The sequence below is a fragment of the Porphyromonas sp. COT-108 OH2963 genome (assembly GCF_000768895.1).
Taxonomy (GTDB): Bacteria; Bacteroidota; Bacteroidia; order Bacteroidales; family Porphyromonadaceae; genus Porphyromonas_A; species Porphyromonas_A canoris.
Genome location: NZ_JRAP01000002.1, coordinates 173,014 through 230,684, shown reverse-complemented (window position 1 = coordinate 230,684; position 57,671 = coordinate 173,014). Strand labels below are relative to the sequence as shown.

The 57,671-nt window shown below is 43.3% G+C and carries 49 protein-coding genes (2 of these 49 only partly in view); 16 read left to right on the top strand and 33 right to left on the bottom strand.

Annotated elements, in window-relative coordinates:
• The 4 genes from gnd to ppk1 all read left to right on the top strand — a co-directional run.
• Positions 1 to 1,381 carry the 3' portion of a decarboxylating NADP(+)-dependent phosphogluconate dehydrogenase gene (gene gnd, locus HQ39_RS00970; protein WP_036792263.1) on the top strand. It extends 80 nt beyond the left edge of the window, so only the last 1,381 of its 1,461 coding nucleotides appear in the window; its start codon lies beyond the left edge, outside the window; its stop codon occupies positions 1,379 to 1,381.
• Between the two features lie 9 nt (positions 1,382 to 1,390).
• Positions 1,391 to 2,941, top strand: coding sequence for a glucose-6-phosphate dehydrogenase (gene zwf / locus HQ39_RS00965; RefSeq protein WP_081965344.1), 1,551 nt, complete (start codon positions 1,391 to 1,393; stop codon positions 2,939 to 2,941).
• A gap of 8 nt (positions 2,942 to 2,949) precedes the next feature.
• On the top strand, positions 2,950 to 3,681 hold the full coding sequence (gene pgl / locus HQ39_RS00960; RefSeq protein WP_160216094.1) for a 6-phosphogluconolactonase: 732 nt from the start codon (positions 2,950 to 2,952) through the stop codon (positions 3,679 to 3,681).
• A gap of 63 nt (positions 3,682 to 3,744) precedes the next feature.
• Positions 3,745 to 5,859, top strand: a complete 2,115-nt coding sequence (gene ppk1, locus HQ39_RS00955) for a polyphosphate kinase 1 (protein WP_036862803.1) — start codon at positions 3,745 to 3,747, stop codon at positions 5,857 to 5,859.
• Between the two features lie 424 nt (positions 5,860 to 6,283).
• Here ppk1 and HQ39_RS00950 read toward each other — a convergent pair whose 3' ends face one another.
• The 13 genes from HQ39_RS00950 to pyrH all read right to left on the bottom strand — a co-directional run bounded on the left by HQ39_RS00950 (position 6,284) and on the right by pyrH (position 17,691).
• Complete coding sequence (locus tag HQ39_RS00950) at positions 6,284 to 6,784, bottom strand: flavodoxin (protein ID WP_036862800.1); 501 nt, start codon at positions 6,782 to 6,784, stop codon at positions 6,284 to 6,286.
• A gap of 119 nt (positions 6,785 to 6,903) precedes the next feature.
• Positions 6,904 to 7,443 (bottom strand): histidine phosphatase family protein, encoded by a 540-nt coding sequence (locus tag HQ39_RS00945; protein ID WP_036862797.1) that lies wholly within the window; start codon positions 7,441 to 7,443, stop codon positions 6,904 to 6,906.
• 2 nt (positions 7,444 to 7,445) lie between these two features.
• Positions 7,446 to 8,216, bottom strand: coding sequence for an adenosylcobinamide-GDP ribazoletransferase (gene cobS, locus HQ39_RS00940; RefSeq protein ID WP_036862793.1), 771 nt, complete (start codon positions 8,214 to 8,216; stop codon positions 7,446 to 7,448).
• Complete coding sequence (gene cobT, locus HQ39_RS00935; RefSeq protein ID WP_036862792.1) at positions 8,213 to 9,250, bottom strand: nicotinate-nucleotide--dimethylbenzimidazole phosphoribosyltransferase; 1,038 nt, start codon at positions 9,248 to 9,250, stop codon at positions 8,213 to 8,215. The genes cobS and cobT overlap by 4 nt, the downstream gene beginning before the upstream one ends.
• 6 nt (positions 9,251 to 9,256) lie before the next feature.
• Complete coding sequence (locus HQ39_RS00930; protein WP_036792869.1) at positions 9,257 to 9,769, bottom strand: bifunctional adenosylcobinamide kinase/adenosylcobinamide-phosphate guanylyltransferase; 513 nt, start codon at positions 9,767 to 9,769, stop codon at positions 9,257 to 9,259.
• Positions 9,766 to 11,847 (bottom strand): TonB-dependent receptor plug domain-containing protein, encoded by a 2,082-nt coding sequence (locus HQ39_RS00925; protein WP_036862789.1) that lies wholly within the window; start codon positions 11,845 to 11,847, stop codon positions 9,766 to 9,768. Before HQ39_RS00925 ends, HQ39_RS00930 begins: the two co-directional genes overlap by 4 nt.
• Positions 11,848 to 11,895: 48 nt before the next feature.
• Complete coding sequence (locus HQ39_RS00920) at positions 11,896 to 12,768, bottom strand: phosphatidate cytidylyltransferase (RefSeq protein ID WP_036862786.1); 873 nt, start codon at positions 12,766 to 12,768, stop codon at positions 11,896 to 11,898.
• 54 nt (positions 12,769 to 12,822) lie between these two features.
• Positions 12,823 to 13,950: an endonuclease/exonuclease/phosphatase family protein gene (locus tag HQ39_RS00915; RefSeq protein ID WP_052079292.1), complete on the bottom strand. Its 1,128-nt coding sequence runs from the start codon at positions 13,948 to 13,950 to the stop codon at positions 12,823 to 12,825.
• Entirely contained in the window at positions 13,947 to 14,630 is a 684-nt protein-coding gene (locus HQ39_RS00910; RefSeq protein WP_036862782.1) for a rhomboid family intramembrane serine protease, read from the bottom strand. The genes HQ39_RS00915 and HQ39_RS00910 overlap by 4 nt, the downstream gene beginning before the upstream one ends.
• Positions 14,631 to 14,638: 8 nt before the next feature.
• Entirely contained in the window at positions 14,639 to 15,307 is a 669-nt protein-coding gene (locus HQ39_RS00905; protein ID WP_036862779.1) for a rhomboid family intramembrane serine protease, read from the bottom strand.
• 43 nt (positions 15,308 to 15,350) lie between these two features.
• A complete protein-coding gene (gene rsgA / locus HQ39_RS00900) occupies positions 15,351 to 16,328 on the bottom strand; it encodes a ribosome small subunit-dependent GTPase A (RefSeq protein ID WP_036862777.1) in 978 nt (325 codons plus the stop codon).
• 42 nt (positions 16,329 to 16,370) lie between these two features.
• A complete protein-coding gene (frr, locus tag HQ39_RS00895; RefSeq protein ID WP_036792226.1) occupies positions 16,371 to 16,931 on the bottom strand; it encodes a ribosome recycling factor in 561 nt (186 codons plus the stop codon).
• 46 nt (positions 16,932 to 16,977) lie between these two features.
• Positions 16,978 to 17,691 carry a UMP kinase gene (gene pyrH / locus HQ39_RS00890; RefSeq protein WP_036848912.1) on the bottom strand — a complete coding sequence of 238 codons (714 nt, stop codon included), beginning with the start codon at positions 17,689 to 17,691 and terminating at the stop codon, positions 16,978 to 16,980.
• A gap of 592 nt (positions 17,692 to 18,283) precedes the next feature.
• Between pyrH and HQ39_RS00885 the strand changes: the two genes are divergently transcribed.
• Positions 18,284 to 18,814 carry a hypothetical protein gene (locus HQ39_RS00885; protein WP_036862771.1) on the top strand — a complete coding sequence of 177 codons (531 nt, stop codon included), beginning with the start codon at positions 18,284 to 18,286 and terminating at the stop codon, positions 18,812 to 18,814.
• A gap of 76 nt (positions 18,815 to 18,890) precedes the next feature.
• Here the strand turns inward: HQ39_RS00885 and HQ39_RS00880 are convergent, their stop codons facing one another.
• The 4 genes from HQ39_RS00880 to HQ39_RS00865 all read right to left on the bottom strand — a co-directional run bounded on the left by HQ39_RS00880 (position 18,891) and on the right by HQ39_RS00865 (position 24,861).
• On the bottom strand, positions 18,891 to 20,162 hold the full coding sequence (locus HQ39_RS00880; protein ID WP_052079291.1) for a Gfo/Idh/MocA family protein: 1,272 nt from the start codon (positions 20,160 to 20,162) through the stop codon (positions 18,891 to 18,893).
• Positions 20,152 to 20,919, bottom strand: coding sequence for a 4-hydroxy-tetrahydrodipicolinate reductase (gene dapB, locus HQ39_RS00875; protein ID WP_036792220.1), 768 nt, complete (start codon positions 20,917 to 20,919; stop codon positions 20,152 to 20,154). The genes HQ39_RS00880 and dapB overlap by 11 nt, the downstream gene beginning before the upstream one ends.
• 220 nt (positions 20,920 to 21,139) lie before the next feature.
• On the bottom strand, positions 21,140 to 22,720 hold the full coding sequence (locus tag HQ39_RS00870) for a fimbria major subunit (protein ID WP_036862768.1): 1,581 nt from the start codon (positions 22,718 to 22,720) through the stop codon (positions 21,140 to 21,142).
• Positions 22,721 to 22,797: 77 nt separating this feature from the next.
• Entirely contained in the window at positions 22,798 to 24,861 is a 2,064-nt protein-coding gene (locus HQ39_RS00865; protein ID WP_036862759.1) for a family 20 glycosylhydrolase, read from the bottom strand.
• A gap of 302 nt (positions 24,862 to 25,163) precedes the next feature.
• Here HQ39_RS00865 and HQ39_RS00860 point away from each other — a divergent pair, with 302 nt between their 5' ends.
• From HQ39_RS00860 to HQ39_RS00850, 3 genes are all read left to right on the top strand, one after another.
• Positions 25,164 to 25,667: a hypothetical protein gene (locus HQ39_RS00860; RefSeq protein WP_036862755.1), complete on the top strand. Its 504-nt coding sequence runs from the start codon at positions 25,164 to 25,166 to the stop codon at positions 25,665 to 25,667.
• Positions 25,668 to 25,827: 160 nt separating this feature from the next.
• Positions 25,828 to 26,691: an SDR family NAD(P)-dependent oxidoreductase gene (locus HQ39_RS00855; RefSeq protein ID WP_052079289.1), complete on the top strand. Its 864-nt coding sequence runs from the start codon at positions 25,828 to 25,830 to the stop codon at positions 26,689 to 26,691.
• 62 nt (positions 26,692 to 26,753) lie between these two features.
• Positions 26,754 to 28,229 (top strand): AMP-binding protein, encoded by a 1,476-nt coding sequence (locus tag HQ39_RS00850; RefSeq protein ID WP_235317627.1) that lies wholly within the window; start codon positions 26,754 to 26,756, stop codon positions 28,227 to 28,229.
• A gap of 41 nt (positions 28,230 to 28,270) precedes the next feature.
• Here HQ39_RS00850 and meaB read toward each other — a convergent pair whose 3' ends face one another.
• The 16 genes from meaB to purB all read right to left on the bottom strand — a co-directional run bounded on the left by meaB (position 28,271) and on the right by purB (position 48,225).
• A complete protein-coding gene (gene meaB / locus HQ39_RS00845; protein WP_036862754.1) occupies positions 28,271 to 29,359 on the bottom strand; it encodes a methylmalonyl Co-A mutase-associated GTPase MeaB in 1,089 nt (362 codons plus the stop codon).
• Positions 29,360 to 29,390: 31 nt separating this feature from the next.
• The gene (locus tag HQ39_RS00840) at positions 29,391 to 30,587 is read right to left on the bottom strand and encodes a class I SAM-dependent rRNA methyltransferase (protein ID WP_036863021.1); all 1,197 of its coding nucleotides are present in this window, start codon (positions 30,585 to 30,587) and stop codon (positions 29,391 to 29,393) included.
• 11 nt (positions 30,588 to 30,598) lie between these two features.
• The gene (locus tag HQ39_RS00835; RefSeq protein ID WP_036849158.1) at positions 30,599 to 31,273 is read right to left on the bottom strand and encodes a 3'-5' exonuclease; all 675 of its coding nucleotides are present in this window, start codon (positions 31,271 to 31,273) and stop codon (positions 30,599 to 30,601) included.
• Positions 31,266 to 31,850: a DUF5063 domain-containing protein gene (locus HQ39_RS00830; protein WP_081965342.1), complete on the bottom strand. Its 585-nt coding sequence runs from the start codon at positions 31,848 to 31,850 to the stop codon at positions 31,266 to 31,268. Before HQ39_RS00830 ends, HQ39_RS00835 begins: the two co-directional genes overlap by 8 nt.
• A gap of 521 nt (positions 31,851 to 32,371) precedes the next feature.
• Positions 32,372 to 33,319: a thioredoxin-disulfide reductase gene (gene trxB / locus HQ39_RS00825; RefSeq protein WP_036863017.1), complete on the bottom strand. Its 948-nt coding sequence runs from the start codon at positions 33,317 to 33,319 to the stop codon at positions 32,372 to 32,374.
• 31 nt (positions 33,320 to 33,350) lie between these two features.
• Positions 33,351 to 33,995, bottom strand: coding sequence for a LolA-like putative outer membrane lipoprotein chaperone (locus tag HQ39_RS00820; protein ID WP_036862748.1), 645 nt, complete (start codon positions 33,993 to 33,995; stop codon positions 33,351 to 33,353).
• 28 nt (positions 33,996 to 34,023) lie between these two features.
• The gene (locus HQ39_RS00815) at positions 34,024 to 36,501 is read right to left on the bottom strand and encodes an FtsK/SpoIIIE family DNA translocase (RefSeq protein WP_036862746.1); all 2,478 of its coding nucleotides are present in this window, start codon (positions 36,499 to 36,501) and stop codon (positions 34,024 to 34,026) included.
• Positions 36,502 to 36,598: 97 nt separating this feature from the next.
• Positions 36,599 to 37,354 (bottom strand): LytR/AlgR family response regulator transcription factor, encoded by a 756-nt coding sequence (locus HQ39_RS09100; RefSeq protein ID WP_052079284.1) that lies wholly within the window; start codon positions 37,352 to 37,354, stop codon positions 36,599 to 36,601.
• Positions 37,355 to 37,357: 3 nt separating this feature from the next.
• A complete protein-coding gene (locus tag HQ39_RS00805) occupies positions 37,358 to 38,305 on the bottom strand; it encodes a LiaF domain-containing protein (RefSeq protein WP_036862743.1) in 948 nt (315 codons plus the stop codon).
• A 419-nt stretch (positions 38,306 to 38,724) separates the two neighbouring features.
• A complete protein-coding gene (locus HQ39_RS00800) occupies positions 38,725 to 39,552 on the bottom strand; it encodes a purine nucleoside phosphorylase I, inosine and guanosine-specific (RefSeq protein ID WP_036862741.1) in 828 nt (275 codons plus the stop codon).
• 29 nt (positions 39,553 to 39,581) lie between these two features.
• Entirely contained in the window at positions 39,582 to 40,868 is a 1,287-nt protein-coding gene (locus tag HQ39_RS00795) for an amidohydrolase (protein WP_036862738.1), read from the bottom strand.
• An 8-nt stretch (positions 40,869 to 40,876) separates the two neighbouring features.
• Positions 40,877 to 42,241 (bottom strand): dipeptidase, encoded by a 1,365-nt coding sequence (locus HQ39_RS00790; protein WP_036792173.1) that lies wholly within the window; start codon positions 42,239 to 42,241, stop codon positions 40,877 to 40,879.
• A 122-nt stretch (positions 42,242 to 42,363) separates the two neighbouring features.
• On the bottom strand, positions 42,364 to 43,221 hold the full coding sequence (locus HQ39_RS00785; RefSeq protein ID WP_036792172.1) for a neutral zinc metallopeptidase: 858 nt from the start codon (positions 43,219 to 43,221) through the stop codon (positions 42,364 to 42,366).
• A gap of 467 nt (positions 43,222 to 43,688) precedes the next feature.
• Positions 43,689 to 45,092 (bottom strand): asparagine--tRNA ligase, encoded by a 1,404-nt coding sequence (gene asnS, locus HQ39_RS00780; RefSeq protein WP_036792171.1) that lies wholly within the window; start codon positions 45,090 to 45,092, stop codon positions 43,689 to 43,691.
• A gap of 31 nt (positions 45,093 to 45,123) precedes the next feature.
• Complete coding sequence (locus HQ39_RS09360; protein ID WP_081965340.1) at positions 45,124 to 46,710, bottom strand: pseudouridine synthase; 1,587 nt, start codon at positions 46,708 to 46,710, stop codon at positions 45,124 to 45,126.
• Positions 46,711 to 46,860: 150 nt separating this feature from the next.
• Positions 46,861 to 48,225 carry an adenylosuccinate lyase gene (gene purB, locus HQ39_RS00770; protein ID WP_036862726.1) on the bottom strand — a complete coding sequence of 455 codons (1,365 nt, stop codon included), beginning with the start codon at positions 48,223 to 48,225 and terminating at the stop codon, positions 46,861 to 46,863.
• Positions 48,226 to 48,345: 120 nt separating this feature from the next.
• Here purB and folB point away from each other — a divergent pair, with 120 nt between their 5' ends.
• The 8 genes from folB to rseP all read left to right on the top strand — a co-directional run.
• Entirely contained in the window at positions 48,346 to 48,726 is a 381-nt protein-coding gene (folB, locus tag HQ39_RS00765; RefSeq protein WP_036848884.1) for a dihydroneopterin aldolase, read from the top strand.
• Between the two features lie 54 nt (positions 48,727 to 48,780).
• Positions 48,781 to 49,668, top strand: coding sequence for a glucose-1-phosphate thymidylyltransferase RfbA (gene rfbA / locus HQ39_RS00760; protein WP_036862724.1), 888 nt, complete (start codon positions 48,781 to 48,783; stop codon positions 49,666 to 49,668).
• A 919-nt stretch (positions 49,669 to 50,587) separates the two neighbouring features.
• Positions 50,588 to 52,384 (top strand): arginine--tRNA ligase, encoded by a 1,797-nt coding sequence (argS, locus tag HQ39_RS00755; protein ID WP_036792159.1) that lies wholly within the window; start codon positions 50,588 to 50,590, stop codon positions 52,382 to 52,384.
• A 44-nt stretch (positions 52,385 to 52,428) separates the two neighbouring features.
• Positions 52,429 to 52,872 carry a dCMP deaminase family protein gene (locus HQ39_RS00750; protein ID WP_036792156.1) on the top strand — a complete coding sequence of 148 codons (444 nt, stop codon included), beginning with the start codon at positions 52,429 to 52,431 and terminating at the stop codon, positions 52,870 to 52,872.
• Positions 52,862 to 54,595, top strand: coding sequence for a S41 family peptidase (locus tag HQ39_RS00745; protein WP_052079282.1), 1,734 nt, complete (start codon positions 52,862 to 52,864; stop codon positions 54,593 to 54,595). Before HQ39_RS00750 ends, HQ39_RS00745 begins: the two co-directional genes overlap by 11 nt.
• 4 nt (positions 54,596 to 54,599) lie before the next feature.
• On the top strand, positions 54,600 to 55,175 hold the full coding sequence (locus HQ39_RS00740) for a 5-formyltetrahydrofolate cyclo-ligase (protein WP_052079280.1): 576 nt from the start codon (positions 54,600 to 54,602) through the stop codon (positions 55,173 to 55,175).
• On the top strand, positions 55,172 to 56,350 hold the full coding sequence (locus HQ39_RS00735) for a 1-deoxy-D-xylulose-5-phosphate reductoisomerase (RefSeq protein WP_036862722.1): 1,179 nt from the start codon (positions 55,172 to 55,174) through the stop codon (positions 56,348 to 56,350). Before HQ39_RS00740 ends, HQ39_RS00735 begins: the two co-directional genes overlap by 4 nt.
• 24 nt (positions 56,351 to 56,374) lie before the next feature.
• Positions 56,375 to 57,671: the 5' portion of an RIP metalloprotease RseP gene (gene rseP / locus HQ39_RS00730; RefSeq protein ID WP_036862718.1), read on the top strand. 8 nt of this gene lie beyond the right edge of the window; the window shows 1,297 of its 1,305 coding nt (coding positions 1-1,297); the start codon lies at positions 56,375 to 56,377; its stop codon lies off the right edge, out of view.

Genomic DNA, 57,671 nt, shown 5'->3' with positions numbered 1-57,671 from the left:
CGGATACCGTGTCTCGGTATATAACAGAAGTGGAGAGACGGTGGACAGATTTATCAATGGGCGGGCAAAAGGGAAAAACTTTCAAGGATTCAAGAATATCGAAGAGTTTGTTGCTTCGATAGAAAGACCTCGAAAAATCATCTTGATGATTAAGGCAGGAGGTCCTGTGGATGCAGTCATTCAACAACTTCTACCCTATCTGGAAAAGGGAGATATCATAATGGACGGAGGCAACTCCAACTATACCGATAGCGAAAGACGTGTGGAGGAGCTCTACGAAAGAGGTATCTACTTTGTCGGTAGCGGTATTTCCGGCGGAGAGGAAGGTGCTTTGAACGGACCTTCAATAATGCCGGGAGGAGCAGCCGAAGCGAAGGAGCATATCCTTCCGATACTGGAGAAAATATCTGCCAAAGCGAAAGACGGAACTCCTTGTTGCGCTTGGATTGGCGGCGGAGGTGCAGGACACTTTGTGAAGATGGTGCATAATGGTATAGAGTATGGTGATATGCAGATCATCTCGGAGGCCTATTTCATCATGAAGAAGCTGCTCAACTACTCCAATGACAGGATGGCAGACATTTTTGGAGAGTGGAATAAAGGAAAGCTGGAAAGCTATCTCGTTGAGATTACAGAGCAGATACTCAGATTCCGAGACAAGGATGGTAATCATCTTATAGACTATATCCTCGATGCCGCAGGACAGAAAGGAACGGGGAAATGGTCGGTTATCAACTCTCTTGAATTTGGTATACCGCTTAACCTAATCTCTACTGCAGTGTATGAAAGAAGCCTGTCTGCTCTTAAAGATTTACGTGAAAAGGCTGCGGCTTTATACAATCCGTTTCTTGTACCGGAACCATTCAAAGGAAGTGGTAATCCCGAACATAAGATCGAAAATGCGATGTATGCGTCAAAGTTGGTATCTTATGCACAAGGCTTCCAACTCATAAAGGCAGCATCCAATGAACACAATTGGGGTATAGACTTAGCAGCAGTAGCTCGTATCTGGAGAGGGGGATGTATCATTCGTTCGGCGTTCTTAGGTGAAATTTCTAATGCTTTGACAAGAAATCCGGACTTGGAAAATCTCTTATTGGACGAGTTCTTCAAAAAAGAAATAGAGCAAGCATTGGATGATTGGCGGGAAGTAGTATCTGTCTGTATTATATCAGGGCTTCCGATTCCTGCATGCAGCAGCTCGATCAACTACTTCCACTCATTGACCACAAAGGTTCTTCCGGCGAATATGTTGCAAGCACAAAGAGACTTTTTCGGGGCTCATACATTTGAGAGAACGGATCGCCCAAGAGGTGAATTTTATCATGAAAACTGGACAGGCGAGGGCGGAACTACGGCTTCTACTGTTTATGCTGTATAGATAACAGGGATGAATACAACGATAACACCGACACTGCCTTCAGCAATGGGCTTAGTCATATTCGGAGCATCCGGAGACCTGACTATGCGAAAGCTGATACCGTCTCTTTATTCTCTTCTTCAGGCAAAGCGCGTGCCTAAATCTTTCTTTGTCTTGGGTGTTGCCCGGACGGAATATTCGGATGAAGCCTTTAGGACTTATCTTAAAGAAAAGCTGCAAGAACACCTTAAAGATGAAGAGAAAGACACAGAAACGGTTTCTCTTTTCCTTTCGCACATCCATTACCACACGATGGATCCGGCGGAAGAAAAGGATTACAATGGTCTGAAATCGAAGCTCCTGGAATTAGATGAAGTTTATAACAACCCGGCTAACTATATCTTTTACCTCTCAACTCCGCCAAGTCTTTACGGAATTATCCCTAAACATCTTAGTGCCGTAAATCTTAATGCTAAAGGCAATGGCGCAGGGATAGAAGAAAATATACGTCGAATCATTATCGAGAAGCCGTTCGGATATGATCTTGAAAGTGCTCACGAGCTCAATCTTATCTACGAAGAAGCTTTTACGGAAAATCAACTTTATCGTATAGATCACTATTTAGGGAAAGAGACAGTCCAAAACATTATGGCTCTTCGCTTCTCTAACGGTATCTTCGAGCCTCTATGGAACAGACGCTACATAGACAGAATAGAGGTAACGGCTGTTGAGAATTTGGGGATAGAGAAGCGTGGCGGATTCTATGATAACGTAGGAGCTCTCCGAGACATGGTTCAAAACCATCTTATACAGCTTTTAGCCTTGGTAACTATGGAGCCTCCGGCTGTCTTCAATGCGAAAACATTCCGCGATGAAGTACTGAAAGTGTACCAATCTCTTCGCCCTCTCTCTCCGCAAGATATACGAACCAATGTCATTCGAGGGCAGTACACTGCATCCAAAGCCAATAATGAGAGACAGCTAAAAGGGTATAGAGAAGAAGAGAAGGTTAATCCTCAGTCTCGGACAGAAACCTATGTTGCCATAAAAGTGGCGATAGACAACTGGAGATGGGGAGGTGTTCCCTTCTACATCCGGACAGGAAAGCAGATGCCGACAAAGGTTACCGAAATCGTTGTCCATTTCCGTAAAACACCTCACTCACTCTTTGGAGATGCTCCGGCAAATGCTTTAATCATTCGCATCCAACCCAATGAAGGTGTTGCACTAAAGTTTGATATGAAAACGCCGGGATCCGGTTTCGATGTACAGCAAGTATCTATGGACTTCACTTATAATAAGCTTGGAGGCGTGCCGAGTGGTGATGCCTACTCTCGTTTATTGGAGGACTGTATGCGTGGAGATGCTACTCTGTTCACAAGAAGTGATGCTGTGGAGGCAAGCTGGACCTATTTCACCCCAATCCTTAAAGCATGGGAGCAAGATGAAAAGATACCTCTACATGGTTATCCTGTAGGGACTTGGGGACCCAAGATGGCGGATCAGATCATCAACGATGGCTATTCATGGACCAATCCGTGCAAAAATCTTACGGACACCGATCTTTATTGCGAACTCTAAATATGACGATGTTTAACATAAACAGATATGCTACCCCCCGTTTGGTAGCGGAAGCCATAACAGACTTGCTAAGGCAAAAGTATCTGGAACACAAGGTGCACTCGCCTGAAGAACCCTATACGATAGCTCTAAGCGGAGGGTCTACTCCACTCTCTCTTCTCCACTACTGGGAAGAGAGAGTAGAGATGCTCCGGGAAATGGATGTACATTTTTTCTGGGTGGACGAGCGAATGGTTCCTTATGACTCCAATGAGAGCAACTACGGAGAGGCTGCCAGAGCTTTCTTTGACCGCTCCGGCATATCCCCTAATCGCATTCATCCCATAACCCCATCCTCTCTGACGGCAGACTCTGCACAAGAATACTCCGAGCAGCTAAGCCGATTTTCCAGCCAATATCAGAAGAAAAAGGCAATAGACTTTCTGCTATTGGGGATTGGTGGTGATGGGCATACCTCCTCGCTTTTCCCCGGACAAGAGGATTCCTATTCGGTCGAGCGGCTTTTTATAGCCTCTATCAATCCTCAAACAAAAGTGGAAAGAGTAGCTTTGAGTATGTATGGCATTCTTCACGAATCGGATACCATCCTCTTTCACTTGCTTGGAGAGAAGAAGAGAGAGATACTTCAAGAGGTTTTAAGCAGTACCGCCCAATCCCACAAAGAGTCGCTTTTACCCTCCGCTTATGTTATTGTACATGCTCAAAAGCCGGTGGATATTTATACCGACATCTCTGTGTAAAAGCTCTCTCAAAGAAAATCACTACCTTGTCTCAATACTAAAACCATATCACTGCACCTACCAATGGATGCAAACCTTCATACTTCACGCTACTTCAAACGAGATCTGAGTTGGTTGTCGTTCAATAAACGCGTGCTCTTGGAAGCAGAAGATACCGAGCTGCCTATCTATGAAAGGCTCAAGTTTTTAGGGATCTTCTGTTCCAATCTTCAAGAATTTTATCAGGTTCGAGTAGCAAATGCAAGAGCTGCCATAGAGAATAGAAAACAGAGCGACTTCACTCAAGAAGAGGCTCTGGATACATTTGTCCAAGTGATGAAAGAGGTCTCTTCTCAAGAAGATCTCTTTTACGATATTCTCTATAACAGGGTTATCCCAGACCTTAGTGCACAGGGAGTGGATCTCATCACGGATATCAATGTCTTGACGGATGCGGAGCGTGAATATCTCTACCAATACTGCATCATGGAGGTTTATCCGCACCTCTCCCCTATTTTCCTGGATCCGGATCATGCCAATCCATTTGTACGAGACAACCGTCTCTACCTTGCCATAAATGCTGTCAAGAAGAAAAAAGAGGGAGAAAAGGTAGAAGATCACTACATCATCAAGCTCCCGTTCGACAAAGCAAACAGATTTGTGCCTATTCCACCGGAGATACGCCAAATCAAAGATGGCAAGAGATCTCCCTATGCCTACGTTTTTCTGGAAGACGTTATACGTACAGGCATACACTATCTGCTGCCCAACTATGAGAAGATAGATGCTTATGCCTACCGAATATCTCGTGACGTGGATGTTGTCATCACCGAAAATATTCATGGCAAAGACCTTGCCCAGAGGGTGAAAAGCATTCTCAGCCAAAGGCAACGCGGAGCTGTTTCCCGCTGTCTGTACGACCGCCGTATGCCTCATACACTATTGGATAAGATCATGAAGCTGAGCTATGTCAAGGAAGACCTGCTCATTCCGAGCGATACCTACATTATGCTCTCGGATCTTCTTCAGCTACCCAATCCGATAGGCTCGGAATATGCACGACGGTACCCGGAACCCATTGCGTGGCATCCGGAGATACCGAGAAACGAGTCCATGATCCGATACATCATAGAGCACAACCTTACAACAACTCTTTACGCTCCATATCAGTCTTTCAGAAACTTTATCCAGCTGTTGCATGCGGCTGCCACTTCTCCGGATGTGGAAGAGATAAAACTGACTCAGTATAGAGTGGCAGAAGATTCCGAAGTGATAGAAAAAATGACTCTGGCGGCTCTGAACGGAAAAAAGGTTACGGTCTTTGTCGAACTAAAGGCAAGATTCGATGAAGCCAATAATCTCATCACAAGCGAAGTCTTACAAAGAGCCGGAGTAAAGGTGGTATACAGTCTTCCCAAACTGAAAGTACACGCCAAAACGTGCCTGATCCGACTAAAAAGCGATCCCGATACGGTTAAAGGTTTGGCATGTTTCAGTACCGGAAACTTTAACGAAGATACCGCAGCCATCTACTCCGATCTGACCTACATAACCCCTCATCCGGAGTTGGTAAAAGATCTTGTCTCTCTCTTCAAATACGTTGAGTCCGAAGTGAAGACCCTACCAATGTTCCGACATCTATTGGTTCCCGGATGTGGACTTGTAGAGACACTGAATGCTCTTATAAATAGAGAGATAGAGGAAGCAAAGGCAGGAAGAAAAGCGCACATAATACTCAAGCTGAATGCTTTGCAGGATCAATCCATGATAGAAAAGCTATACGAAGCATCCGAAGCAGGCGTTGAGATAGACCTTGCCGTAAGGGGTATCTGCTGTGCCATCCCAAATCAGCCTTTCAGCAAGAATATTCGTGTTACACGCACCATAGATATGTATCTTGAACACACCAGATTATGGTACTTCTATCATGGTGGTAAGGAGAGCATCTACATCGCTTCTGCCGATTGGATGAAGCGTAACCTTTACAAGCGCATAGAGTATGCAGCACCGATCCTGCACCCCGATATTAAAGCTCTGGCTAAGGATATACTCATGCTGCAGCTTCAGGCAAACAAAAACACTTACGAGGTAGATGAAAATCTCGAAAACCGACCAAGACTTGGCTCTTCCTCACAAAAGATAAGGTTGCAAGAGGAGCTTTACAAGGTTGTTCGCTCTCACTCCGAAAAGAAAGCATAACAGACTGCTTCTTACGACACTTTCGGCATCGAAAATTCTACATACCAATCCCCCCTTGAATGCCATAGCTCAAACATTCAAGGGGGGATTTTTATCATCGTGAACCTATTGAAAAAGTGTGTCGATAAGGGTAAGAAAATCCGTTGAACCCGATAAATATCATAAATCAAGAGTTGATTGCTACTACTCAAACTTTGATTTCCTAAAGTCAAGGCTTGGGCGATACAATTCAAGCTTTGATTTCCATCAATCAAAGCTTGAACTGCAGATCCAAATCCGTTTAGAAGATATTCCGAACGGCTTCAGGCAAACTTTTGTACGGCTATATAAAAACATTACACCCTCCAAATCTGTAAAGGCAACACTTTCGTGCCCAAAAACAGATATGGAGGGTGTATAAATTATATAGAAAAAAGAAGCCGGATTAGATCGCTGCATCCAAAGCTGCAATCCACTTATCCATTCTGGCATCGCTTTCTTCCGGATAGTTTACTTCGTCCAAGCAAAGTCCGACAAGCTTGCCATCTCTTTCTGCCTTTGAATCTGTATAGCTGTATCCTTCCGGAGCATAAGCACCAACAAATGTAGCACCTGTACCTTGAAGCTCATCGTAAAGAAGACCAACAGCATCACAGAAAGTAGTATCGTAGCTATCTCCGTCTCCACATCCGAAGAATCCTACCTTCTTACCGGAAACGTGAGATTTTAGTTTTTCGATAAAGTCGATCCAATCATCCTGAAGTTCACCATCACCCCAGGTACTGGAACCAAGAATAAGCACATCGTAAGCATCAGCCGCAGCAGCATCTGCACCGGCAACGTTATGTACATCGCTTTGAGAAACATTTAGTCTGTCTGCTACACGTCCCGCAACATCTTCTGTTGTTCCGGTAGAAGAACCGAAGAATATACCAATATTAGCCATAATGAATGTTGATAAAATAGGTTGTTAATTTTTTATTTTTAGGGCTCTTTGCCTTCGGTGCAAATGTAAGAGTAAGGATGCATACCCACAATACCAAAATATAGGTATTATATGAGCTTTTATGCCGGATATGTGAGATAGAATACCCCTCCGTACGGGACATCTTTGGCAAAAGCTTCTTGAGCGGTTTCGCATATGCCGCAAATAAGGAAAAGCGATCTTAATGTCCCTCCGTGAGCAACAATCAACAGCTGTTTCACGCCCTCTTTTACATAATGATTTATCAGCTCTTCCACCCTATCTCTAAGCTGTGAAAAAGACTCTCCACTCGGGCATATCGTATTCTCATAATCCCGGAACCACTCTTTCCCTTCCTTTGTCTCATAGATACTGTTCCATGTCTTCCCTTCCCATGCACCGAAATTGAGCTCCATGAGTCTTGAATCCGTAGAAAATGTGAGTCCTAATCTTGAAGCAAGAGCCGTGCAACGGGAAGACGGGCTGGATATTGCCTTGTACATCCCGACATCATCGGGCAATAACTTCCGGACTGCATCGGCTTCTTCGTCAAACTTGTCGGATACCCCGACATCCTGATGCCCATAACAGACACCGGACGGAGCATTTACAGAGGTATGTCTTATGGCTAATATATTCATGGTTATACCCAAACAAGAGTAGTGGCAAGAGCAAAAGATAGATAGACAATCAACTCTCCTATCTGCTGTACAGCCCCTAAAACATCCCCCGTATATCCTCCTATTTTTCTTTCCGTATAGCTCTTGAGGGTAAGAGCAAAAGCAGTATCAAGGAGAAGAACAAAGAGTGCAACTTTCCATGAAATCAGGAAAAGAGGTGTGAGTCCGAATATGGAGGCGACTACAAGTGTTGTCGGAGTAATGCCATTACGGGTATGCTCTGCCTTGCCATGCTCTTCCTCTTTCCTTACATACTTGGACGAACGGATATAAAACGTGGAAAGAAGCCTGCTACTGGCATGAGATGCCATGAAAAGATAGAGCCAAAGCAGAGGAGTGTATGGATATAAAGAGACAAACTTAAACAGGTGCAGAAAGATAAGAGCAATGATACCATACGCTCCTATCGAGCTGTCTTTCATTATAGATAAGATGCGCTCTTTTGTCCGTCCCGCTCCGAAACCATCGAAAAAATCGGAAAGACCATCCTCATGAAAAGCTCCGGTAAAAAATGGAAAAAAGGCAAGACCGAGGAGCAATGCAAGTTCATTCGGAAGGATATACGATAATAAAAAAGTGATACTTCCCCCTAAAGCTCCTATCAGGAGCCCTATTAGAGGAAAGTATCTGAAAGATTTATTCAAACTCTCTGCCTTATATTCCACACTCCTAAGCGGAGTTCGGGTGTAGAACATCAGAGCATGAAGAAAATAGTCTATCTCTTTGCGTATCATGAACGTAAGTTCTCAGGCGTCTCTCTGTATCGCTCCACCTCATAAACTTCAGCTTCATCGAAAGATGCCATGTTATTAAGAAAAACGAGGGCAGACTGTATGATAGGATAAGCTATGGCTGCTCCCGTACCCTCTCCCAAGCGCAAGTCCAAACGGAGTACCGGCTCCCCTTTCATGTGGGCAAGCATTACTTGATGCCCCTGCTCCTTGGATGCGTGCGAGAAGATCACATTATCTATGATGCCATGATCTATTTCAAAGGCAGAAAGAAAGCCGGATGAGGTTATAAAACCATCGGCTATAATCACCATTCCCAATCTTTTGGCCTCCAACACTGCTCCTGCAATAGCAGCAATCTCTAAGCCGCCATACGTGGCAAGAGCTTCTAATGGGGTGGAAACTTTATGCTTGGCATAGGCACGCTTCAGAATATTCAGTTTGTGCTCTACTCCTTTTGCATCCAATCCTGCTCCCGGTCCCACGCAGATTTCCAAAGGAGCACCGGTGAAGTGATGCAGAAGAAGAGAAGCAGGAGAGGTGTTGGCAATACCCATTTCTCCAAATCCTATCACATTGCATCCTCGCTCATGCTCCATGCGAACATATTTTGCACCGACCTCCATCGCTTTCCGGCAAGTCTCTATATTCATGGCTGGGGCGTGGAGAATATTTTCCGTTCCCCTTGCAATCTTCTCTCGAGCCACGTTCAGACCCTCAGCGAAGTCATAGTCGACACCAACATCCACAACAGTGAGATTGAATCCGTGTTGTTTGCAAAAGACATTGATTCCGGCTCCTCCACGAAGAAAGTTGAGAACCATCTGCCATGTCATCTCTCTTGGACAGGGACTCACCCCTTCTCGTTCTATGCCGTGATCTGCGGCAAAGACTATCATTGCCGGATTTTTCAGCTCCGGCGTTAATGTTTTTTGGATAGATCCTATCTTGAAAGCCAGTCTTTCCAAAACACCAAGCGATCCTATGGGCTTGGTTCGAGTGTCTATCTTCCGTTGTAGTTGTTGTTGAAAGTTCATTTTCTCTTACTTTAGTCTTAACGGTATGCCCGATATCATACAATATGCTTCGTCTGCCAAACCGGCGATATACTGGTTAATCCATCCCTGCAAATCGGTAAAATGTCTGGAAGATTGGTCAGGAGCGTGTAGCCCCATCCCTATTTCATTGCTTACAACAATGAGGGTAAACTGCTGTTCTATAAACTTATTCCACTCTTCTTTGGCTTGTTCAAGAGAGCTTTGGAGAGCATATCCATTGGCATGATAGATGTTTGTGAGCCACAATGTAACACAGTCGAGCAACACTACTTTCCCGGAAAGATCGTGCTTGCTAATCTCTATCTCCTCCTCTATATTCGTCCAATGCGGTCCTCTATCCTGCTGATGTCTTCGGATACGCTCTCTGAAGTCATCGTCCCAAACATGTGCCGTGGCAAGATAGACAGGATACGGAGAGAGTAGCTCCGCTGTCCGTTGAGCGAAGCTACTCTTTCCCGATCTTTGTCCACCTGATATATAGATGATCTTACGCATCATCTCTTCCATTCCAAACCAACCCTAAGGGTTGCAAGGAAATTCCTTCCCGGCATATAGTATTGGTCTTTGAATGCGTAGTTTTCATTGAAAAGGTTGTTCACTTGGAACTGCAACCCAATCATTCTGTTAAAGTCCGCTCTTAAAGAAAGGTCTGTAACAAGATGTGGAGGTGTTTCTATCACTTTGTCTTTCGCAACATAACCATCCTTTTCGATAAATGCTTCCGCAGCATGTTTAGCGAAAGATTGCTCGTATCTTGAGCCTCCGTATCTTGTATTAAGACGTGCAGACAAGAATCTGTACTTGAAATAGATTCCGGCATTAAGGTTTGTGTTTGCAACATATAAGGCAGCTTTCCAAACATCAGCCTCCTTTACTCTGTTTTTGAATAGATAAGTTCCTTTTGCATAAAGCTCAAGATTGAGAGAAGGACTCATCAATTTTCCAAAATCTATAGAAGCCAATGCTTCCAATCCTTGCATTTCCCCGGCTTTCGCATTGATATAGAAGTTTTCAGGACGAGAGGTATCCTTTATGATCTTTCCGTTATAAAGCGTGTAGAAGTAATTCAAGTCTATATTGATAAAGCTGTTTCCATAACCAAAACCACCTTCAAATGTATGAGAAGTTTCAGGTTTAAGATTTGGATTGCCTACATACTTGTAATTTCCCCATGGAGTTTTTATTTCGTAAAAACCACTTGTGTAAAGAGGGTCCGGTACATAGAAAGCATTTCCGTAAGAGCCATGGAAATTGAGACCATTATCCATAACATACTTTATGCCCGCAGAAGGATTGGCATAGAAGTGGTTGTCATCCTTCTTTTCATTTGCAAGAAGTTTGTTGGCATAGGTTGTAGAACGTAAACCATTAGCTCTCGCACCTAAATTGAATGTTAGTCCTTCATTCGTGTATGTTACTTGCCCATATCCGCTAATACGTAGAGAGGAGTTGTCCGGCTTATATGGAGCAACAGGTTTACCCGCTGCCTCTTGACGTTCAGAGCTATACTTATACATGTCATAATCTACTCCGAACAGAACATTCCAATCGGAAATAGTCAGGTTGTCCGATAATTTAAGTCCGTAACTCTTGATATCATCACGGAAGTTCAGGAAGTTATCTTTTCCTTCCAGTTTTTCGTAAAATCCTGAATTCTCTACTGCAAAGTATGGAGATATAGAAAGATTGTGAGATCCCAATCTCCATTCAACATTTCCTTGTACGTTGGATCTCTTTGCCTGCTTGAGAGAAGGATAAGTTGCAGGATAAGCTCCCGGACTATCTATGCCATCCGCATTGTAAAACATTCCGGTGATTCCGGCTTTAAGGTCTTCCGCAAAGTCATAACTCAACTTACCCATCAACTGCAAGTGATCTATCTTGGTGTGGGGATACGGCTTGTTATAAGAATCTTTATTGACAGTAGCTTTTTGTCCGGCTGTCAAAGAAAGCATGTGCTTATCTCCTATCTTATAATCATCCTTCTGAGCATCACTCTGTACACCTAATACAACTCCAAGTTTATCGTATTTTGCTGCATAGTGTGCATCAATAGTATGATGCTTGAAGCTACCATAGCTAACGCCTAAACCAAGTTCTGATGTAGGCATAGCCTTTTTGGTTATGACATTTATTATACCTCCCATAGCATCTGTACCATAAAGCACAGCATAAGGTCCCCTTATGACTTCCACTCGTTCGATGAGAGAAACCGGAACGGTAGAGACATTTGTTGTTCCTGAAGGCAGACCATCTATCATAATTAAAGTATAGGCTCTTGCATGGGCAGTTGGTGAAAAACCTCTCATACCTATACTCGAACTTGCTCCGGGATATTTAATCATATCCACATTAGTAAATCTAGATAGCAATTCGCCCAGATCTTTTGCCACCGTAGAGGCTAACTGTTCCTGTGTTATAATCTCTACTCTTTGAGGGATATTCTTTAGAGGAATGTTAGTCTTTGTAGAAGTAACCACTACGTCTCCTATTTGTAATGGATCTTTCTTAGATTCTTGAGCATATCCCAATGTTGCAAGAGCAACAAGAGAGCATGTAAGTAATAACTTTTTCATGTTTGATGTAATGTAAATGTTTAACTTCTTTATTAGTGTTTGTGTGTCTTATAGCATAGAGACAATGCAGACAAATATAAAGACCGGAACAGAAACCATTATAAGAGAATCTATCCGATCCAATATTCCTCCATGTCCGGGCATTATACTGCCACTATCCTTGACATTGTATGTCCTTTTAAGCAGGGATTCAAACAGATCTCCCAACGTTGCAAGTATGGACACCAAAAGAGCAAGAAGAAGCCATTGCAAAAAGGAAAGTACTTCCGGGAACAAGAAGTAGAAACCAATAGAAAACAAAAGAGTAAAAAGGACACCGCCCATAAACCCTTCCCACGTTTTCTTTGGAGAGATACGTTCAAATAACTTTGTTTTCCCCATCAGACTTCCTACCAGAAACGCTCCTGTATCATTTATCCAAATGAATACAAACATCGGCAATAGCCAGAAAGTATGACTCATCCAAGTCGGGATATTCTCGGGTAATATCAGAGTGCTATCCACACACAATCTATGCACTACCGCTAGAGGAATTATACAATAAGCATGTGCAGCAAAAGCGTAAGCCACTTCTCTTATCGGACTCTTTCTGTTTCGGAATAATTCTGCCAATATGTAGAAAAACACATAAGCCGTGTAAGGAAGAGAGAATATTATTTTCTCCTTCTGATCCAAAGGCTCTACTCCACTTGTCGTAACGATAAAAAAGAGCAAAAGTCCCATTAGCGAATGCCATATTTTCAGGAACAAACGATCCCTGTTTATGGAGACAATGGACTGGAACTCAAAGGTCCCCAAAGAACCCATAGCTGCCAATAGTGCCCCCGTTAAGTATGGAGAGTTTGAAAAAATAGCTCCGAGTATCAGAACTACATATATAGAACCATAAATGGTACGCTGTACGAAATTGGACTTTATCATAATCAAGCAGAATACCTTAATAGGGTATCTGAAAACAAATTTAACTATAATATTTTAATCTATAGGGATGACATAAAACTCTGCAATAAGAGGATTATGATCACTTACACCTTCTTTGTTCTCCACTTTTGAGAGATAGGCCTTAAGGTTTCCACTATAAAAAATGTGATCTATACGGAACCAAAAGAACCTCTCATTGTAAGTAAACCCAAATCCCGAACCGGCATCCTTGTATGCATCTCTCATATCGGATCGCATTGTTTTATAGGTGTAAGACATCGGAGTATCGTTCATATCTCCACAGACAAAGGAGTACGCCGGAGCATACAATAAGGAGAGCGAATCTACTGTCTGTTTTACCACGCCTGCTGCAAATGCTCGCGTTTCAAGTTTAGGTCCCAACTTTTCTCTCAATCCGGAGTAGATACGAGGGATATTCAAGAGCGGTTCTTTCTTTATCCACCCTTTAATCGTCTGCTTGTCCCGTTGTGTAAGACGATAAGACTCCATGTGGTTATTGACCACCATAATCTTCTCGCCATCACGATGCTTCAACATATAGGAGCAAGAGCTGTTACCATCTGCCGGGTAACGGATCGGGATCTGTTTTATTATCGGATACTTGCTCAGCAAAACCAATCCCTGAGAGTGAGATTCATAGTCCACATGTTCATGAATATAAGGATACTCCTTGCCAAAACTCTTTTTCAGAAGAGCCGTATTCTTCTCTAAGTTTGAGTTAAATATGGCTTCCTGCAAACAGACAATATCTGCATCCGAATTATTGATGAACTTAATGGCGGTCTCCCCATTCTTGGACTTTCCCTTAAAGCTCTTCACATTGTAGGTCATCACCTTTATCACTTCTGCATCTTGAGGAGCTTTGTTTGTTCCGAATCTTACCGGGCAATATGCCAAACTGTATGGTATGGCAAAAAGGAGCAAGACAGAGTATATGCCAAACAAGAGCCAGCGTCTTCTCAATAAGTAAAACAAGAAAAAGAGTAGCAGAAGAAAGAACCATACCGGATACGAAAGATTGAAAAAAGCAGGCAGTACGGTAATCTTCGGAGAGATATAAGGAGCAAGAAGAGCTATTGCAAATGCCAGAATAAACAGAGCATTAACAACGCCCTCAATAGTGAGAGTAAGATGCTTAAATATTTTATAGCGACGCTTCATCTCTTTATGACACCTTTCCGAATGAGTTGTTTTCTTTGAGATCCGGACAGAGAAGTATATCCAGACTCATGTATCTGTTTTTTCATATCCGTTCTATCTGCTTCTCCTTTTGTCACAGAGTAGAGAAAAATTTTTTTCTTTCCAAAAACAATCCCCAATATAAGTGCCCCCAGATGGACAATATGTCCGGCACTATTCCCTAGCAAAAGCAGTCCGAGAATAGTTGCGATACCAAGAAATGCAAACAGGTAAAAAGGAAGCCTCTTATAACACCCCAGCACACTGCCGAAAGCAAACAAAGCCAAGCCGGATGCGCCACTAAGAGACCCCATCCATTGAGGGACTAAAATAGTAGTAGCAGTGAAAAGAAAGAGAGGGAACAGAAATGCAAAAATAGTATATAAAACAGGACGAAAGATGTAAACCTTCTTATCTCCAAAGAGAGAAAAAAGTATAACCCCGGTAAACAACAAGATATTACTGCCCAAATGCAAGAAGGTCTTGTGAAAAAAGGGATACGACAGCAAGGTCCATGGTGAATCTGCCACCGATGTGAGCACAGGAGTAAACAGAAGATCCCCGGAAATAGGAAGCAACCAAAAGAGTACAGACAGTGTACACATACCGGCACACCACCAAGAGAGTGGCAGAGGTCCTCGTTGTTGTCTGATATTAACCACGTCTACTGTTAGTAATAAACCTCTTTCCCGTGTTTTCTACGCCAAATAAGTATAAAGATGAGACCAAACAACATCCCTCCCAAGTGTGCAAAGTGAGCGACATTATCCCCTGCTCCCGGATGGATACCGGCAAACAGTTCTATAAGTCCATATCCTATCATCATATATTTTGCCTTGATAGGTATGGGTATGAACATGATATACATGGGAACATTGGGGAAGGTCATTCCAAAGGCAAGCAGTATTCCGAATATGGCACCACTTGCTCCCACGGTTATAAACTGGTCTAAATAACCGGAAGCAAGGAAGATACTATACTCCGAGTATCCTGTAAGAGTAAGATACCAAACGATCTGTTGCACGATGCCGGCACCAATCCCTGTAAAGAGGTAAAAGAATAAAAACTTCTTTCCACCCCATATTCTCTCCAGACTTGGTCCGAACATCACTAAGGCAAACATATTAAAGAATATATGAGAAAACCCTGATGCATCGTGCATGAACATATAGGTAAAAGGTTGCCATAGCTTAAAACTCTCTGTTGGGAAGTAGTGTAAACCAAGCAGATAAGTGAGATCCCAGCCCAGCCTTGAAAGGACGAACATGGAAACCCAAGCCAAAGCATTTATGATCACAAGGTTTTTTGTAACGGGAGGGAAATGACTTAAAGGGTTCATTATGCATTTATGATGATATAGATTTTTATAATAACCGAGAAGCTCAGTAGGCTTCTCTGTACTTGGCTTCGTCTTTATCTTCCAAGATACTCAGATAGCTTCTGAATCTCGACTCTGAAATATGCCCCTCTTCCACAGCTACATTTACGGCACATCCGGGCTCGTGAGTGTGCGTACAGTTGGAAAAGCGGCAAGACTTCGACATTTGGAAGATTTCCGGAAAGAAATGTCCCACTTCTTTAGGGTCAAAATCCAACGTTCCGAACCCCTTTATTCCCGGCGTATCTATCAAGAAAGAGTCCGGCTCACCCGGCAAATCTATCATGGTAGAATAGGTTGTCGTATGTACACCGGCAAGGTGAGTGGAAGAGATAGACGCTGTCCGTAAGGAAGCGGTAGGCACAAGAGCATTTATGATGGAGCTTTTCCCCACTCCGGACTGACCGGACAGGAGCGTTACGCCTCTGCTTACATACTGTCGAAGGGTCTCCATTCCCTTATTCTCGATAGCAGAGACGGAGAAGCACCTGTACCCTATCTCCTCGTACATTTTACAGAGCTGTCCGAGCATCTGTTGCTCCTCATCGCTGTAAAGGTCTATCTTATTGAAAACCAAAGCAGCTTCCACACCATAAGCCTCGGCTGTTGCCAAAAATCGGTCTATGAATGTAAGCGGTGTTTCCGGATAGTTTATCGTAACGATGAGCAATGCCCTATCCAGATTGGCTCCTATTATATGTGCCTCTTTGGAAAGGTTGATGCTCCGACGGATGATATAGTTTTTCCGGGGCAGTATCTCAGTAATAAAGCAACAAAGATCCGCCTTACCACTTGAAGACTCTCCATAACCTTCGGGAATGGAAAACCGCACCCTATCACCGATGGCAATAGGATTGGTTGTCCTTATCCCCTTTATCTTGAAGCGTCCTTTCAGTCTGCACGGATAATCTTTTCCCTCACTGCGAACAGTGTACTCATTACCCGGATTTCCTATAACAATTCCTGTCTGTAGCGATGTCATCTACTATCCACAAAACAAAGGAGCAGAGCTTTTTCTCTTCTCTTAAATAGTAAGTATCTCCTTCTCTTTAGCTGCGTAGAGCTCGTCTATCTTTTGTACAAACTTATCGTGGATCTTCTGCACTTTTGCTTCTGCATCCTTACCCATGTCTTCGGCAAGACCGTTCTTCACCATCTTTTTAAGCTGGTCTATTGCATCTCTTCTGGCATTTCGCACACTCACTTTAGCAGTTTCCGCTTCATGCTTACTCTGCTTGGCGAGCTGCTTACGTCTCTCTTCTGTAAGAGGAGGAATGCCGATGCGGATAAGCTCTCCGTTATTTTCCGGAGTGATTCCAAGATCCGAATCTATGATTGCCTTTTCTATGTCCTTAATAATAGACTTCTCCCACGGAGTGATAAGAATAGTCTTGGCATCCGGAGTAGTAAGAGACGAAACATTGGCTAAAGGTGTCATGTTGCCATAGTACATCACCATGATACCGTCAAGAATTTTCACATTTGCCTTACCTGCGCGAATACGTGCCAACTGCTCATCTAAAAATGAAATGGCATCATTCATTAGAGTTTCTGCGTGCTCTATAACTACTTTAATATCTTCCATAAATTATTATACTTGTTTTTTGATGATTGTTTACTCTCTATTGTTGTTACTCCTTATCTATATAGACACGTGTACCGATATTTTCTCCGGAGAGAAGCTTGAACAGATTTCCAGGTGTATCCATATCGAATACCACGATAGGCATCTTGTTCTGCATACACATTGCCGTAGCCGTTACGTCCATTACCTTCAGATCTTTGGCTATAACATCCGAGTAGGATATCCGATCGAAACGAATAGCATCCGGATACTTTTCCGGGTCTTTGTCGTATATGCCATCCACTCTCGTTCCTTTAAGCATGGCATCCGCTTCCAACTCTATCGCTCGGAGAGACGAACCGGTATCTGTGGTAAAGAAAGGATTTCCGGTACCTGCCGCACAGATGACCACCCTACCGGCTTGAAGGGCTGCTATTGCTTTCCATTTATCGTAAAACTCCCCTATTGGTTCCATTCGGATGGCGGTATAGACCACATTATCCACTCCGTTTGCCGTCAGTGCAGAGCTTAGAGCCAAGCTATTGATACACGTGGCTAACATCCCCATCTGATCTCCTTTTACTCTATCGAAACCGGACTGAGTGGCTCCGGATAGACCTCTAAAGATGTTTCCTCCTCCTATTACTATTGCAATCTGAATACCCAAATCACGAGAGCGTTTTATCTCTTGTGCGTATGAATTTAGTCGGGAAGGGTCTATGCCATAGGACCGTGTCCCCATGAGACTTTCGCCACTGAGTTTCAATAAGACTCTCTTCATTTCCAATCTCTGCTAGGTATAATATTATTCGTATTTCTGTTATTCGGCAGAAGGAAGCACAAAAGCCACCTTCTCTATCCCTCAAAGATAAAGAATTTAGTTTAATACTCCGCATCCAAAATGGTTTATACCCTATTTCTACACGCTCTGGATTTTGCATCATGATGCTGTTTTCATGCTTGTAACGGAAGTGATTCAGAGATAGAACATTTTGGAAAAACATCTATTCTTTAACCCATCTGCCCCATATACATCTTAAAGACAGAGAAATGTTCATTTCCTAAGCTGCCTCCAAAAGAGTCTGAACCTGATTAGAAAAGATATTTACCGTATTTAGAGTTTGTTCTGAACGCAATCGGAAATTCAAATCAAGGCTTGCTCGCTCTCTTTCAAGATTGGATTTTCAAAAGTCAAGGCTTGACTTCCACAACTCAAAGCCTGATTTCGAGATTTTATAACGTTTGGCAAAAGATTTAATACCGAATACCGGATCTATTATATACGTTCAAAATCTCAAATACATTCCATAAAAGATCTCTCCGTTATTCGTTTTTTCTTTACATTTGTGCCATCAAACTAAAAGCGCAATCCGATGAAACACAGTTTTTCTACACTATTTCATCTTTGCCTGCTACTGCTTGCAGGCTCTTTTCTGATAAGCTCTTGTAAGGGAGAAGACCCCGATATCATCTTTGATTTCTATCCTCTCAACATAGAAATAGAAGTGGCAGATAAGGAGGGAAGAGATCTTTTGGATGCCAATACTCCGGGCAACCTGCTCTCTCAAGATGTTACCGCCACATTTTTAGGAAAGACTTTTAAGATGGGAGAAAGAATAGACCGACCGACTCCTGATGTTTTCCGAACCTATATGCCTACATTTCATGGGCTGCTTATTGGGACAAACAAAAATGGACGTAAGGTTTTATATTTTGGAGAATTGGCAGGCGACAGTACGTTTGAATCGGAAAAGTTGGTGCTGAACTGGGGGAACGGCTGGCCGGAAGATGTAATAACCATCAACCAGAAAGCGCACAGGAAAAAGAATGATATAAAGGTAAAGAGGAGTTTTTATCTCAACGGCAAACAGGTTTCTCGTCCTATCAAGATCGTGAAAGGATAACAACCTCTCTGTCCGAAAGAAAAAAGGATTCGTACGGATGTGGTAAAACTACCACGCTGTACGAATCCTTTTCTGTTTAAGATATATGCCAATCTACTTTTTCCAGTATATCCCATGCCCCTCGAGTGAAGTCCGGGATCTCTATCGGAACTGATCCGAGACGAAGAGACTCTTCCGAAAGCGGAATGATAGAGCACCACTCTGCCATGTCATAGACATCCATGTCAAGAGGTAAACCTTTCTGCAGACAGTATATAAGCCGTCTGTCCATAATGCCGCTCATAGGAGCATGTCCCTCCAAATGCTTTATGCCGTCAAGAATATCCGGTGTAAGGATCGGATGGCTGTATTTCTGCAACAGCTGCTCCGTCTGTTCGTGTGGCAGATAGTCCGGAAGATCCGGATGAACTACGCTGTTATAAGAGATGCCGTTACAATATTCAGGCTTCAGCGAGAGTACGGGATAAGGGTATTTTTGAGCGAATCCGTCCGTGCCGACAATCTGCAAAGAGCGAGAGTAAGGTCTGTATGAGGCAACATCGTGTTCGATATAGAGCGTGCATCCTTTCTCTGTCTGTATGATGGTCTGAGTGTGATCTCCATTTGCAAAGCTGCTGAAATCTTCGCCATAATGATCGCCCAACACACGAGGAGTATGCTTCGGGACGGCTTCCATAGCGACTAATCGTGAAAGACGATCTCCTCTGTGTATGTTCATGGCAAGGCAGAGAGGAGCCACTCCATGGGTTGGATAGAGATCTCCTCGCCTTGCAATATTATGCGCCAATCTCCAATCTTCTCTGTGTTGCAGCCATTGGCTATGAAGATTGTGTACATATCCTCCCTTTGCGTGAACGATTTCCCCGAAGATGCCACACTGTGCCATGTGAAGCATGGATAGCTCGAAGCGGTCGTACACACTGTTTTCCAACATGAAGCAATGCCTCCGGGTCTGCTCGGCGGTCTCTACAAGTTGCCATATCTGAGCCATGGAGATGGCTGCCGGCACCTCTATCGCGACATGCTTTCCGTGCATCATTCCTTCCGTTGCTATCTCTGCATGACTCTCCCATGTGGTTGTGATGTAGAGCAAATCCACACAAGAGTCCGCAACACAAGAAGTCGCAGCACACTCTCCGGTATAGCAAGAGACCTCACGATAAGGTAAAAGCTCCGATGCTTTCCGTACGACCGACTCGTCCAAATCTGCAAGAGCCACTATTCTGATACCGGGAATCTCTACAAGTCTATCCAAAGCCTTGCTACCTCTTACACCTAAACCAACTATACCGATGCGTACAACCGGAATAGGTTCGGCTCTAAAGGAAAGAAGATGATTATGGTTCATCTCTTTTCTCGCTACTCTTGAGCAAATCCTCCATCAGGGCATCTATGGAGAACAGACCCTTCCGTCCCGGAATATATTCTGCTGCCATGATCGCTCCGGTGGCAAATCCTTCTCGCCCGTGAGCTTTATGCTCTATCGTGATGTCGTCTATCTTTGAAGAGTAAGATATTGTATGCGTGCCCGGTACATTATCTTTGCGATGCGCACGAATGGTAATACCCTCATCCACAGGAGCAAGCGAACCATCCGTAGTGGTAAATATAGCCAACTTCCGATCTATCTTGTCGAGAATCTGATTGGCAAGCGTCAGAGCCGTACCGCTTGGAGCATCTTTCTTCTCGGTATGATGTGTCTCATCTATAATAACACCATACTGGGGAAGAAGATTCATATAAGTGGCAAGCAGCTCATTTATCTTTCCGAAGATATAGACACCGATACTGAAGTTGGAGCTATAAAATAGTGTACCATTCTCCTTCTCCATCGTGCGGATCACATTATCCCACTCGGAAAGCCAGCCTGTAGTACCGCAGACAACAGGTATTCCTGCTCTGAAACACGCCTCCAAATGCCCCGGAGCAGACGAAGGGGTGCTAAACTCTATGGCAACATCCGCAGTGAAAAAAGAGGATGAACGGTCTTCCAACTCCCATACATTCTCCTCGTCTATCACCGATACTATTTTATGCCCTCTCCTTTCCGCTATCTCTTTGATGGTTTTACCCATCTTTCCATATCCTATAAGAGCTATTTTCATGCTGTCTTCGTATATATTTTTCGCTCACAAATATACTTATTATTTCATCCCACCGAAAGCAACAAAAGCTTAACGGAACAGATATGAAGCTTAAAATAAAAAAACTGCAAACTGATATAGTCTCCCGAAAAAAGTTTAGGAGCTTCGGCGATAACCAAAACCCCTAAACTTTTTCTCTCCACTCGGATCTAAAGAATCTCTTATTTCTTTATGTGAAAAATTATAACTCAACGTTCATACTGACCTCTTCAGGATAATTATATCCCGAACCAAAACCTGACGTCTTCTCTTCTTTTAGCTCTTCGTCCATCGGAAGTTGAGAAATCATTGCCTTCCCCGGCTTTCTTATCTTGCTAACGGAGATATGGTATAAGTGGTTTCTTACCGAAGAGTAAAGTTTGAAAATCTTGGATGAGGATGAGTCTAAAATCTCTTTATGAACCAATGGTATGGCATAAAAACAGATGCCGCCATGATGGTAAGATATACCTCTGATATGATAAGAGTTGGTATGAGAGTTCATTCCCGATAATATGTAACGGGCTCTGTCTTTCTCACGCTGACTTTCTGCAGCTTGCCTGATAAAGTTTTCCAAGTATTTTTTGCCTTCTTCATAGTCTTTTTTGAATGCCTGCTCGTAAGCATCCAGCTGATCTATCTTTGCAGTAGTAACCTTTGTGATAAGAGCCTTGAAACTATTGTCGTCAAATGTTCGTCCTTTATATGTTGCCCAACTCGAACCTAACTCTATTGTCTCCGGAGCATAGGTAACAGAGACAATTAAGCGCGAGCAGTTGGTTGCTAAAAATTCAGGTCCCTGGATAGTGTTTTCGGGAATCATTCCATAAAACGGAGTATCGGAAGGAGAGTTTATGTTTATTGTCCTTCCGATATTAGTCTGGGAGAGCTTAGAGTCTTCAATGCGAAAAAACTGAGCATTAACCTGATCAAAATTCTTGATGCTGCCAAAATTTCCATCCTTAGGAATGGAAAAATCGCTTTCCACACCGGTTCTTATGATCATCTTGGAGTAGGAGGGAAATGGAACAATGCTCTTGTTCACAACATCCGGATAGATCTTTATCTCTTCACCGATACGTCCTCCTTCCACGACCATGTTATCAAATGAGAGAGTATAATAAGAGCTGACGGGAGTCATCTCGAATAGCTGATAATGCTGAGATGTATCGGAGTTTGAATCATGAGTGTCCGGAGTGGGTTTTATGGTTACCGCTCCATCTTTACAGATGTATGTGTTTTGGATGAAAAAGTCGTCTTTAGAGTCTTTGTCATAGATTGATACCGGACTATCAAATATCTTTATGTTGGTTTTATTAAGTTCAAGCTTGTCTATAAGAGTCTTATAAGGGTTAAACAAAACAATCAGCTTATAATTGTTTTGCTTAATCTTGATCGGATTGAATTTTATATCGACTCCTGTTTCTGTTAAAGTCAAAGATTCAAAAGCATCCGAAACTATACCTTCTTTGCTTCTGAATACAGGATAGTATATCTGCTGTTTAAGGATATACTCTTTACCGGAAGGTGCAAAAAAAAGAAAATAAACACTTTGAATATCCTGCGAAAGATGCTTCTTAATCTCTAAAAGTTTGTTGCTCCCCTCCTCTTCTCCTCTAAAAACCATCTCATTGTATCTTGTAGAAGAGGTCAAATGTAGCTCCATCAGTTTCTCTTGTGGAGTTTCTTTACCATTATTAGGAAGTCTGAATGGCTCTTCCTTACAACCGGAAGAGAACAGAGCAAGTGCAAACACTAATGCTGAAATGTGGCTTTTCCTCATAAATTCTTTGTTTTTACGTTAATTTGGAGGTCAAAGGTAAATAAAGGCGGTCTCATAAACAAATTTTCACTCATAATTCACTTCTTTATCGTATTGAAATGGTGATAACGGAGGTTTGCAGCCTGTTTACCTGTGATATCGACAAAGCTTGCCGTGAACATCCATTTCACCAAACGTATTTCCAGAGAACGAAATGCTCCGACAGGAAGCTTTATCAGCACATGATTCCAACCCTTATTCAGTTCTACATGAATAGGTTTTCGAGAGGGAATATTCTCATTTCCCAACAAGATCTCATTATCTCTTTTATTATGTGTCGCAGACCATTCGGGAGCCGGGATCTCTTTCTTATTTATCCAAATCTTACTCCCTCTGTAATCCCACTTTCCTTTAGGAGGAGGTAAATCGCTTTCGCTACGGCTATAATTCTGTGTCTCGAACAGCAAACCAACAGTTTGTTTCTTCGGAGAATGTACCCAAGTCATTGCATAAGCGGTGTGATACTCTTTAGGATTATCATAAACATTGGGACAAATAACATTACCCCAAACATGCCTTAGATAGAAACCCGATCCAAAGAATTGATGGCTATCTCTCCTTTTCCCCTCAAATATATAGTAAGGTAGCTGCTTAGGTGGATAAGTGGAGGTTCTATCTGAAAGGTAGATCTCTTCAGGAGGAAAGACTTTTTCCAAATCTCCACCATTTTCAAAAGCATCGACAATAACCCAAGATGCTTGGCTCTGCCGAACATAGGGAATTAACTCTGATGATAGAGTACGCTCTTTGTGCCAAAGAAGTCTTCTCTCAAAGTCGGCAAACTCCTTATAGGCATCACTAAATCTGTCTGAAAATAGATTTGTACTCTTGTCGAAATATCCATATCCGCCTCCGAACCACGCACGTTCCGCCATAGCCAACATTGTCGGATAGAAATTATTCTCAGCCATTAAGGTAGGAATATCGGAAATATATCTATCATTCCATACCGCCAGTATCGTTCCTGCCAGATCCGAAGAGCCATTGTGGCTATTGTAAATAGTACTGCTGTATAATGCCCTTATATCTGCAAAAAGATCGTAATGGTTTATATAGTGAAGTCGACTATCTATTGCGGGAATACCGGACTGGGCTTTACCTCTATAACTCCACAGATGTGTCATATCTATCTCCGTTGGTTCATAGTTCCAGCCGGGATTCCATGAGATAACTTTCCGCCCCAAAGAACGGACGTACGCAACCATTTCAGGCACAAAACCCGGATCTGTAAACTCTACTTCATCTGTTCCTATATGTATATAAGGCACATCCATCACCTCTATTGCTTCAGCAAGCAATCTTTTAAGAGCAGTCTTACCTTGTTCTATTTGCATACCATATCCCATGGCACGTTCAAAAGCAGCACTGTGTCCGGGCATATCTATTTCAGGAATAAGTAACATATGATGTTGTTTACACCATTCGACCAATTCTTTAGCCTCTTCCAATGTATAGTATTTACCCGGCATACGAGTGGTATGTTCCGGAGCATTCAGCTGAGAATAAATCTTACTCTCTAATCTCCAAGCTTGATTCTCCGTCAGATGCCAATGAAAGACATTAACCTTAAAGTATGAAAGCAGTTGTATTTGCTTTTTAAGTTCGGACATGGGAATGTAAGTCCTTCCGACATCGTGCATGAATCCTCTGATCCTCCAAGCCGGCCAATCTATAATTTCACAAGCTGGAAGTCTGTAAGGATACTGTTCCCATAGCTGGGCAAGCGTTTGCAATCCTCTATAAAGTCCCGTTTCGGTCAGAGCAGAAAGAGTTATGGACTGCTCTGATATGCATAACCGATAAGCCTCTTCCTCGTTTTGAGTTACCTGAGATGGTAAACTGTCCACGACAGAAAGCTGTATGAAATGAGGAGAGTTGGTATCTGTTTTTAAGCCCACTCTCGATAACCAAGTTCCAATAGGAATATCTTGAGAAGAAGATATCAGTTTGACTTTTTGAGCAGTAAAAAATCCTTTGTGTTCCTTATAGCTCTGTGGCTTGGGCAATAGATGATGATGAACAGAGGCGTAAACATTCGTAGATATACATATTGCAAGCAAAGCAATAAGAGAGGGGCTGAAAAGTCTAAAAATCGTGCGCATTCCTTGTGAGTATTATCGAATGGTAAAGATAAAAATATGGCTGTAATATTTCGAGAGATTTCTGTTTCTCTCTACCCAAGAATACTGTCATAAACTTCTGAAATATCATTTCGGTAAAGAATGTCCCTTAGAAAGTGCCTTAAAATAAGAGTTTTGGCAAGAAAAAATATTTTTCATACCTTTGCTTTTCGGCTATTCAGCGGAATAGCTTAAAAGTATCCGAAAATCGGGTACCTCTTCGTTTCGGACGTTCTAAAGATATGTCTGCTACCGGAGAGCCAGTGTGAACTTAAACTTATTGTATGAATTCTAAAACTTTTGCCTTGGCAACAGTTTTTCTGATTTTACTCTCAGTGCTACTTACTGCTTCTGTCGGTAAAGGAGAGCGCGCCATTTATGGTTATAATCCGGGAGATATGTTGCAAAGGATCAAAGTGGAGGGAGAAATAGTACCGGTGTCTGTGGGTGATGAAGACTCTTCAATAGTACACTTTTGGAGTATTGAAGATGCAAAATCCAGACTGACAAATGCGTTACTTAACGAGCGTTGCAAAGGTTCAGATGTAAATTTTATTTCTATCTGTATTGATGGCTCGCTTCGGGATATGGAGCAATGTTTGGCTTTGGATGGCATAGACCCTCAAAGCAGCTCCAACAAATACCTCCGTTTGAATGATTACCGTACTCTTGCTCGAGACTTTGAAGTAAGAAAAGGACAGACAAAGACGTTTCTTGTATCTGCTTCAGGGATAATAGAAGAGGTCTTCTCCAATGAAGATGCGTGGAAAACCTACTCAGGATTATAGTTCATCGAAAGAGTATGCATGGTCTTAAAAAGACTAAAGTACGACAAGTAAGTCGTTATGGATATCTAAACCCCTCACAATAGTATCTTCGGATACCAATTGTGAGGGGTTTATTTTTCTCTTTGTATCTTTGGGACAAACTCACAGAAAGCTCTCTTTTATGTTACGATATTTGGCTCCTTTGCTTTATCCTTCCATTTGTTCTCTTTCTGAGAAAGAACGAGAACGATATTTCAAAGGCAAATGGGTTGTTGTTACCGGTGCATCTCGTGGCATAGGGGCTTGTTTGGCAGAAGAGCTCATCGCATCAAAAGCAAATCTGCTGCTCATTGCCCGATCTGAAGACAGACTTCAAGAACTTTGCAGAAAGGCATCATCCAATGGTTGTTCAGCTATCTATCGGGCATTGGACTTGCGCAATCAAGAACAACTCTCCCTTCTTTGCGAAGAGCTTCCGGGCTTACTTCCCAATGTTCACTTCTTTTTCAGTAATGCGGGAAAATCCATCAAGCGTAAAATATCAGACTCCATTTCACGTGCACATGACTTTGACCGAACCATCTCACTGAATTATACCGCAGCAGTACATCTATCCCTTGCGCTTCTTCCTGCTCTCAAACAATCTCATGGTACCATCATATCAACCTCTGCTGTAAGTCTCCTCTACCCTTTTGCACCCGAATGGTCTGCCTATCATTCCTCAAAAGGAGCGGCAGATATCTGGTTTCGCACGGCATCGACAGAGTTATTTACAGAAGGAGTAAAAGTTCGCATTGCTTACATTCCTTTGGTACACACCGAGATGTCTGCACCTAATCTTGATTACAGAAATCTTCCCGGTTATCAACCGGAAGCGGCAGCCCGAATACTTCTAAGGCTTGCCATTGGCAGACGAAACAGATATATCCCTTGGTGGGCAAGGTTGTCCGCTCCTCTCGCTCAAGCTTTCTCTCCTCTTGTAACCATTGGTTATAAATATTATTTCAAGAAAAAAAGATGTCTCAATACCGCTACTCGATTATAAAAGCCCTCTATAATCAAAATTTTATCTCTCCTAAAGGAATCTTCTATTGGATAAAATCCTTTATGAAAGAAGGCTTATCTCTCATGGCTCTACTCCATTTTTCTGCTAAACTTTATCCGAGCAAATCGGCTTTGATCTATGGGCAAAATGAGGAGAAAAGCTACAAAGAGTTGTACGAAGACTCCCTTAAATTAGCCCAACTCCTTATTCAATGTTATAAAGTAAAAAGAGGAGATCAGATTGCAGTCCTGGTAAGAAATCATCATATAGCTGTCATGCTTCTGCCCGCATTGTCTCGTATAGGGGCAGATATTCATCTTCTGAATACAGATCTGAATGCTTCCAAAGTAGAAGAAATCTTAACCACCAAGAGGAGGTTTTCTCTTCTTATCATAGATGAAGAGCTTCGGGAGAGAGCGCTTCCACCCACACCATTGCCTTTTACTTGGATTACAACCGAAGCCATAGACTCTCTGCTATCTTCCGTTCATAATAAAACTTCCTCTATTGCCCTGCCACGCATTGGGAGAGGTGGTGCATTCTCTATTCTGACAGGAGGATCAAGCGGGAAATACAAGGAAGTATCTCGAAAGCCTTCGGCTACCAATTTTCTTCCTCCCCTATTGGCTCTATTCCGTCAAGTCGGTATTCAAAACTACGAATCTACCTACATTGCCCTTCCTCTCTATCACGGCTTTGGGTTAGCCACGCTCATAGTATCACTGGTGATGGGCAAAAGAGTTTGGCTGACTCGCAGATTCGATCCGGAAGAAGCAGTTCGTGGCATAGAAAAATATGGAATAGAGGTAATGCCCTTAGTTCCACTTATGCTTTCTCGAATGATACAATGTCCGCAAGCAGAGCAACATCTTAAATCCCTGAAAGCGATCATCTGTGGTGGAGACAGGCTGGATCGCAAACTGATCTCCCACGTACATGCGGCGGTATCCCCTATTATCTTCAATCTATATGGCACTTCCGAAGCAGGTTTTTTCCTATTGGCTACACCGGAAGATCTGGATGCAAATAGTAAAACTACTCTTGGAAAGCCCATAAAAGGAGTAAAATGTGAAATAAGAAATACCTCTTCCGAAGGAATAGGAGAGCTTTGGGTCTCCTCCTCATGGGCTATGCAGGAGCGAAGAAACCGATGGCAAAACACAGGTGATAGGGCTCGCAAAACTCCGGATGGGTATTACTTTCACGAAGGACGTCAGGATCAGATGGTGGTTTGTGGTGGAGAAAATGTCTATCCGGAAGTTGTAGAAAGAGTCATTGTAGAGCATCCGAATGTCCTCTCAACCAAAGTTTATTCCGAGTCGACTACCGATGGCGTTACATTCTTGGTAGCAGACATAGAGCCGGTGAAAGGGTCGGAAATTTTGGAAGAGGAGCTTAAGGTGTGGCTTCGTCCAAGACTTTCCCGCGCAGAGATGCCGAGAAAGATAAATATTGGCAAGCTCTCTCTTTTGGCAACAGGGAAAAGAGTTGCCAATCAGAATGAGCTAAAGGAAGTCGTAAATCAAGAGAGGAAATAAAAAGAGTCTGTTTCACACTTTCTTTTGTCCTCTCCCGGCTTCTATCTCTTCTTACCAAAATAGGTCTCTAATAGCTCTGCGCTGGCAACAAATGAGCTTTTTCTATTCTCCAACACATCGTTCTCTACAAGAGGAAGAAGTGTTTCTATCGTTTTATTGTGATAGAAGTTTCTCAAAAGTTCTTCATGTATGCTTTCGTACATCCAATATTTGGACTGCTGGTTACGCTTCTTCTCGAAGTAGCCATTCTCTTTTACGAAAGCGACATAGTTCTCAATCATCTGCCACACTTCATCTATACCCAAAGCGTAATAGCCCGAATAGGTCAAGACTCTGGGAAACCAACCGCTTTCTGCAGGGGGGAACAAGTGCAGCGCATTGCGATAGTGAGATGCTGCAAGCTTGGCTTTATCTATATTATCTCCGTCTGCTTTGTTGATGACAATGCCATCCGCCATCTCCATGATACCTCTCTTGATCCCTTGCAACTCGTCTCCCGTTCCGGCAAGCTGAATAAGCAGGAAAAAATCGACCATAGAGTGCACAGCCGTTTCACTCTGACCCACACCTACGGTTTCAACAAAAATGGTATCAAAACCTGCAGCCTCGCAGAGGACAATGGTTTCACGCGTTTTTCTGGCAACACCTCCCAAAGATCCTGCCGAGGGAGAAGGACGTATAAAAGCATTATCTTCCTTTGAAAGATCCTCCATTCGTGTCTTATCTCCCAAGATACTGCCTTTAGAACGTTCACTACTGGGGTCTATTGCCAACACTGCAAGCTTATGTCCCTTACGGATAACATGCATCCCGAAAGCATCTATACTCGTACTTTTACCTGCACCGGGAACGCCCGTTATACCGAGACGTATGCTCTTCCCGGCATGAGGAAGACACTTCTCGATCACCTCTTGGGCTATCACTTGGTTGCTCTCCAGCGAGCTTTCCACGAGTGTTACCGCCTGAGAAAGCATTGTCATATTTCCTTTTAGAATGCCTTCCACATACTCCGCAGCCGTGTATGTACGTATCTTTCTCTTTTTAAGATATGGGCTGACTATGGGAGCATTTTCTACTCCCTTATTTACTTTCAGACCTTTATACTTCTCGTCGTTCTCCGGGTGAAACATCTGTGATAACGGTATTAAATATTAAAACGCATTAGTCGATATAGAGCACAAGTCCTTTCAGGTATTCTCCTTCGGGATGATAGATACTTACCGGATGATCCATCGGCTGTGTTAGCTGATGAAGTATCCGCACTTGCTTTCCTGCCTGAAGCGCAGCAGTGAAAACAGCTTGTCTGAACTGTTCGGGAGAGACAGCCTGTGAACAGCTGAACGTAAACAAAATACTTCCGGAGTTCATCTTGGACATCGCTGCCACATTCAGCTTGCGATACCCCTGAAGAGCATTATGCAACACTTTACGATGCTTGGCAAAAGCAGGAGGATCAAGTACTACCACATCAAACTCTCCCGGTTCTATTCTGTCCAAATAGCGGAACGCATCTTCCACATAAGCCTCATGAGTGGCATCCTTACTCCATACACTCTTGTTCTCGTCTATGTTTCGCTGCATCATCTCTATGGCTTTGGCGCTGCTGTCCACCGATACTACCCTCTTGGCTCCTCCACGCAAAGCGTAGATGGAGAAGCCTCCCGAATAGCAGAACATATTCAGTACGGATGCCCCCTTAGAGTAGTGTTCGAGAAGTGTTCTATTTTCTCTCTGATCCACGAAAAAGCCTGTCTTCTGCCCTCTAAGGATATCCGGATATATCTTGATGCCGTTCTCTAAAGCATAGTTATCTGCAAACTTCTCTCCGCCGATAAGACCACTTGTAAAATCTACTTCGGCTTTGAATGGCAATGTAGTATCCGACTTGTAATAGACACTCTTGATAATCTCCGAAAAAGGAGCTTGCAGGAGGACATCCCTTACAGACTCCCTTAGCAAGTGCATACCGATAGTATGCGCTTGAATAACCGCAACAGAGCCATATACATCTACTATCAATCCGGGAAGAAAGTCTCCCTCCCCATGCACAAGCCGGTATATGGTATTATCGGAACGTATAAGCCCGATCTTTTTTCTAAGATCCAAAGCAGACTCCAATCTTCGCTTTAGGAAAGCACTATCTATAACCTCCTCTTTGAAAGTTAAAACCCGAACAGCTATGGAGCCTATCTCGCAATATCCACGAGCAAGAAAAGAGCCGTCGGCACTATACACGTCCACGAGTTCTCCCTCTTCCAGTGGTTGAGAACTGTGTTGTATTGCTCCGGAGAACACCCACGGGTGACGTCTTTGGAGCGATTCGTTTTTCCCTTTTTTCAGAGTTATGATAGGATATATACCTTTTTCCATTACACTTTTCTTCTTCGTCTTTTTATGACTCTCCTCTTTGGTTTAACTACGGTGGAAGCCAAAAACTCCTCTTTCATATACTCTCTCAGCGCAACATATATCTTGAGCCCTGCCACGGCATCCAATGCCGCGTAAGTGCATTGAGGTGCCGAAAGAACGGGGGCTTCCCAGTTGGTCAGGCGTTGCGCCTTTGAAAGCCTTCTGTTGAACAGCACGGCATATATTTTTGAAAGTGCCAAGACTTCTATTCCGGCAGCCGAAGAGAGATGTCGAAGCTCACAAAAGTTATGAGTTTCCATCTTATAGTCGGACAGCAGAGCTTTGGTATCGTCTCCAATGCCCACACCCACCTTCACCGGTGCTTCCGACCATAGAAAAGAGAGATAGTCTCTCTTCTCTTCACTATCCAGTATTCGGGGCAGACGGAAAAGATAAACTTTTCCCGGAATAGCCACTTGCAGAAGACTCACCTTGTGATGTACCCCACGCTTAAATGCCGGCTTTGTCTCCGTATCCATCCCGATGACATCGGCATGCCGGATCTCTTCCACTATCTTTTGCAGCTGTGTATCCGAAGTGGTTTCGTCTATTACCACAACAGGTTCAGACAGCTGTTCTATCTCTACTTCTTGCAGCTCTTCCTCCGTGATATTTGTCTTCCGGATGCTATTCATACTCTCCATCCCCTTCTATCTCCATCTCAATAGCATCATGAATGGCACGAGCAATGATCAATACCTTCTTTCCCCACGTGTGAGTGAATCCTTGCAGGTAGTCATAGATCAGCATCCCTTTTATTTCATCGGTCTGAACATCTATCCGATAGTTCCAGACAAAGTCCACTATCTCCTGAAAAACATCTGCCACCAGTTCCGAAACCGTAAAAGCCTTGGATTCATACTCCGGCTGAGCCACATCTATGGAGCCGTCTATTATGGTATCGTACTCTCCCATCAGTTCAGCGATACTGTCTTGTACGGCATTATACTGCTCTTCGGTTACTATATACTCGCGCTCCGACTCTTCATACTGATACTCCTCATAGTCTGAAACAGGAGTAGATAGAGCCGCAGAGTAGAGAGCCAACAGATGCCCCTGCAAACCTCGAAGCTTTGCTTCACGATTTCCGGACGAAGACTCTTGCCGAAGAACGGCATAGATGGCTCCTATACAGCCTTGACTGCTTTCGAGAAGCAGGCTTGTAGGCATAGAGCTGCCCTGATCAGTGTCTGATGATACTTTTATACTCATCTTACGATTGCTGGTTTATACTTCCAAATACAAAGGTAACGATACTTGATGACAAACTTTGTCCTTTGATTGAATAAATATGGAGAGTGGAAGAAAACAGTATGGTACAATCTTGATCACGCTACAATAATCGTCTATACATGATTAAATCTTCTTTTAATCCTTTCAAAAAAGAGCTTTAATGCCTTTTATATTTCAATATCAAGGGCTGATTTGTGGAAATCGAACCTTGAGATATACGAACCAAAGCTTGAAAGGGAGCAGTCAAAGCCCGATGGCAACTCTTTGCCCTATTCGACCAATCTTTTGAATAGGTTTATCAAAGAAAGTGTACGGCTTAATACTCATTTCTCTCGCGCCTAAATAGCACAGAGCAATGGTTTGTGGATCTCTTCAGGAAATAAAAAACTGCAAGCACTCCCCTTAAAAGAGGTAATACTTGCAGTTTACCGACTATGCTCAATCTTACTTGAGCATTTCGGGAAAGTTTCTAAAGAGAGTTGTTACTCTTCGGAGAGATATTACAGCTCGTTTTCAGACAAATATCTTTCTACTTCTATCGCAGCCTTACATCCGCTTCCTGCCGCTGTAATAGCTTGACGATAGTGCGGGTCTGCCACATCTCCTGCAGCAAAGACACCCGGAACATTGGTCTTTGGAGAGCCTTCTATGGTCTTGATGTAACCTTGTTCGTCAAGATCTACCACACCTTTAACCAAGTTCGTATTAGGAGTATGACCGATAGCCAGGAAGAAGCCGTCTATGGCAATATCCACCATCTTTTCATCGGCTTCACCCTTACGATAGACAAGATGAGCACCTTCCACTCCGTTTTCGCCAAAGAGTCCGACAGTGTTATGTTCAAATAAAATCTCGATCTTTTCGTTCTTCATAACGCGATCTTGCATAACCTTGGAAGCTCTCAAATAGGGTTTACGAACGATGAGATATACTTTCGATGCCAAACTGGAAAGATAGATAGCCTCTTCACAAGCGGTATCTCCGCCTCCTACTACTGCTACTACCTTGTTGCGGTAGAAGAAGCCGTCACAAGTGGCACAAGCACTCACACCCATTCCGTTGTACTTCTTCTCATCTTCCAAGCCCAAGTATTTGGCTGTGGCTCCCGTAGAAATGATGATAGCATGAGCCAGATAGCTTTCGGTGCCATCTACGGTTACCTTATAAGGTTTAGAGGAAAAGTCTATGTCTGTAACGAGTCCGGGCTTTATGTCTGCCCCGAAACGCTCTGCCTGTGCACGCAAGTCCATCATCAGCTCTGTACCGGTGATACCATTGGGATAACCGGGGAAATTTTCTACATCGGTAGTAGTGGTAAGCTGTCCTCCGGGTTGTATCCCCTCGAAAAGAACGGGAGAAAGATTTGCTCTTGATGCATATATGGCAGCAGTGTATCCCGCAGGACCGGATCCTACTATCAGACAACGCACTGTGGGAGTTGTGTTCATGTCGGTCATTTTTTGTTGTTTATTTATTGGTTTATCTTAAATCTATTACTTCAATATTTCGGGAAAAATTTTTCTTGTCGAACTCAAAAAGTTTCCCCGTTGTACCATAGGGTTTCGTTATCTTCTTAATCTCTATGATGGTCTCCTTGTCCTCTTTTCTATCTCCCTTTTCCTTGAAACGGATGATCGAAGGTGTGTAAGATGCGTCTGTATCTATGGACAAAGAGGTAAGCATGCCTCCATAACCGGCTTTCGGCGTTGCCAAAAAGCGAGACATATTATTAGGCAATTTCTGTACAGAGGTTGTAAAATCTTGCTTGAGCAGTCTGCCTAAAGAGATAAGAAGAGAGAGCTCTTCAAGTTCTGACTCTGAAGGAGAGGTCAGATTGACTTCGTTTGTTCCACTCGACATGACCCAAAGAAGCTTTCCGTTGTACCAGGCGGTGAGAGGAGCAGTATTGAGGTAAAACTTTTCTCCTTGAGCCGTGAGAGTACAACCATGTATAGGCTTCTGGTCGGGATAGGTCAGTGTAAACTCTATCAACATACCATCCGACGGATTGACCTTGTCCGACAATGCCTTTATCGGATCCGTTGCTTTCACTTGTGCCACCGAACCGATGGCGACAACAGCCAACAAGACACTGAATACTGTTTTTACTATTTGATGTTTCATGATGTTTCTTCTTAAAGTTGGTTATCTGTTAAGATCTTTCAAGGATTTTCCGAAGATCTTCTGCGGACTCAATCAATACCTGTCTCGGCTTACTTCCTTCGGATGGTCCTACCACGCCTGCCTGCTCAAGCTGATCCATAAGTCTGCCGGCACGGGCAAAACCGATGGCAAGACGTCTTTGAAGCAGAGATGTACTGCCACTCTGCTCTAAAAGCATAATATTAGCCGCCTCTTCAAAAAGAGCATCTCTGCTGCCGGAATCCATATCGCTACCATACTCTCCACGACCTCCGGATGAGCCGTTGCCTCCTACTTCCGGGAGATAAAGGGGATGAGGATACCCCTGCTGCTTGGATATATAATCCACAACTCTGTTTATCTCTTCGGTATCTATGTAAGCACACTGTACGCGTATCGCTTCATTGCCTTGCGAATAAAGCAGATCGCCTCGACCAACAAGCCTGTTAGCTCCTGAAGCATCAAGAATGGTACGAGAGTCGATGGATGAGTAGACTTTGAATGAGATACGTCCGGGGAAGTTGGCTTTAATGGTTCCGGTGATGATACTTGCCGTTGGACGTTGTGTGGCAATAATAGAGTGTATTCCCACTGCACGGGCTTTTTGAGCGATTCGAGCAAGAGGAAGCTCTATCTCTTTACCCGCTGTCATGATGAGATCTCCATACTCATCTATCACCAGCACTATGTATGGCATAAACTTATATCCGTTGCTCGGACTCAAAAGCCTGCGTTTGAACTTGTGGTTATACTCCACAATGTTTTTTACACCTGCTTTGGTGAGAAGTTCATACCTGTCATCCATCTCCTTACAAAGAGAGTTAAGTGTACTTACAACCTTGGCTGTATCGGTGATGATAACCTGTTCTTCATCTTCCAACTTAGCCATATAGTGGTTTTGAATCATGGAAAAGACACTAAATTCAACCATTTTAGGATCCACCATGACGAATTTAAGTTCGCTCGGATGCTTGCTGTATAGCAGTGAAAGGATGATTACATTAAGACCTACGGACTTTCCCTGCCCCGTTGCTCCGGCTACAAGAAGATGAGGAATCTTTGCAAGGTCGAAGCTGAACACTTCATTCGTAATAGTCCGACCCAATGCAACCGGAAGCTCGTACTTTTTCTCCAAAAACTTTTGAGAGCTTAGCACAGAACGGAAGCCGACAGTCTTTGGATTTCTATTGGCTACCTCTATACCGATAGTACCTTTGCCCGGAATAGGAGCAATGATACGTATTCCAAGTGCAGACAAACTAAGTGCAATATCATCCTCCAAATTTTTTATTCTGGAAATGCGCACACCATCTGCCGGTACCACTTCGTAAAGAGTTACAGTAGGACCAACGGTTGCCCTGATAGAGACAATGCTGACCTGAAAACTCTCTAATGTCGCAGTGATACGCCTTTTATTATCTTCTATTTCATCTAAATCTACCGTCTGCGTATCCTCTTTTCTGTCGTCCAAAAGCTCTATGGAAGGCATCTTGAAATGACTCAATTCGATATGAGGATCGTACTCTCCCAACTCCTGCAATAGTGCTTGCGCTAAAGCATTATCTTCTAAAGTATCACTCTTGGGACGTACAACTTCAAGATCTATCCCATCTTCTTTTCCGGAAGCATAGGTTTCGATATGATGATCAATAAGTTCCTCATCAGAACCAGAATGGGTTGGCGAATAGGATGATGCCGGTTGAGAAGAGGAATCGGAGGTAAAAACATCTTCATCAATGCCTTCAATCTCATCTCCTAAAGCATCATAATCGTCTTCTTTTTTTCTTCTCTTTTTGAAACGTGCAAAGAAACCATTTCCTTTTTTCTTCTCTTCAGGCACAACAGGGATAGCATCCGCTGGCTGCTTTTTAGTTACTTCCAACCAGCCTTTGACCTTTGGAGTGAAGCTCTGAAAGAATATAAGCAGTATCGCAAAAAGGAAAAAGATCAAGACAAGAATGGTTCCCGGATATCCTATCTGCAATATGCTGTAATCTGCAAGCTTTTTACCAAAAAGACCTCCAAGAAAAAAGAACTGATTCGGGAATAATACTCCTCCTGCAAGACCCAGTAAAAGCATACTCCAAAACATCAATGAACCGCACAAGAAGAATAGTCTTATGTATCCCCCTTTGCGATTACGTAAAATGCGCAACCCGGCTAAGCAGATAAAGACAATGGGAAAAATGGCAGATAATCCAAGCCATCCATTAACAATATTATGCATGGAGTATGCACCTTTTACTCCCGAAGGATTGGTAATAGCATCTTCTGTGGAGACTTCTGCCTGTGGGACATTAAGAACAACACTCTGATCCGCCTTTCCGGTAAAGAAATAAGAAAAAAATGCTATAAGAAGAAAGACTCCCAAGAAAGTCAAAAGAGCACCGATCAAAAGTACGTACGTATCCCTCGTAACGTGTATGCCGGTATTCTTGACCCATTCAGGGAGTTTTATATTTTTAGTTTTGCCTTTATTTGTCTTCATCTTCAGAGTAAGGAGAGATTATTTAGCTTAGCAAATGTAGTGATTTTTTCGTACTATTCAGAGCCTTTTCTGCCCTCACATATCTCTTCTTTCTCTTTTATAATCCCAGTTTTTGTTTGAGTAAACGGTATCTGGAAAGACTGATACGTATAATGTCTCCACTGTGTAAAACCAGCTGTCTCTGCTCTCCATAACGCTCTATTCTTGCAATGTGCTTGACATTTACAATGTAGGAACGGTGTACACGGACAAAAAGATCCTGAGGAAGCATATCTTCTGTTGCTTTCATCGTTTGCTCTTTCAGCCAATGTCCGTCCGGTGTATGGATAGCAATATAGTCTCCATCCGCTGCAATATAAAGAATTTCATCTAAAGAAAGTATGCGTATTTTAGATCCGCTCCTTACAGTCAGCTTATCTGCTACCGGAGAAGAAGCGGTCAAAGCCTGTTCTTCAACGGGTATCTTCTCTTCCTCTTCCTGTGTCTCTTTCACTTTGTTGAGGTATCTCATCATGAATATTATCCCGAACAGACAAGTGATCAATACTCTTACCGGAGCCGTTTTCAGCCACTGCTCCCATGAAAGAGACTCAAAAAGATTTAGAAAAAGATACTCTGCACCAACAACCACAATGCTTGTACACAACAACGTAACAGCCATCCAAACTCTTACTTTACTAAACCGGAGCAGATAAGAAAAGGCATAACTCCCTGAGAATAATACCGCAGCATAGAAAAGTATATCCCAAACAGAAAGATAAAGACTAAGCCCTCCTACTGCAAAGGTATATACTGATGCTATTACCAAACAAGCAAAGATGCGGTGTTTCTCTATGTTGTGCAGCTGCTCCATCCGTTATTTGATCTCCACTCCGGAGAATATTGCAGACTTGACATTGATAATCAGTTTGCGGTCTGAATTCTGATTGAAAATTCTCATGCGCTTATTGGAAACACCTCCGAATGTAGAAACTGATTTCACTTCTACGTTCCAATCGGGAGGCATCAGTATTTCAACACCACCAAAAGCTGCTGTAACTACCAATTCAGTCTCTCCAACAGGAAGCGTGGTCTGTCTTAAATCCAAATCGACTCCGCCAAACAAAACATCTATACTCCCTCCTCTGAATACCGGATCCAGTACAACGTACTCGCCACCGGAGAAAAGATATCGGCAATCTATTCTTCCATCATCTGTTATCCCATTGCCATTAGTTTCTTTGGTATAGTGTCTTGTAAAAGATTTTCGTAGTTTTTCCCTCCTGTTATTCTGAATAGCCGGTAAGGCATACAGAAAAAGAAGAGCTCCCAAAACCATTGCTCCAATAGGCCAATACGTTGACAATGACTCAAGATAAAAGGATATTTCCGGAAATATCTTACTAAGCTTCAGCAGAAGAAAGCCCAAACCAAATCCGGTAACCACCAATCCTCCGATATCAAAAGAGTGAGACAGATAAAAGAGTCCGACAGTAATGAGCAACATCTGCCATGAGAATATGATTCTAAGGAATGATTTGTCCAATAATCCCATGTTAGACAATAAAAAGAGAAGTGCTCCTGCTATGATCAATAACGCAATCGAAGCTGTTGTATTCCTGCCTCCGGTATCTCTTTTAGCTAAAAACCGTCCCATGAATCCCGCTCCTAATATATATAGCATCACCGCTCCCAATATTTCTATAAGAGCATCGAAGTTGTCCCCTCCGGATATAACACCGGCAAACAACAGACCTCCGCCTGTTATCATAAGCAAGAGAGAAAAGAACAGAGTAAATCCCGATTTTTGATTTGAAATATTCATATCACAATACATTAGTTTATCAGTTACTATTCAGACCAAAGAGTTTGCTCTCTCATCCGGGCAATGCTCTCGTCCATCTGATACAAAAATAGGATAATCAGGCTCCTAATACAATACAACTCCGACTAAACGGCTTAATAATCCCGACAAATGACCTCTTTTATACGATCAAAACCGACAAAATCAATCTTCATTTTTGTTCCTTACACCGATAAGCTGTTCTTCCAAAAGGTCTCCTGAAAAGGCATTCCGCCTCTCTGTTTTTATCGAAAAAGGCCGACACTGCCTTCTAAAGCAAGTCGGTCTTTCTGTTTTATTGTCAAACATTATCTCTGTCAGAGATCTTCCCTCAAACTAATCTTTCATAAAGATTTTTGCATCAAGGGATTTCGTACAGGATAATGCCTTTGAGTCAAGCATCAATACAGAGATCGGATAACCTCTGTAAAGAGTGCCGTCATCTTCTTGGAAGCGGCATTTGCTGCCCGTATCACGTCATCGCCATCATTTACAAAGTCATCATCGAAATGGTATCCCTCATTTGTTATCACGGACATACCAAATACACGAATATCGCAATGGCGAGCCATTATCACCTCAGGCACTGTACTCATACCTATTGCATCCCCTCCGATTATATTCAGGAACTTATACTCCGCCGGTGTTTCATAAGAAGGACCTGTCCAACCCACATATACACCCTCTTTCAGAGCGGTATTCTGTTGGGCTGCCACCTCTTTGGCTTTTGCGATAAGTGCACGATCATAAGCTCTGGTCATATCGGAAAAACGAGGTCCAAACTCTGACATATTCGGTCCAATGAGAGGATTGGGCAGAAGATTTATATGATCCGTTATGATCATCAAGTCTCCGACCTTAAAAGATTCGTTGGTACCTCCTGCGGCATTGGAGACAAAAAGATACTCTATACCCAAAAGCTTGAACACTCTTACGTGGAATGTTACCTGCTGCATGCTGTACCCCTCATAGTAGTGAAAGCGTCCCTGCATGGCGACAACCGGAACACCCCCCAACTTTCCTACGATAAGCTGACCTTTGTGCCCTATGGCTGTGGACTTTACAAAGTTTGGAATTGTATCATAAGGTATTGCCTTGGCATCCTCTATCATATCTGCCAATGCTCCCAATCCGCTACCAAGCGTGATGGCAACCTTTGTATCTTCCGGGATGAAGCGACGCAGATAAGCTGCCGCCTCTTCATAATGTTTATATTCAAACTGTGTCATAATGTAGCAATATAAGTGTCTGTTAATATTTATCCTCTTCCGGCTCTGCGAAGCAAGTCGTTAGAAACTTCCACTCCTTTCTTTAAGAGGACATCGTATTCCGGTATCTGCCGTTCTCTCATCAGTACTTTTCCATCTACGATAGTGGTATCCACGGCACTACCGGAGGCAGAATAGACCAAATTTGAGATAAAGTCATGGCACGGCGTCATTTCCGGAATATCAAGTCGGACAAGAGACAAATCTGCCAGTTTTCCCGGCTCTATCTCTCCCCCGTCTATTCTAAGAATCTCGCTTCCTGCCTTTGTCGCAGCCACGAACATCTCTTTAGCCGGTGTTGCTTTGGGATCTCCGCGCCAAGCTTTTCCAAGAAGTGAAGCGAGTTTCATCGCTTGCACCATATCCAGATTGTTGGAAGAAGAGCATCCGTCCGTACCTATTCCCACACGTATTCCTTTCTCACACATCTCTTCGCTCCTGAACTTGTACCCGGATGCCAACTTCATATTGGAAGCCGGATTGTGTACGGTGCTGCAACCATAATCGGCAAGGATTTGCAGCTCTTCACTATCCATCCAAAGGGAGTGAGCCAAAACCAAACGAGGAGAAAGGACGCCGAGATCTTTGAGATACCTTACCGGCGTTGTTCCAAAGTTCTTAGTGCAGTCTTTCCACTCTTGATAGGTCTCAGCCAAGTGCAGATTCACGAGACAGTCATGCTCCTTTGCAAACTCATGTGCAAACTGTAACTGAGGAGCGGAAACGGTATATATGGCATGAGGTCCTACTGCAAACCGGACTCTGTCGGAGTAGTGAGAAAACAGCTCAAAGTACTTATGGCAGTTTTTCTGATCCAATTTTGCTCGTGCATCATCCCATCTGTCAAACATGGTGTAAGACAATACGGCTCTTATTCCACTATCTTCCACCGCTTGTGCAGTAGCTTCCGGGAATGTGTACATGTCCAAAAAAGCCGTCGTTCCGGTCTGTATCATCTCCATACAAGCCAGACGAGAGCCCCAATAGATGTCGTCCGGCGTAAGATGTGCCTCTACCGGCCAAATCATGTTTTCGAGCCAATCCATCAAGTCTCTATCGTCTCCATAACCTCTAAAATAGGTCATCGCCGCGTGAGTATGACAGTTGACCAGTCCCGGTATCACTCCCCTGTTTTTACCGGAAATGATATCCACCTCACCTGAAAGAGATGCCGGATTTATAGACCCGGCATTCTCTACCTTTGTTATTCTGTTTCCTTCTATTAAAATATCTACCTGCCTGTCTATGTGCAGGACATCTTGTATCAGTATAGGCATGTATCCTCTTATTTATGTCCAAAACGCTTGTAAAACTCAGCCACGGCTTCTATACCTTTCTTCCAGATATCTATGCTGATATTTTCGTTTGGAGAGTGAATGGCATTACTTTCAAGTCCGACCCCCATAAGTACGCTCTTAAGACCCAATACTCGCTCGAAAGTGGCAATAATAGGAATACTTCCACCGCTTCTACGTGCCAATGGGCGTTTGCCGAATGCTACTTCAAAAGCCTCTTCCGCTACCTTGTAAACCTCAAGATTAGTAGGGCAGATGTATGGACTGCCTCCGTGAAGAGGTGTAACCTTTACCTTGATGTAGTCCGGAGCAATGCTCTTAATGTGTTTAACGAAGTCTATGGAGATCTTTTCAAAGTCCTGATTAGCCACCAAACGTGTAGAAACCTTTGCATAAGCCTTGGATGGCAATACTGTTTTAGCGCCTTCTCCGGTGTAGCCACCCCATATACCGCAACAGTCTAAGCTCGGACGAGAGCTGTTCCGTTCAAGGGTATGGTATCCCTTTTCCCCATGTACCGCATCTATCTTTAAGAATTTCTTGTAATCTTCTTCCGAGAATGGAATCTGCTTTATCATCTCTCGTTCTTCCGGTGACATCTCTTCCACATCATCATAGAAGTGAGGAATGGTGATCTTGCCATCCTCATCGGTCAGTCCGGCGATAAGCTTACAAAGCTCGTTTATAGGATTTGCAACTGCTCCTCCAAAGTGTCCGGAGTGAAGGTCGTGGCTTGGTCCCGTAACCTCTATTTCCCAGTATGCCAAGCCTCTAAGCCCTGTACAGATGGATGGTACATCCTTGCTTATCATACTGGTATCGCTTACCAGAATGATGTCGGCACGGAGCTTCTCTTTGTGTTCTATGCAGAACTCTTCCAAAGAAGGAGAACCCACTTCTTCTTCACCCTCCATGATCACCTTCACATTGCAGTTGACATAGCCCAACTTCAATGCTGTCTCAAACCCCTTGATCTGTACCATGCTCTGACCCTTATCGTCATCTGCACCACGTGCCCAGATATGTCCGTCGCGAATTTCGGGTTCAAACGCTCCACTCTTCCATAATTCGATAGGCTCTGCCGGCATCACGTCATAGTGTCCGTACACCAATACCGTAGGAAGAGCTTGGTCTATGATACGTTCGGCATAGACAACCGGATTGCCTTTGGTCGGCATTACCTCTGCTTTTTCAAATCCGGAGCTCAGCAGCAACGCTTTATATGCTTCCGCACAACGGATCATATCCTCTTTGTGAGTAGTCTTGGCGCTGATAGAAGGGATACGAATAAGATCGAATAACTCTTCTATAAATCTATTTTCATGCTCTGCAATGTACTGCTTAATAGTAGCCATAATGTTTATATTTTTAGTTGGTTTTATATTGTTTCAAGGCATATCATTCCAAAGATACCAAGATATTGCAAGATAACCAAGCTAAAAAGAGTGCGCCCGGATAGTCCGGGCGCATCATCTTTTCATCTTTTGGGGTCAGGCAGATTAAATGTATCTCCTCCTTCCAACGTACCTGTGGTATAGCCTTTTCTCAACCAGGCCATCCGCTGTTCGGATGTACCATGATTGAAAGACTCCGGCACCGTATATCCCTGTGCCTGCATCTGAAGTCTGTCATCCCCTATGGCTTGAGCCGCAACAAGTCCATCTTCCAGGTCGCCTATCTCCATGGACTGAAACATTTTGTTGTCATGATGCGCCCAAAGCCCTGCATAATAGTCCGCTTGCAGTTCGAGCCTCACACTGATGGCATTGGACTCTTTCTCGGAAGCCTTTGACATGGCTGCATGAGCCTTATCCAAAGTACCCAAAAGATACTGAACGTGATGCCCCACTTCATGGGCTATGACATACGCAAAAGCAAACTGCCCTTTGGCTCCAAACCTCTGCTCCATCTCCTTAAAGAAAGAAACATCCAGATATATAGTCCGGTCTGCCGAACAGTAAAAAGGTCCTGTCGCGGCAGAAGCATATCCGCAGCCGCTATTGGTGGCTCCGGTAAAAAGCACCAAGCGGGGAGGTTGGTATCTGCGACCATAGTCCGCAAAAATCTTTGTCCAGACATCTTCTGTTCCTGCGAGTATCTGAGAAGAAAAAGCAGCCAGGGCATCTTCTTCTGCAGAAGGTTCATAACTCTGCTCTGAACTGAATGAGCCACCTATGCCTTCCTGTATCACCGTAAGAGGATTCCCTCCTAAAAGCCACGTGATAAGCCCTACAATGATAAGCCCACCCAATCCGAGTCCTCCGGCTTTGCCGGATATTTTCATTCTTCTATTGTCTTGAACATTACTGCTCTCTCTTCTTCCATCAAGCCTCATAATCAATATCTTTTTTGCTTAAACTACTGTACAGAGACAAAATTACACCAAATTTTATCATTCAGGCTCGTATGCAATAATATGAGACTTTTGAAAAAGGATTTTTTAAGCCGTTCAAAACTTTCTGTTATCCTGTTAAGAACTTTTCCTGAACAGATTCAATCTTCACATTCAAGGCTTGGTTTTCAGAAATCGGCGCTTGGTTGCCACTCTTCAAATCTTGATCTCCGGCAATCGTGCCTTGATCTGCAAAGCTGTTCCTGTTTAACGAAACTATTGAACGGGATAAGAGAAACATCCGAACGCTTTTACCTCTTCTTCAAGAAAGCATCATGAGTTTATCTCAACCTTTGCATAGCACCTCATCTACCATTAGACAAGAAGCAAACATAACAGAAAGAGCCACACAAAAATGTGCAGCTCTTCCCGTTTCTATGCAGACCTCTCTGTCTGTTTATCTTGAAATATTAAAACTCTGCGTTGTTTGGAGTTCTTGGAAAAGGTATCACATCTCGGATATTACTCATACCCGTAACGAATAGAAGCAGACGTTCAAAACCTAATCCGAATCCGGCATGTGGAGCCGTACCGTAGCGACGAGTGTCCCAATACCACCACATCTCTTCGTGAGGCACACCCATATCTATGGCTCTTTGGGTAAGTTTATCGAAGTCAGCCTCTCTTTCGGATCCTCCGATTATCTCTCCGATCTTCGGGAATAGGACATCCATTGCGCGGACAGTCTTACCATCATCATTCTGCTTCATGTAGAAAGACTTGATCTCCTTAGGATAGTCTGTCAGAATAACCGGTGCTTTGAAGTGCTGTTCCACCAAATATCTTTCGTGTTCGGAGGCAAGATCTGCTCCCCAAAAGATTGGGAACTCGAACTTAACGCCATCTTTCACCGCTTTTTCCAAGATTTCGATACCCTCCGTGTATTTCAAACGCACAAAAGGTTTGTCCAAAACAAACTTTATACGGTCGAGAAGCTCCTTATCTATCATGTCATTGAGGAACTTCAAATCATCTTCGCAATGATCCAAAGCCCATTGGAGACAATACTTGATGAACTCTTCCGCCAAGTTTTGGTTATCCTCGTTATCGAAGAAAGCCACTTCCGGCTCGATCATCCAGAACTCAGCCAAGTGTCTTGGAGTATTCGAGTTTTCGGCACGGAACGTTGGACCAAAAGTATAGATACCGCCAAGAGCCATGGCTGCTAATTCTCCTTCCAACTGTCCGGACACGGTAAGATTGGCGTGTCTTCCGAAAAAGTCTTCCGAATAGTCTATCTCTCCGCTCTCGGTCAAAGGCAGATTGTTAAGGTCTAACGTGGTTACCTTAAACATCTGACCCGCACCTTCGGCATCGCTGGCAGTGATCAGTGGTGTATGGAAGTAGTAAAAGCCTTTATTGTGAAAGAACGTATGGATAGCCATAGCCATGTGGTGGCGTATTCTGAATACCGCTCCAAAGGTGTTGGTACGAGGTCTCAAGTGAGCAATCTCCCTCAAAAACTCCATACTGTGTCCCTTCTTTTGAAGAGGATAAGTATTAGGATCTGCCGTACCCAGTACCGTAATAGAGTTGGCTTGAACCTCTACATTCTGACCTTTACCTTGCGATTCGACAACAACTCCGACAATACTCACACTCGCTCCCGTAGTAACAAGTTTAAGTGTCTCTTCATTCTCTTCGTTTGGTACTATAACCACTTGAAGATTATGGATAGTAGAGCCGTCGTTGAGAGCTATAAAGGTTACACTCTTACCGCCTCTCTTGGTTCTGACCCATCCCATAACGGTAACTTCCGACCCTACGGGAGTTGCCTTAAATACATCTGCTATTTTAGTTCTTTTGATAGACATATTTACTATCTTCTTTTTACATCAATCTATTTTATTCAAATGCTCCCATGCGAAGCATATTTACCTCTTCTTGACTTAGGTATCTCCACTTTCCTTTTCCAAGATTTTTCTTGGTCAATCCGGCAAAATAAACTCTGTCAAGCTTGTACACCTTGTATCCGAGATGCTCGAATATACGTCTTACAATCCTGTTTCTTCCGGAGTGGATCTCTATACCCACTTGAGACATATCGTCTTGAGAAACGTAAGAAATTGCATCGGCATGTATCTCTCCGTCTTCAAGCTCTATACCATCGGCTATCTTTTGCATATCTTCTACTGCCACAGGCTTGTCGAGCCACACATGATAGATCTTCTTTTTATCGTACGACGGGTGCATCAACTTGGTTGCAAGATCTCCGTCATTAGTTAGAAGAAGGACTCCCGTAGTGTTTCTATCGAGACGTCCGACAGGATAGATGCGCTCCTTGCAAGCGGTTTTAACCAAGTCCAAAACCGTCAATCTCTCTTGCGGATCATCGGAAGTGGTTACGCAGTTCTTGGGTTTATTGAGAAGGACATATACTTTGTTCTCCAAAGAGAGCAGTTGGTCATTCAACTTCACTTCGTCTGTAACATAAACCTTTGCCCCAAGTTCGGACACCACAACACCATTCACCATCACTTTACCTGCTTGGATGAGTTCATCTGCCTCCCTTCTTGAGCAGACTCCGGAGTTAGCCATATATTTGTTCAGACGTATAGGTTCTGTAACATCAATATGATCCTGAGTGTAAACTATCGGTTTAGGTCTTGGATGGAACACTCTCTGTTGAGACTGATTAGACCTTTGCTTTTTGCCCTTATTGTTCTTAGAGAAATTATTGTTGGGTCTGTTGTTGCCGTAATAGTTGTTGTTAGGAGAACCATACCCTTCATTATACTCGTTTCTTTGAGGTCTTTGCCTGTACGGATTGTTGTTATTGTTGTAGCGACCACGAGACTGAGCATTGTTATTGCCATAACGTGGCTCTCTTGGCTGCCTGTAAGGAGTAAAGTTTCTCTCCCCGTGAGGATGATAATTGTTGTCTCCGTACTGGTTTTGTCTGGAATATCTTCTTTGTTCGTACTTCTCGTCGTATTCGGCAGACTGGGCAGGAGAGTAGCCGTTATTTTCATAACCGAATCTTTCTCTCTGGTAATTACCCGGAGAATAATCACGATAATTGTTGTTATCCTGATTATACCTGTCATTTCCTGCCTGATAGCTGTTATAAGATCGCTCGGATCTTCTGTTGTCTTGATACTGAGATCTTGGATGTCTGTTCATATTACCATACTCGTTAGGGCGATAAGAATCAGAGTCCATAGATCTTCTGTAGTTTTGTTGATAGTCCGAAGAAGAACGCTCTCTGTCCATTTCGGATATGCGAACACGTCTCCGTCCTGCAGAACCTGCGGGTGCATTGGATGCTCCATACTCTTCGGAGCGACCTTCAGCCTGTGGTTCGTTTCCATTATCCATTCTTCTTGGAAATCTTTGCTTCTGTGGTGATTGAGTGTACTCCTCAAAACCTCTCGGAGTCGAAGAGTTCTTTTCTTCTACTCTCTCTTCATTCTCAAAAAACTTATTCTCCATCTTTTTTTGATTTAATGATGTAAACTCTACATTATTATTCTACAACCTCTCGGTTTTTTATCAGTTAAAACGATAAAAGGTAAGGTTTGTTGGATATTAGTGTAATAATTTCAATCGAAATTTTCCGGTATTATTTATTATGGTTTATACTTACTCCGTATAGTCCAACCTCAATCCGGTATAAGACTCAGGAGTTATATTCTTTAGTTCTGCCTTGACTGCTTCCGATACGTTCAGGGTATCCACAAAAGCAGATATACTTTCTTTGGTAATGCTGTCTCTGCCACGAGTCAGTTCTTTAAGCGCTTCATAAGGTGCCGGATACCCTTCTCTTCTAAGGACTGTCTGAATACCTTCTGCCACAACAGCCCAAGCAAGATCCAGATCTTGCGCTAATCTTTCCGGTGCAAGCATAAGTTTACCCAACCCTTTCTTCAAACTTTGCAAAGCAATAAGAAGATGAGCCACCGGCACACCCATGTTTCGCATGACAGTCGAATCCGTTAAGTCTCTCTGAAGACGGGATATAGGCAGCTTGTGAGAAAGGTGTTCAAATATTGCGATGGCTATACCACAATTTCCCTCTGCGTTTTCAAAGTCTATCGGATTCACTTTGTGCGGCATTGCAGACGAGCCTACTTCCCCCTTTACGACCTTTTGCTTGAAATATCCATCGGAGATATATTGCCAAATATCCCGACACAAGTCTATCAGAATAACGCAAAGACGCTTGTAAGCATCGAATAGAGCTGCCAAGTTGTCATAGTTGGAAATCTGAGTGGTTACCGATTCCAACTCCAAACCCAAGTGATTACGAGTAAAGTTTGCCGCAAACCTTCTCCACTCCACATCGGGATAAGCCACTTTGTGAGCATTCATGTTTCCTGTTGCGCCCCCAAACTTTGCAGAGTGAGGAATACGAGCAAGCTGCTTCATCTGCTCCTTCAATCTGTAGACAAACACATATATCTCCTTGCCCAATATCGTAGGAGAAGCCGGTTGTCCGTGGGTTCTTGCAAGCATTGGTACTTCTTTCCACTCTGTGGAAAGAGTTTTCAGATAGTCTATAATAGTTTCTATCTCCGGATTGATCACCTGCTCCAATGCCTCTTTCAGCATCAAGGGTTGAGAGGTATTGTTGATGTCTTGAGAGGTAAGCCCGAAATGCACAAACTCTTTATAGCCCCCGAGTCCGAGAGTGTCGAATTTCTCTTTGATGAAATACTCTACCGCCTTTACATCATGATTGGTTACAGCCTCTATGGACTTCACCTTTTCGGCATCCGATTCGGAAAAATCCCGATAGATATTCCTTAGATCATCTTCGCTGCAAGGCAGTTTACCTTCCGGCGTTCCAAGACCTATCTCTTGTGCCAAAGCGATAAAATACTCTATCTCCACCAATACTCTGTAACGAATAAGGGCATATTCTGAGAAAAACGGAGCCAGACACTCCACCTTGCTTCTGTACCTGCCATCCACCGGCGATATTGCTAAAAGAGAAGATAAACTCATATCTGTTCGGAGTAAACTACTATACTTTCTAAGTCGCAAAGATAGCACTATACTTACAATGATGCAAGAAATCAAAGATTAAGCTTATATTTGTTCCTCAAACAATCATACATATTTGTCATGCAGATACATCCGGAGCAGACCATCAGCCTTACAGATCTTGAGTTTTATAGCTTTCACGGCGTTTTGGAGCAAGAGAGAGTCGTAGGTGCTCACTACTTGGTCTCCTTGTCGGTATCGGGATCTTTTGAAGATGCCATGCGGAACGACAGCATTGAAGATACCGTAAACTATGCCGAGTTGCACAGGATCGCACAGGAAGAGATGGCTTCTCCGAGCGACCTCTTAGAGCATGTCGTCTATCGAATACTTGCTCGTATAGGCGATATGGATAGCCGCAAACAGATAAAGGAAGCCACTGTATCCATTACCAAAAAAGCTCCTCCCATCGCCTCTTTCCAAGGCTCCGGAGCCTCTTTTACGGCAACGGCTGTTTTTTGATTACGGACTCGGCATACAAGTTACTCGTCTCACTGCATCAAAACTATCAGTACAATGAAAGGTATCATTCTTGCCGGAGGAAGCGGTTCTCGTCTTTATCCCGTTACCACAGCCGTTTCCAAGCAGCTTCTCCCCATATACGACAAACCGATGATATACTACCCGCTCTCCGTGCTTATGCTGGCAAAGATTCGGGAGATACTCATCATCACCACACCCGAAGACGAGAAAGCATACAAAAGACTGCTTGGGGATGGTTCCCAATGGGGTATCTCTCTGACCTATGAAGTGCAGCCCAAACCGGAGGGACTTGCTCAAGCATTCATCATAGGCGAAAAATTTGTCGGCTCGGATTCTGTCGCGCTCATTCTCGGAGACAATATCTTTTACGGACAAGGATTTACGCAGCTTTTGGCTGAAACCATCGAACAGACCTTTCGGAGCGAAAAAGCCCACATCTTTGCCTACTATGTCAATGACCCGGAGCGGTACGGAGTGGTAGAATTGGCAGAAGACGGCAAGCGAGCTCTGTCCATAGTGGAGAAGCCGAAAGAGCCAAAAAGCAACTATGCAGTGGTCGGGCTCTACTTCTATCCGCCGGGAGTGGCTGAAATGGCTAAGGATGTAAAACCTTCCGATCGGGGTGAACTTGAGATTACAACCTTGAATGAAATGTACCTGAAGCAAGACAGACTTCAAGTAACTACCTTTGGAAGAGGTTTTGCATGGTTAGATACCGGAACTTTCGACTCTATGTACGATGCCTGCACATTCGTCAAAGCAATCGAAAACAGGCAGGGACTGAAGATTGCATGCCTGGAAGAGATAGCTTTGAGAAATGGTTGGATAGAAGTCACATCCTTAGAAAGCCTGCTTGGCAGATACCCCAACAGCAGCTACGGACTCTATCTGAAAAAAATGATAGAGAATCATCGGAAATAACCCTCTGCCTTTTGTCGAAAAAGGAAGGCTTTTTTTCCATTTTATCCAAAACGACCGAATGCTTTTTGCAAGACAGAAAAAGATGTTCTGCAAAAGGCATTTTTATATATTCCATCCCTCCGAAAACCTCTTCAAAAACCCATTCTCTATTTTGATCGGAGGGGTCGTTTTCAGAGCACGGCAGAATTGTTAAATTCGCCCTATTTTATTAACACAAATTCCGATACCTGTTCATCCAAAACGCTAAACGAGCATATTCTTTCGGCTTAACGTGTTTAATTTTTCAATGAACACGTTTACCGATTTCATTTAATACGTTTACCGGATNTCATCCAAAACGCTAAACGAGCATATTCTTTCGGCTTAACGTGTTTAATTTTTCAATGAACACGTTTACCGATTTCATTTAATACGTTTACCGGATTCAGTTAAAGTGTTTAGAATTTTTACTTACTTATTTGGTTATTAGTGTTTTAGCTATTTCTTCCTCTTTTCTGCTACTTTTTGGCTCAAAATTGCATTAGGATTTATTTGCAGATAGAGGCGTTAAAATTCACACCAATTAACGCGAAAAAGCCCCATGAAATGGACTGAGAAAAAATTTTTTCCAAATTCAAGATTTTTCGCATAGAATTGATTACAAATCAGTTACCATTTCACACAAAAAGAGGTCGGCTCAAAAACGTCAAAACAGATGCCTCCAGCCAACGGCAAACAGCCCTTCCATTTTTATATAAAAGTTCTCCAAGCCCCTCTCTTTTTCCTCTTCGCAACGGGATTTCAAGCATAGATTTTTTTTAGAAAAGTCATGCCTCTATTTATTCAGAACATCCAAAATTCCGTATCTTTGCGTAATAATAAATATGGTATCATATATTCACGTACAAAAGATATAGATTATCACTAATCAGACACGACAATGCACATACAAGACCAACTAACCAACACGATTGGAGCGATCCTTCAAAAACTATACGGAGATAGCGTGCCAACGGCACAGATTTCGAGAACAAAAAAGGAGTTTGAAGGGGACTATACTTTGGTTGTCTTCCCATATCTGAAATATTCTCAGAAGAAAAATCCGGAACATGTCGCACAAGAAATAGCAGAGATGCTTCTTCAAGAGAGCGGCTTAGTAAAGAGCTACAACGTGGTAAAAGGCTTTCTGAACCTTTCTCTCACGGATGAAGCATTCATCCAAGAGACCAACCACATCTCTTCTTCGGACAACTACGGGCACAAGACAGAAACAGAAAAGTCTCCGTTGGTGATGGTCGAATACTCTTCCCCAAATACCAATAAACCTCTTCACCTCGGACACATCAGAAACAACCTTTTGGGGTATAGTCTCTGTAAGATCCTTTCGGCAAACGGAAACCGTGTAGTGAAGACCAACATCGTTAATGACAGAGGAATACATATCTGTAAGTCGATGCTTGCATGGAAGCTTTGGGGTAATGGAGAAACGCCTGAACAGAGCGGACTGAAAGGAGATCACTTGATAGGGAAATATTATGTCCTCTTCAACACCAAGCTCAAAGAAGAGACCAATACCTTACCCGAAAATGAGCGTACTCCCGAAAACATAGATAATCTTCCCTTGATGCAGCAAGCAAGAGAAATGCTTCGCAAGTGGGAAGCCGGTGATAAAGAGACATTGGAACTTTGGGGAATGATGAACCAATGGGTTTACGATGGCTTCGATGTTACTTATAAACGATTGGGGGTCGACTTTGATAAGATTTACTATGAGAGCGACACCTATCTCGTAGGTAAGGAAGAGGTGTTGAGAGGATTGGATGAAGGCATCTTCTGCAGACACGAAGACGGATCGGTTTGGGCAGATCTCACAGACAAAGGTCTGGATCAAAAAATCCTGCTGCGGGCTGACGGGACTTCTGTATATATGACACAGGATATCGGAACAGCGAAGATGAGATTCAACGACTTCTCCATAGATAAGATGATATACGTAGTAGGGAACGAACAGAACTACCACTTCCAAGTCCTCTCGCTACTACTGGATGCTCTTGGATTTAAGTTCGGTAAAGATCTCGTCCACTTCTCTTACGGCATGGTAGAGCTTCCGGAAGGAAAGATGAAGAGCCGTGAAGGCACGGTGGTAGATGCTGACGATCTTATGGATGAAGTGATACAGACAGCCTATAACACGTCCAAAGAGCTTGGCAAGGTGAAAGAGCTTACCGAAGAAGAGGCTTTGGAAGTTGCAAGAAAGGTGGGGCTTGGTGCTCTTAAATACTTCTTGCTGAAGGTGGACCCCAGAAAGACTCTGCTGTATGATACCAACGAGTCGATAGACTTTAACGGCAACACGGGACCTTTCCTACAATATACCTATGCACGTATCAGAAGCATCGTACGCAATGCAGAAGCACAGGGGATAGACTTTAAGGGAGTTTATACCAAAGCCGATAGCGAATACGAACTTTCCGATAAGGAAAAGACACTGGTACTAAGACTTGCGCAGTATCCTGAGATAGTCGATGCAGCAGGCAAGGAGCTGAGTCCGGCACTGATAGCAAACTTCACATACGATCTTGCAAGGGAGTACAACCAGTTTTATCATGACCATTCCATTCTGAATGCTCCGAATGAAGAGGTCAAGAGATTGCGTGTAAAACTCTCTTACATTACTTCCGAAACACTCCGCAGAGCTTTGGATCTTCTGGGAATAGAAGTTCCGGAAAAGATGTAACTTCATAACGATATACAAAGTATCTCACACAACGCATCACCAACATGGATAAGCAACGGGAATTGGACTTGAGATATCTCCGAATGGCTCTTATCTGGTCGGAAAACTCATACTGCAAGCGCAGACAAGTGGGCTGTCTTGTGGTCAAAGACCAGATGATTATATCCGATGGTTATAACGGGACACCTTCCGGATTTGAAAATATCTGCGAAGACGATGATGGGGTTACGAAACCATACGTACTCCATGCAGAAGCAAATGCCATAACAAAAGTTGCCGGCTCATCTAACAGTAGTAAGGGAGCGACAGTCTATGTAACGGACTCGCCATGCCTGGAATGCGCGAAACTGATCATACAAAGTGGTGTCAAAAGAGTAGTATTCGGACGCCCATACAGGCTTACAGATGGAGAAGATCTGCTGAGACGTGCCGGAGTAGAAGTATTGTTTTTGGATATTTCTCAGTTTGAACAAAACCATGAAGAATAAAAGTCTCTCCCCGTTCTCCAAGATACTTATTCTGGTTGTAGTATTCGGAGTCGGTATATTTATCGGATCAAGATCCGTCACTTACCACTTTATATCCTACGGTAACTCTTCAAAAGCCGCAGGGATAAAGAAGGTAGAGAAGGCTCTGCAACTGATAAAAGACAACTATGTGGATGAAGTCTCCATAGACTCTATCGCTCAGAACATCGTCCCGACCATATTTTCCGAGCTTGATCCTCACTCAAGCTATTTTACCAAAGAAGATTATGAGCAAGAGGCGGGAAGGCTTTCCGGTCATATCTTCGGCATTGGTGTTTCATTTAACAAGCTTATAGACACAGTAGTTGTTCTTCAAACCGTACCTAACGGGCCTTCGGATATTGTAGGGATAAAAGCCGGAGACAGAATTATAGCAGTCGATTCTATAAGCATTACCGGAAAAGAAGTTTCCCAAGATAGTATCATGGGACTGCTTAAAGGTCCTAAAGACTCTTCTGTAAGATTGTCTGTGCACAGACCATCAGAAAAGAAGAATTACAGCTTCAATATAAAAAGAGGACAGATACCCGTTCCTTTGGTCTCTCCGGCTCTTCTTTTGTCTGACAGCATCGGATACATCAACATAAAGAGCTTCGGGCAGACGACCATATCGGAGTTTCAAAAAGCGGCGGTATCTCTCATGAAAGATGGTGCTAAAGCGTTGATACTGGACTTGAGAGACAATTCGGGAGGACTCGTACAGGGAGCACTCTTCATTGCAAACGATTTTCTTCCTCCTAAAAAGCTCGTTACCTATACAGAAGGTAGAGCACACCCCCGAAAAGACTACATTTCGGACGGGACAGGATCTTTTCAAGATCTGCCCGTGTATATCCTTATCAGCCAATTCTCTGCGTCTTCGTCCGAACTGTTGGCCGGCGCATTACAAGACAATGATAGAGCTATATTGATAGGACGAAGAAGTTTCGGGAAAGGAGTCATCCAGCAACCATTCTTCTTTTCAGATGGTTCGGCAATACACCTGACCGTCGCCAGATACTACACTCCAAGCGGTAGAAGTATTCAGAAAGAGTACAAGCTGGGACAATCTGCCCAGTATGGGGAAGACCTCATAAAGCGTAGCATGAGTGGAGAGTGGTTTGTCAAGGATAGCATACACTCGGATAAGTCTCTCCTCTACCATACCGCCGGAGGAAGAGAAGTGTACGGAGGTGGAGGCATTATCCCAGATATATTTGTGGCACAAGATACCATGGGCATCACTTCCTACTATTCGACAGTGATGAAACAAGGATTGATATCGGAGTATGCTTTCAGATATGTGGATGCAAGAAGAGAACTGTTCAAGAGTTTGGAGGGAATAGAGAAAGCTCTTCCCTATCTTAAATCTCAATCTCTTCTATATGATTTTTCAAGATTTGCAGCAAGAAAGGGAGTAACACCCAAGAATTATCTGATTTTCAAATCCAGAGAGCTTATTCTGGAAGCTATTTTCTCGCAAATTCTTTTCTTTGCGTACGATGAAGGGGAACGTATAAAACTTCTTGCCTTAAATGACTGGGATATCTTGGAGGCGCAGAAACTCGTAAGAGAAGGATTTACTTCTCCTCTACACTTAGAAGGCTATCAACCTTCTTCCCATAACAGGTACTTGTTCTATACAGTAAGTATTCCGACCACTGATGAAGAGGACGAAAGTGCCGAAACACAAATAGAGCAATAATGCTATGACAAAAAAAGAAATACGGCAACAAGTAAAGCAGAAAATAAAATCTCTAACTCGAACTCAGCAAATCCAGGAAGCAGGAGAAGCTGCAACGATTTTGGTAAACTTTTTGGAGCAGAACTTCCCAAAAGCAAACGTGGCACTGTTTTTTTCTATGACCGGAGAGATCGAAACAGGAGATCTTATCCATACTCTAACGACAAAAGATTTTAAGGTGAGTTTGCCTCGTGTGGAAGGTGAATATATTCACTTCTATCCTGTGGGTAAACCCGGAGGAGACTTTTTTGATATATCTGAATACGGTATTCGAGAACCGATCGGAGAGGTAGAAGATCGTGTATGTAAAGATATCGAAGTGGTTATAGTTCCCGGTATGGCATTTGATCACAAAGGAGCCAGACTGGGTAGAGGCAAAGGTTTTTATGACCGCTTCCTTAATGCGCACCCTTCAACCGTAAAGATCGGTTACGCATTCAGCTGCCAAATATTGCCGGAAATCCCCACAGAGGAACACGATATCAAGATGGACTATGTAATATCAGCATCCGGCTTGAAGGCCTTTAACGACAGAGAATGAAACAGGGAAATCAACGTAAAAGATCCATAACCATACTTGGAAGCACCGGATCCATCGGAACACAAGCCTTAGACATTATCAATCGTCATCCGGATCTTTTTGAGGTCTATGCTCTTGTTGCTAACAGAAATAGTGATCTGCTTATCTCTCAAGCAAGGGCATTTTCTCCTGCGGTAGTCGTAATTGCAGATGAGTCTTGCTACTTAGAGGTGAAAGACGCTTTGAAGGATCTTCCTATCCATGTATGGACAGGAAAGGACTCCATTACCGGTGTGGCTGCATCTCAGGAAGCTGATCTCGTTCTTACCGCAATGGTTGGGTTTGCAGGGCTGGAACCAACAATAGCTGCTCTAAAAGCAGGAAGGACAATTGCGTTAGCCAATAAGGAAACTCTTGTGGTAGCAGGAGAGATGATAACTGCCATGGCAAGCCAATACAATGCGTGTATCATTCCTGTGGATTCTGAACATTCTGCCATCTTTCAATGCTTGGTAGGAGAGAGTTGTAATAAGATCTCAAAACTGATTCTTACCGCATCCGGGGGTCCTTTTGTAGATATTCCTGCATCGGAACTTAAAAGTGTAAGACCGGAACAAGCTCTTAAGCATCCAAACTGGAAGATGGGGAATAAAGTAACCATCGATTCTGCTTCTCTTATGAATAAGGGATTTGAGATGATAGAAGCTCGATGGCTCTTTGATGTCAATCCTTCTGATATAGAAGTATTCATCCACCGCCAAAGCATCATACACTCGATGGTTGCATTTGAAGATGGTAGCTTGAAGGCTCAATTAGGACTACCGGACATGAGAGTTCCGATCGCTTATGCTCTCTCTTTCCCTTACAGAAAGCCAACAGGCGTTCAAGCACCCTCCATTCAGGCTATGAGTTCTCTCTCTTTTGAGGCTCCTCGCACAGAAGATTTCCCAAATCTTTCTCTTGCCTATCGCAGTATAGAAGCCGGAGGTGTTGCTCCGTGTATTTTGAATGCGGCCAATGAGATTGCCGTAGAGCGTTTTCTCAATCACGAGATCGGATTTATGGATATATCTCATCTGATAGAGACGATGCTGAACAAATACTCATCCAACTGTGCAAACCCTCTTTCTTTGGACGATCTCATCTCTCTCAACAAAGATGTAAGGCATAGTGCATCTTTGTGGTTAAAACATTAAAATTGATTTTTTAGACTTTCATATATGTCTCCTTTCTTAATCAAAACTCTCCAGCTCATCCTATCTTTTTCCATACTCATATTCGTACACGAGTTAGGTCATTATCTTTTTGCACGTCTCTTTAAGATACGTGTCGATAAGTTTTACCTCTTCTTCGACTGGGGATTCTCTCTCTTTAAGTACAAGCCCAAGGGCTCTGATACAGAGTTTGGTATTGGTTGGCTTCCTCTTGGAGGTTACTGTAAGATTGCAGGCATGGTGGATGAAAGCATGGATACGGAACAACTTTCCAAACCGGCAGAGCCATGGGAATTCAGATCCAAACCAGCTTGGCAAAGATTACTTGTTATGGCAGGAGGAGTAATATTCAATATCATATTGGCTGTTGTCATATACACAGGCTTGGCATTTAACTATGGAGATGACCTGCTCCCGATGTCATCTGTCGGTCATAATATCGCTTACAGTAGTGTAGGACACGATATGGGACTAAAGGATGGGGATATGCTTCTTGCTGTGGATGGCACTCAACTGGAATACTACGATAATACCCTGCTAAGAAAGATCGTTGACGGTAAGGTTTTAACGGTAGATAGAGACGGCGTAAAGCAAGACATCGAAATCCCTGTTGATCTCATGCAGGCAGTCATCGCTTCCAACAAACCATTCTCTACCCTCTCCCTGCCTGCCATCATCGAGAATGTGATCCCCGACTCCGAAGCATCCAAAACCGATTTGAAGAGTGGAGATAAGATTTTGGAGGTAAATGGAGCAGCCCAAGATCTGCAAGGATTTGTATCGGCAATGGAAGCCCATAGAGGAGACTCGGTAGAGCTGCTTGTTGATCGGAATGGAGAAAAAATTTCCATATCGGCAATGGTGAACAGTGAAAACAAGTTGGGTGTATCTCTTGTCCGCCCAACTATCCATATCTCCTACTCCCTCCTTGAATCCGTTCCTGTGGGGCTTAAAAAGATGTACACGACTTTGTCTTCTTATGCCTCTTCTTTGAAATACTTGTTTACCAAGGAAGGAGCTTCCCAAATAGGAGGGCTTGGAAGTATAGGCAGCCTGTTCCCGGAGTCTTTCAACTGGATGAATTTTTGGAGCTTAACCGCTCTGATCTCGATTATATTGGCGGTGATGAATATTCTGCCCATTCCTGCTTTGGATGGGGGGCACATCGTATTCTTATTGTATGAGATCATAACAAGAAAGACCCCCAGCATCAAGGTTCTCGAAAGAGCTCAGATCTTTGGATTAGTACTCCTCTTTGGTCTTATGCTCTATGCGAATATCAATGACATCATCAAGTTTTTCT

Excerpts from the sequence above, each read along its gene's own strand:
- HQ39_RS00745 (WP_052079282.1), top strand. The coding sequence starts at position 52,862 with ATGAAGAATAAAAGTCTCTCCCCGTTCTCCAAGATACTTATTCTGGTT.
- HQ39_RS00880 (WP_052079291.1), bottom strand. The coding sequence starts at position 20,162 with ATGAACCATAATCATCTTCTTTCCTTTAGAGCCGAACCTATTCCGGTT.
- argS (WP_036792159.1), top strand. The coding sequence starts at position 50,588 with ATGCACATACAAGACCAACTAACCAACACGATTGGAGCGATCCTTCAA.
- folB (WP_036848884.1), top strand. The coding sequence starts at position 48,346 with ATGCAGATACATCCGGAGCAGACCATCAGCCTTACAGATCTTGAGTTT.
- HQ39_RS00795 (WP_036862738.1), bottom strand. The coding sequence starts at position 40,868 with ATGCCTATACTGATACAAGATGTCCTGCACATAGACAGGCAGGTAGAT.
- HQ39_RS00740 (WP_052079280.1), top strand. The coding sequence starts at position 54,600 with ATGACAAAAAAAGAAATACGGCAACAAGTAAAGCAGAAAATAAAATCT.
- HQ39_RS00905 (WP_036862779.1), bottom strand. The coding sequence starts at position 15,307 with ATGAACCCTTTAAGTCATTTCCCTCCCGTTACAAAAAACCTTGTGATC.
- HQ39_RS00800 (WP_036862741.1), bottom strand. The coding sequence starts at position 39,552 with ATGACACAGTTTGAATATAAACATTATGAAGAGGCGGCAGCTTATCTG.
- dapB (WP_036792220.1), bottom strand. The coding sequence starts at position 20,919 with ATGAAAATAGCTCTTATAGGATATGGAAAGATGGGTAAAACCATCAAA.
- HQ39_RS00750 (WP_036792156.1), top strand. The coding sequence starts at position 52,429 with ATGGATAAGCAACGGGAATTGGACTTGAGATATCTCCGAATGGCTCTT.
- HQ39_RS00920 (WP_036862786.1), bottom strand. The coding sequence starts at position 12,768 with ATGATAAAGTCCAATTTCGTACAGCGTACCATTTATGGTTCTATATAT.
- trxB (WP_036863017.1), bottom strand. The coding sequence starts at position 33,319 with ATGAACACAACTCCCACAGTGCGTTGTCTGATAGTAGGATCCGGTCCT.
- cobT (WP_036862792.1), bottom strand. The coding sequence starts at position 9,250 with ATGAACTTTCAACAACAACTACAACGGAAGATAGACACTCGAACCAAG.
- HQ39_RS00855 (WP_052079289.1), top strand. The coding sequence starts at position 25,828 with ATGTTACGATATTTGGCTCCTTTGCTTTATCCTTCCATTTGTTCTCTT.
- HQ39_RS09100 (WP_052079284.1), bottom strand. The coding sequence starts at position 37,354 with ATGGAGCAGCTGCACAACATAGAGAAACACCGCATCTTTGCTTGTTTG.
- HQ39_RS00930 (WP_036792869.1), bottom strand. The coding sequence starts at position 9,769 with ATGATGCGTAAGATCATCTATATATCAGGTGGACAAAGATCGGGAAAG.
- HQ39_RS00860 (WP_036862755.1), top strand. The coding sequence starts at position 25,164 with ATGAATTCTAAAACTTTTGCCTTGGCAACAGTTTTTCTGATTTTACTC.
- HQ39_RS00945 (WP_036862797.1), bottom strand. The coding sequence starts at position 7,443 with ATGAATATATTAGCCATAAGACATACCTCTGTAAATGCTCCGTCCGGT.
- purB (WP_036862726.1), bottom strand. The coding sequence starts at position 48,225 with ATGAGTTTATCTTCTCTTTTAGCAATATCGCCGGTGGATGGCAGGTAC.
- asnS (WP_036792171.1), bottom strand. The coding sequence starts at position 45,092 with ATGTCTATCAAAAGAACTAAAATAGCAGATGTATTTAAGGCAACTCCC.
- cobS (WP_036862793.1), bottom strand. The coding sequence starts at position 8,216 with ATGATACGCAAAGAGATAGACTATTTTCTTCATGCTCTGATGTTCTAC.
- HQ39_RS00925 (WP_036862789.1), bottom strand. The coding sequence starts at position 11,847 with ATGAAAAAGTTATTACTTACATGCTCTCTTGTTGCTCTTGCAACATTG.
- rfbA (WP_036862724.1), top strand. The coding sequence starts at position 48,781 with ATGAAAGGTATCATTCTTGCCGGAGGAAGCGGTTCTCGTCTTTATCCC.
- zwf (WP_081965344.1), top strand. The coding sequence starts at position 1,391 with ATGAATACAACGATAACACCGACACTGCCTTCAGCAATGGGCTTAGTC.
- rsgA (WP_036862777.1), bottom strand. The coding sequence starts at position 16,328 with ATGACATCGCTACAGACAGGAATTGTTATAGGAAATCCGGGTAATGAG.
- frr (WP_036792226.1), bottom strand. The coding sequence starts at position 16,931 with ATGGAAGATATTAAAGTAGTTATAGAGCACGCAGAAACTCTAATGAAT.
- HQ39_RS00835 (WP_036849158.1), bottom strand. The coding sequence starts at position 31,273 with ATGAATAGCATCCGGAAGACAAATATCACGGAGGAAGAGCTGCAAGAA.
- HQ39_RS00885 (WP_036862771.1), top strand. The coding sequence starts at position 18,284 with ATGAAACACAGTTTTTCTACACTATTTCATCTTTGCCTGCTACTGCTT.
- HQ39_RS00850 (WP_235317627.1), top strand. The coding sequence starts at position 26,754 with ATGAAAGAAGGCTTATCTCTCATGGCTCTACTCCATTTTTCTGCTAAA.
- HQ39_RS00805 (WP_036862743.1), bottom strand. The coding sequence starts at position 38,305 with ATGAATATTTCAAATCAAAAATCGGGATTTACTCTGTTCTTTTCTCTC.
- pyrH (WP_036848912.1), bottom strand. The coding sequence starts at position 17,691 with ATGAAGAGAGTCTTATTGAAACTCAGTGGCGAAAGTCTCATGGGGACA.
- HQ39_RS00950 (WP_036862800.1), bottom strand. The coding sequence starts at position 6,784 with ATGGCTAATATTGGTATATTCTTCGGTTCTTCTACCGGAACAACAGAA.
- HQ39_RS00870 (WP_036862768.1), bottom strand. The coding sequence starts at position 22,720 with ATGAGGAAAAGCCACATTTCAGCATTAGTGTTTGCACTTGCTCTGTTC.
- HQ39_RS00830 (WP_081965342.1), bottom strand. The coding sequence starts at position 31,850 with ATGAGTATAAAAGTATCATCAGACACTGATCAGGGCAGCTCTATGCCT.
- ppk1 (WP_036862803.1), top strand. The coding sequence starts at position 3,745 with ATGGATGCAAACCTTCATACTTCACGCTACTTCAAACGAGATCTGAGT.
- HQ39_RS00915 (WP_052079292.1), bottom strand. The coding sequence starts at position 13,950 with ATGAAGCGTCGCTATAAAATATTTAAGCATCTTACTCTCACTATTGAG.
- meaB (WP_036862754.1), bottom strand. The coding sequence starts at position 29,359 with ATGTTTCACCCGGAGAACGACGAGAAGTATAAAGGTCTGAAAGTAAAT.
- HQ39_RS00790 (WP_036792173.1), bottom strand. The coding sequence starts at position 42,241 with ATGGCTACTATTAAGCAGTACATTGCAGAGCATGAAAATAGATTTATA.
- HQ39_RS09360 (WP_081965340.1), bottom strand. The coding sequence starts at position 46,710 with ATGGAGAATAAGTTTTTTGAGAATGAAGAGAGAGTAGAAGAAAAGAAC.
- HQ39_RS00865 (WP_036862759.1), bottom strand. The coding sequence starts at position 24,861 with ATGCGCACGATTTTTAGACTTTTCAGCCCCTCTCTTATTGCTTTGCTT.
- pgl (WP_160216094.1), top strand. The coding sequence starts at position 2,950 with ATGTTTAACATAAACAGATATGCTACCCCCCGTTTGGTAGCGGAAGCC.
- HQ39_RS00785 (WP_036792172.1), bottom strand. The coding sequence starts at position 43,221 with ATGAGGCTTGATGGAAGAAGAGAGAGCAGTAATGTTCAAGACAATAGA.
- HQ39_RS00735 (WP_036862722.1), top strand. The coding sequence starts at position 55,172 with ATGAAACAGGGAAATCAACGTAAAAGATCCATAACCATACTTGGAAGC.
- HQ39_RS00815 (WP_036862746.1), bottom strand. The coding sequence starts at position 36,501 with ATGAAGACAAATAAAGGCAAAACTAAAAATATAAAACTCCCTGAATGG.
- HQ39_RS00820 (WP_036862748.1), bottom strand. The coding sequence starts at position 33,995 with ATGAAACATCAAATAGTAAAAACAGTATTCAGTGTCTTGTTGGCTGTT.